General features: G+C 45.8%; 54 protein-coding genes, 1 tRNA gene and 1 pseudogene (1 of these 56 running past the window's edge). 23 read left to right on the forward strand and 33 right to left on the reverse strand.

All coding sequences use genetic code 11. The features are described 5' to 3' along the window. Nucleotides 1-282: 282 nt before the first annotated feature. Both AC3A14_RS06020 and lysS read right to left on the reverse strand, forming a co-directional pair. Nucleotides 283-356 (reverse strand) — tRNA-Arg (locus AC3A14_RS06020). A gap of 41 nt (nucleotides 357-397) precedes the next feature. Continuing rightward, the gene (gene lysS, locus AC3A14_RS06025) at nucleotides 398-1,972 is read right to left on the reverse strand and encodes a lysine--tRNA ligase (RefSeq protein ID WP_318732190.1); all 1,575 of its coding nucleotides are present in this window, start codon (nucleotides 1,970-1,972) and stop codon (nucleotides 398-400) included. An 86-nt stretch (nucleotides 1,973-2,058) separates the two neighbouring features. On the opposite strand from lysS, the gene AC3A14_RS06030 reads away from it, so the two are divergent. Beyond that, nucleotides 2,059-3,504, forward strand: a complete 1,446-nt coding sequence (locus tag AC3A14_RS06030) for a carotenoid oxygenase family protein (protein ID WP_318732191.1) — start codon at nucleotides 2,059-2,061, stop codon at nucleotides 3,502-3,504. Between the two features lie 103 nt (nucleotides 3,505-3,607). Here the strand turns inward: AC3A14_RS06030 and AC3A14_RS06035 are convergent, their stop codons facing one another. The 6 genes from AC3A14_RS06035 to AC3A14_RS06060 all read right to left on the reverse strand — a co-directional run bounded on the left by AC3A14_RS06035 (nucleotide 3,608) and on the right by AC3A14_RS06060 (nucleotide 8,724). Next, nucleotides 3,608-4,390, reverse strand: a complete 783-nt coding sequence (locus AC3A14_RS06035) for an ABC transporter permease (RefSeq protein ID WP_318732192.1) — start codon at nucleotides 4,388-4,390, stop codon at nucleotides 3,608-3,610. A gap of 24 nt (nucleotides 4,391-4,414) precedes the next feature. Further along, nucleotides 4,415-4,999 carry a DUF5357 family protein gene (locus AC3A14_RS06040; RefSeq protein WP_318732193.1) on the reverse strand — a complete coding sequence of 195 codons (585 nt, stop codon included), beginning with the start codon at nucleotides 4,997-4,999 and terminating at the stop codon, nucleotides 4,415-4,417. A 7-nt stretch (nucleotides 5,000-5,006) separates the two neighbouring features. Then, nucleotides 5,007-5,525 (reverse strand): filament integrity protein FraC, encoded by a 519-nt coding sequence (fraC, locus tag AC3A14_RS06045; RefSeq protein ID WP_318732194.1) that lies wholly within the window; start codon nucleotides 5,523-5,525, stop codon nucleotides 5,007-5,009. A gap of 76 nt (nucleotides 5,526-5,601) precedes the next feature. Then, nucleotides 5,602-6,366, reverse strand: coding sequence for a PspA/IM30 family protein (locus tag AC3A14_RS06050; RefSeq protein ID WP_318732195.1), 765 nt, complete (start codon nucleotides 6,364-6,366; stop codon nucleotides 5,602-5,604). 157 nt (nucleotides 6,367-6,523) lie between these two features. Beyond that, on the reverse strand, nucleotides 6,524-7,258 hold the full coding sequence (locus AC3A14_RS06055) for a PspA/IM30 family protein (protein WP_318732196.1): 735 nt from the start codon (nucleotides 7,256-7,258) through the stop codon (nucleotides 6,524-6,526). A gap of 14 nt (nucleotides 7,259-7,272) precedes the next feature. Beyond that, on the reverse strand, nucleotides 7,273-8,724 hold the full coding sequence (locus tag AC3A14_RS06060; RefSeq protein WP_318699742.1) for a hypothetical protein: 1,452 nt from the start codon (nucleotides 8,722-8,724) through the stop codon (nucleotides 7,273-7,275). A 462-nt stretch (nucleotides 8,725-9,186) separates the two neighbouring features. Here AC3A14_RS06060 and AC3A14_RS06065 point away from each other — a divergent pair, with 462 nt between their 5' ends. After that, complete coding sequence (locus AC3A14_RS06065; protein ID WP_318699744.1) at nucleotides 9,187-9,486, forward strand: hypothetical protein; 300 nt, start codon at nucleotides 9,187-9,189, stop codon at nucleotides 9,484-9,486. A gap of 239 nt (nucleotides 9,487-9,725) precedes the next feature. On the opposite strand, the gene AC3A14_RS06070 is transcribed toward AC3A14_RS06065, so the two are convergent. The 3 genes from AC3A14_RS06070 to hemE all read right to left on the reverse strand — a co-directional run bounded on the left by AC3A14_RS06070 (nucleotide 9,726) and on the right by hemE (nucleotide 12,804). After that, nucleotides 9,726-10,613: a 4-hydroxybenzoate solanesyltransferase gene (locus tag AC3A14_RS06070; protein ID WP_318736361.1), complete on the reverse strand. Its 888-nt coding sequence runs from the start codon at nucleotides 10,611-10,613 to the stop codon at nucleotides 9,726-9,728. An 85-nt stretch (nucleotides 10,614-10,698) separates the two neighbouring features. Beyond that, nucleotides 10,699-11,721 carry an NAD-dependent epimerase/dehydratase family protein gene (locus tag AC3A14_RS06075; RefSeq protein ID WP_318732198.1) on the reverse strand — a complete coding sequence of 341 codons (1,023 nt, stop codon included), beginning with the start codon at nucleotides 11,719-11,721 and terminating at the stop codon, nucleotides 10,699-10,701. A 6-nt stretch (nucleotides 11,722-11,727) separates the two neighbouring features. Continuing rightward, nucleotides 11,728-12,804 carry a uroporphyrinogen decarboxylase gene (gene hemE / locus AC3A14_RS06080; protein WP_318732199.1) on the reverse strand — a complete coding sequence of 359 codons (1,077 nt, stop codon included), beginning with the start codon at nucleotides 12,802-12,804 and terminating at the stop codon, nucleotides 11,728-11,730. A 274-nt stretch (nucleotides 12,805-13,078) separates the two neighbouring features. Here hemE and AC3A14_RS06085 point away from each other — a divergent pair, with 274 nt between their 5' ends. The 6 genes from AC3A14_RS06085 (at nucleotide 13,079) to AC3A14_RS06110 (ending at nucleotide 18,008) form a co-directional block, all read left to right on the forward strand. Beyond that, the gene (locus AC3A14_RS06085; protein WP_318699748.1) at nucleotides 13,079-13,588 is read left to right on the forward strand and encodes a phycobiliprotein lyase; all 510 of its coding nucleotides are present in this window, start codon (nucleotides 13,079-13,081) and stop codon (nucleotides 13,586-13,588) included. An 84-nt stretch (nucleotides 13,589-13,672) separates the two neighbouring features. Further along, complete coding sequence (coaD, locus tag AC3A14_RS06090; protein WP_318732200.1) at nucleotides 13,673-14,173, forward strand: pantetheine-phosphate adenylyltransferase; 501 nt, start codon at nucleotides 13,673-13,675, stop codon at nucleotides 14,171-14,173. Beyond that, a complete protein-coding gene (locus tag AC3A14_RS06095) occupies nucleotides 14,146-14,790 on the forward strand; it encodes a F0F1 ATP synthase subunit B family protein (RefSeq protein ID WP_271938118.1) in 645 nt (214 codons plus the stop codon). Before coaD ends, AC3A14_RS06095 begins: the two co-directional genes overlap by 28 nt. 31 nt (nucleotides 14,791-14,821) lie before the next feature. Continuing rightward, nucleotides 14,822-16,186 (forward strand): DUF2157 domain-containing protein, encoded by a 1,365-nt coding sequence (locus AC3A14_RS06100; protein WP_318732201.1) that lies wholly within the window; start codon nucleotides 14,822-14,824, stop codon nucleotides 16,184-16,186. A gap of 89 nt (nucleotides 16,187-16,275) precedes the next feature. Beyond that, a complete protein-coding gene (locus tag AC3A14_RS06105) occupies nucleotides 16,276-17,295 on the forward strand; it encodes a hypothetical protein (RefSeq protein ID WP_318732202.1) in 1,020 nt (339 codons plus the stop codon). Nucleotides 17,296-17,369: 74 nt separating this feature from the next. Beyond that, nucleotides 17,370-18,008 (forward strand): GDYXXLXY domain-containing protein, encoded by a 639-nt coding sequence (locus AC3A14_RS06110; protein WP_318732203.1) that lies wholly within the window; start codon nucleotides 17,370-17,372, stop codon nucleotides 18,006-18,008. Between the two features lie 121 nt (nucleotides 18,009-18,129). On the opposite strand, the gene AC3A14_RS06115 is transcribed toward AC3A14_RS06110, so the two are convergent. After that, a complete protein-coding gene (locus AC3A14_RS06115) occupies nucleotides 18,130-18,858 on the reverse strand; it encodes a C40 family peptidase (protein ID WP_318732204.1) in 729 nt (242 codons plus the stop codon). Between the two features lie 19 nt (nucleotides 18,859-18,877). Next, complete coding sequence (gene ruvC, locus AC3A14_RS06120; protein ID WP_413038883.1) at nucleotides 18,878-19,372, reverse strand: crossover junction endodeoxyribonuclease RuvC; 495 nt, start codon at nucleotides 19,370-19,372, stop codon at nucleotides 18,878-18,880. Nucleotides 19,373-19,420: 48 nt separating this feature from the next. On the opposite strand from ruvC, the gene AC3A14_RS06125 reads away from it, so the two are divergent. The 7 genes and pseudogenes from AC3A14_RS06125 to AC3A14_RS06155 all read left to right on the forward strand — a co-directional run bounded on the left by AC3A14_RS06125 (nucleotide 19,421) and on the right by AC3A14_RS06155 (nucleotide 25,595). Then, the gene (locus tag AC3A14_RS06125) at nucleotides 19,421-20,635 is read left to right on the forward strand and encodes an inorganic phosphate transporter (RefSeq protein WP_318732205.1); all 1,215 of its coding nucleotides are present in this window, start codon (nucleotides 19,421-19,423) and stop codon (nucleotides 20,633-20,635) included. 210 nt (nucleotides 20,636-20,845) lie between these two features. Next, a complete protein-coding gene (locus AC3A14_RS06130; RefSeq protein ID WP_318732206.1) occupies nucleotides 20,846-22,141 on the forward strand; it encodes a DMT family transporter in 1,296 nt (431 codons plus the stop codon). 129 nt (nucleotides 22,142-22,270) lie between these two features. After that, nucleotides 22,271-23,662: a hypothetical protein gene (locus AC3A14_RS06135; RefSeq protein WP_318699759.1), complete on the forward strand. Its 1,392-nt coding sequence runs from the start codon at nucleotides 22,271-22,273 to the stop codon at nucleotides 23,660-23,662. A 90-nt stretch (nucleotides 23,663-23,752) separates the two neighbouring features. Further along, nucleotides 23,753-23,914, forward strand: a pseudogene (locus AC3A14_RS06140) (Uma2 family endonuclease); the annotation flags it as partial. Nucleotides 23,915-23,937: 23 nt separating this feature from the next. Beyond that, nucleotides 23,938-24,060 carry a hypothetical protein gene (locus AC3A14_RS06145; RefSeq protein WP_318732208.1) on the forward strand — a complete coding sequence of 41 codons (123 nt, stop codon included), beginning with the start codon at nucleotides 23,938-23,940 and terminating at the stop codon, nucleotides 24,058-24,060. A gap of 151 nt (nucleotides 24,061-24,211) precedes the next feature. After that, entirely contained in the window at nucleotides 24,212-24,502 is a 291-nt protein-coding gene (locus AC3A14_RS06150; RefSeq protein ID WP_318732209.1) for a nucleotidyltransferase family protein, read from the forward strand. 280 nt (nucleotides 24,503-24,782) lie between these two features. Beyond that, nucleotides 24,783-25,595, forward strand: a complete 813-nt coding sequence (locus AC3A14_RS06155; RefSeq protein WP_318732210.1) for an Rpn family recombination-promoting nuclease/putative transposase — start codon at nucleotides 24,783-24,785, stop codon at nucleotides 25,593-25,595. A 72-nt stretch (nucleotides 25,596-25,667) separates the two neighbouring features. Here AC3A14_RS06155 and AC3A14_RS06160 read toward each other — a convergent pair whose 3' ends face one another. The 8 genes from AC3A14_RS06160 to AC3A14_RS06195 all read right to left on the reverse strand — a co-directional run bounded on the left by AC3A14_RS06160 (nucleotide 25,668) and on the right by AC3A14_RS06195 (nucleotide 36,882). Continuing rightward, nucleotides 25,668-26,057 (reverse strand): type II toxin-antitoxin system VapC family toxin, encoded by a 390-nt coding sequence (locus tag AC3A14_RS06160; protein ID WP_318732211.1) that lies wholly within the window; start codon nucleotides 26,055-26,057, stop codon nucleotides 25,668-25,670. Then, the gene (locus AC3A14_RS06165) at nucleotides 26,047-26,268 is read right to left on the reverse strand and encodes a hypothetical protein (RefSeq protein ID WP_318732212.1); all 222 of its coding nucleotides are present in this window, start codon (nucleotides 26,266-26,268) and stop codon (nucleotides 26,047-26,049) included. Before AC3A14_RS06165 ends, AC3A14_RS06160 begins: the two co-directional genes overlap by 11 nt. Before the next feature lie 185 nt (nucleotides 26,269-26,453). Then, nucleotides 26,454-29,780 carry a tetratricopeptide repeat protein gene (locus AC3A14_RS06170; RefSeq protein ID WP_487778940.1) on the reverse strand — a complete coding sequence of 1,109 codons (3,327 nt, stop codon included), beginning with the start codon at nucleotides 29,778-29,780 and terminating at the stop codon, nucleotides 26,454-26,456. A gap of 78 nt (nucleotides 29,781-29,858) precedes the next feature. Continuing rightward, entirely contained in the window at nucleotides 29,859-30,704 is an 846-nt protein-coding gene (gene murI / locus AC3A14_RS06175) for a glutamate racemase (protein WP_318698670.1), read from the reverse strand. Between the two features lie 60 nt (nucleotides 30,705-30,764). Continuing rightward, a complete protein-coding gene (locus AC3A14_RS06180) occupies nucleotides 30,765-32,312 on the reverse strand; it encodes an N-acetylmuramoyl-L-alanine amidase (protein ID WP_318698671.1) in 1,548 nt (515 codons plus the stop codon). Between the two features lie 107 nt (nucleotides 32,313-32,419). After that, on the reverse strand, nucleotides 32,420-34,312 hold the full coding sequence (locus AC3A14_RS06185) for an N-acetylmuramoyl-L-alanine amidase (RefSeq protein WP_318719299.1): 1,893 nt from the start codon (nucleotides 34,310-34,312) through the stop codon (nucleotides 32,420-32,422). 226 nt (nucleotides 34,313-34,538) lie between these two features. Next, nucleotides 34,539-35,975, reverse strand: coding sequence for a cation:proton antiporter (locus AC3A14_RS06190; RefSeq protein ID WP_318719298.1), 1,437 nt, complete (start codon nucleotides 35,973-35,975; stop codon nucleotides 34,539-34,541). 97 nt (nucleotides 35,976-36,072) lie between these two features. Further along, a complete protein-coding gene (locus tag AC3A14_RS06195) occupies nucleotides 36,073-36,882 on the reverse strand; it encodes a carbon-nitrogen hydrolase family protein (RefSeq protein WP_318698674.1) in 810 nt (269 codons plus the stop codon). A gap of 275 nt (nucleotides 36,883-37,157) precedes the next feature. Between AC3A14_RS06195 and AC3A14_RS06200 the strand changes: the two genes are divergently transcribed. Further along, nucleotides 37,158-37,763: a hypothetical protein gene (locus tag AC3A14_RS06200; RefSeq protein WP_318732214.1), complete on the forward strand. Its 606-nt coding sequence runs from the start codon at nucleotides 37,158-37,160 to the stop codon at nucleotides 37,761-37,763. A 10-nt stretch (nucleotides 37,764-37,773) separates the two neighbouring features. Here AC3A14_RS06200 and AC3A14_RS06205 read toward each other — a convergent pair whose 3' ends face one another. The 4 genes from AC3A14_RS06205 to AC3A14_RS06220 all read right to left on the reverse strand — a co-directional run bounded on the left by AC3A14_RS06205 (nucleotide 37,774) and on the right by AC3A14_RS06220 (nucleotide 40,269). Continuing rightward, nucleotides 37,774-39,108, reverse strand: coding sequence for a PrsW family glutamic-type intramembrane protease (locus AC3A14_RS06205; protein ID WP_318732215.1), 1,335 nt, complete (start codon nucleotides 39,106-39,108; stop codon nucleotides 37,774-37,776). Nucleotides 39,109-39,231: 123 nt separating this feature from the next. Next, nucleotides 39,232-39,432: a hypothetical protein gene (locus AC3A14_RS06210; protein WP_318698677.1), complete on the reverse strand. Its 201-nt coding sequence runs from the start codon at nucleotides 39,430-39,432 to the stop codon at nucleotides 39,232-39,234. Nucleotides 39,433-39,441: 9 nt separating this feature from the next. Beyond that, nucleotides 39,442-40,005, reverse strand: coding sequence for a peptide deformylase (def, locus tag AC3A14_RS06215; RefSeq protein ID WP_318698678.1), 564 nt, complete (start codon nucleotides 40,003-40,005; stop codon nucleotides 39,442-39,444). A 75-nt stretch (nucleotides 40,006-40,080) separates the two neighbouring features. Continuing rightward, a complete protein-coding gene (locus tag AC3A14_RS06220; RefSeq protein ID WP_271939893.1) occupies nucleotides 40,081-40,269 on the reverse strand; it encodes a hypothetical protein in 189 nt (62 codons plus the stop codon). Nucleotides 40,270-40,411: 142 nt separating this feature from the next. On the opposite strand from AC3A14_RS06220, the gene AC3A14_RS06225 reads away from it, so the two are divergent. Further along, nucleotides 40,412-41,395, forward strand: coding sequence for a GntR family transcriptional regulator (locus AC3A14_RS06225; RefSeq protein WP_318698679.1), 984 nt, complete (start codon nucleotides 40,412-40,414; stop codon nucleotides 41,393-41,395). Here AC3A14_RS06225 and AC3A14_RS06230 read toward each other — a convergent pair. Then, nucleotides 41,387-43,969, reverse strand: a complete 2,583-nt coding sequence (locus AC3A14_RS06230) for a bifunctional diguanylate cyclase/phosphodiesterase (protein ID WP_318732216.1) — start codon at nucleotides 43,967-43,969, stop codon at nucleotides 41,387-41,389. The genes AC3A14_RS06225 and AC3A14_RS06230 overlap by 9 nt on opposite strands. 676 nt (nucleotides 43,970-44,645) lie before the next feature. On the opposite strand from AC3A14_RS06230, the gene pstS reads away from it, so the two are divergent. The 5 genes from pstS to psb27 all read left to right on the forward strand — a co-directional run bounded on the left by pstS (nucleotide 44,646) and on the right by psb27 (nucleotide 49,121). Further along, nucleotides 44,646-45,776 (forward strand): phosphate ABC transporter substrate-binding protein PstS, encoded by a 1,131-nt coding sequence (gene pstS / locus AC3A14_RS06235; protein WP_318732217.1) that lies wholly within the window; start codon nucleotides 44,646-44,648, stop codon nucleotides 45,774-45,776. A gap of 87 nt (nucleotides 45,777-45,863) precedes the next feature. Next, the gene (gene pstC, locus AC3A14_RS06240) at nucleotides 45,864-46,814 is read left to right on the forward strand and encodes a phosphate ABC transporter permease subunit PstC (protein ID WP_318698682.1); all 951 of its coding nucleotides are present in this window, start codon (nucleotides 45,864-45,866) and stop codon (nucleotides 46,812-46,814) included. A gap of 49 nt (nucleotides 46,815-46,863) precedes the next feature. Beyond that, a complete protein-coding gene (pstA, locus tag AC3A14_RS06245) occupies nucleotides 46,864-47,760 on the forward strand; it encodes a phosphate ABC transporter permease PstA (protein WP_318698683.1) in 897 nt (298 codons plus the stop codon). A 36-nt stretch (nucleotides 47,761-47,796) separates the two neighbouring features. Further along, a complete protein-coding gene (pstB, locus tag AC3A14_RS06250; RefSeq protein ID WP_271939899.1) occupies nucleotides 47,797-48,630 on the forward strand; it encodes a phosphate ABC transporter ATP-binding protein PstB in 834 nt (277 codons plus the stop codon). Between the two features lie 92 nt (nucleotides 48,631-48,722). Next, entirely contained in the window at nucleotides 48,723-49,121 is a 399-nt protein-coding gene (gene psb27 / locus AC3A14_RS06255; RefSeq protein ID WP_318698684.1) for a photosystem II protein Psb27, read from the forward strand. 96 nt (nucleotides 49,122-49,217) lie between these two features. Here psb27 and AC3A14_RS06260 read toward each other — a convergent pair whose 3' ends face one another. The 3 genes from AC3A14_RS06260 to AC3A14_RS06270 form a co-directional block, all read right to left on the reverse strand. Beyond that, on the reverse strand, nucleotides 49,218-50,264 hold the full coding sequence (locus AC3A14_RS06260) for an adenosine deaminase (protein ID WP_318732219.1): 1,047 nt from the start codon (nucleotides 50,262-50,264) through the stop codon (nucleotides 49,218-49,220). A 129-nt stretch (nucleotides 50,265-50,393) separates the two neighbouring features. Beyond that, on the reverse strand, nucleotides 50,394-51,656 hold the full coding sequence (gene murA / locus AC3A14_RS06265) for a UDP-N-acetylglucosamine 1-carboxyvinyltransferase (protein ID WP_487778941.1): 1,263 nt from the start codon (nucleotides 51,654-51,656) through the stop codon (nucleotides 50,394-50,396). Between the two features lie 159 nt (nucleotides 51,657-51,815). Continuing rightward, nucleotides 51,816-52,436 carry a DedA family protein gene (locus AC3A14_RS06270; protein WP_318732221.1) on the reverse strand — a complete coding sequence of 207 codons (621 nt, stop codon included), beginning with the start codon at nucleotides 52,434-52,436 and terminating at the stop codon, nucleotides 51,816-51,818. Nucleotides 52,437-52,772: 336 nt separating this feature from the next. Here AC3A14_RS06270 and AC3A14_RS06275 point away from each other — a divergent pair, with 336 nt between their 5' ends. Next, a complete protein-coding gene (locus AC3A14_RS06275) occupies nucleotides 52,773-53,129 on the forward strand; it encodes an STAS domain-containing protein (protein WP_318732222.1) in 357 nt (118 codons plus the stop codon). Here AC3A14_RS06275 and AC3A14_RS06280 read toward each other — a convergent pair. From AC3A14_RS06280 to purD, 4 genes are all read right to left on the reverse strand, one after another. Then, complete coding sequence (locus tag AC3A14_RS06280) at nucleotides 53,115-53,756, reverse strand: hypothetical protein (RefSeq protein ID WP_318732223.1); 642 nt, start codon at nucleotides 53,754-53,756, stop codon at nucleotides 53,115-53,117. The two genes, AC3A14_RS06275 and AC3A14_RS06280, sit on opposite strands and share 15 nt — an antisense overlap. Nucleotides 53,757-53,765: 9 nt before the next feature. Then, a complete protein-coding gene (locus AC3A14_RS06285) occupies nucleotides 53,766-54,296 on the reverse strand; it encodes an Npun_F5560 family protein (RefSeq protein WP_318732224.1) in 531 nt (176 codons plus the stop codon). Nucleotides 54,297-54,345: 49 nt separating this feature from the next. Then, nucleotides 54,346-56,436, reverse strand: coding sequence for an ATP-binding protein (locus AC3A14_RS06290; protein ID WP_318732225.1), 2,091 nt, complete (start codon nucleotides 56,434-56,436; stop codon nucleotides 54,346-54,348). 161 nt (nucleotides 56,437-56,597) lie between these two features. Further along, a protein-coding gene (gene purD / locus AC3A14_RS06295) for a phosphoribosylamine--glycine ligase (RefSeq protein WP_318732226.1) crosses the window boundary here: on the reverse strand, nucleotides 56,598-57,671 show its 3' portion. The gene runs 219 nt beyond the window's last position; only the last 1,074 of its 1,293 coding nucleotides appear in the window; its start codon lies beyond the right edge, outside the window; its stop codon occupies nucleotides 56,598-56,600.

Genomic DNA, 57,671 nt, shown 5'->3' on the forward strand with positions numbered 1-57,671 from the left:
TTTCTTTGAGGTCATGCCAGCCCATGGAGTGCCGATGGATATATATCTTCTTTGGTTACCCTAGTTGGGTCTCCAGCTTGGATATATATCTATTTTAGCACTACACAGGATTATCTATGTTTCATTACAGATGTTATGAGACTTTTCTATTTGAGTTACCTAGGGCTGACCTATGGGAAGGGATGGAGTTAGGATGATTTTAGGTGCAAATTAGGTGTAGCGTAGTCCCCTGAGCGCTAGGCCATGGATTCGATTCCAGGCACAGCAATCGAGAACTTAAAGCGGGACTGACGGGTCTCGAACCCATGGCCTAGCGCTTAGGAGGCGCTCGCTCTATCCAACTGAGCTACAGTCCCAGCCGCTCTCCATTATACATGATTTTAATTCAGTCAGGAGACTAACCCAAGCCCAGAACCGCTTTTAAGCGCTCAACTACAAACTTACGGTCTAAATACGACAATAAACCGCCTGCTTTTGGTCCCCGTTCTTTCCCTAGGAACGATTGGTAAATTGCGGGAAATGCCAGATTGGGGTTAATCGATAACTCCTTCGTGGTGGAGAAAATTAAGGTTTGTAACTCCTCCGCTTCCCAACTTTCTAGTTTTTCCAGATTCACAACCAACTGGTTTAGATAGGTCTTTTGTTCCTCAGATAATTGACGAGTTCCTTCAGGAATTTCATCCCAATAAATCACTAACTTTTCTTCTTCATCGGCATAATCTTCAAGCCATTTTTTGCCAACATTAATCCGCTTCCTAATCTCTTCCCAATCCCTATCGGTTAGAGAAGACATTCGTTTTTGAATTTCTGCTTCAACCTCTAAACCAGGAATTTGCAACAAGGAAATCAAGGTACTCAGTTCAAAGGGTTGATAGGGTTCAATTTCACTATCCAACTGGGCATACAAGAGAGACATCAAATCCTTCGAGAGTTCACCCTCTTCTCCAGCACTTTGCCACTCTTTGTACTTACCAATCAACGTATCATAATCTCGGAATAGGCGAGTCGTAGTTTCATAGTTGGGTGCAAAGTTAATTACAGTTTTTGGGGGAGTTCTTAACATCAAAAACCGCAAGAGTTCAGCCGGCAATAAATCCGCCATATCTCTGGCACTTGAACCGACTCCTTTGGAGGAACTCATTTTTGTCCCATTGACTAAAATAAATTCATAGGGCGAATGGAAAGGCGGTTGCTTTTTCAGTACTTTGCGACAAATGGCATTAGCCACATCACGAGATCCACCTTTTTGAGAATGGTCTTTTCCTGCCAGTTCAATGGTGACTCCCAAGATATCCCATTTGGCGACCCATTCCACTTTCCAAGGTAATTTTCCATTCCCATCAAAAGGAGAAACCCAGCCCGAATAACCACATCCTTCTACCCAATCGGTGCTATCCGGTTTGCAGGTATAAAAGACTTGTTCGCCGTTGTAATCGCTGACGACAGTCGTGGCAATTTTACCACAATTTTCACAGACGACTTGGAAGGGATACCAATCATCAGGTCGTTTGGCTTTACTGACTTGTTCATAGGCTTGGCGAATTAAGTCAGCATTGTTTAAAAAGGTGTCAATGTAGGGATTAAGTTGTCCAGTGCGATAGAGGTCGCGCAGATAATAAACTTTTGGCTGTACTCCCAAATATTCAAAGACTTGTAGAAACTCGCCCATAAAATATTTGGCGTAGTCGCTGGCGGTTTCTTCTGGGGAGGGGACATTACAGAGAGGATAGCCTAGGTAGGGTTTAAAGTGTTCCTGGTTGAGATATTTTGGAACAGTATCTAAGGCATCATAATCATCGACACCATAAAGGAACTTAACGGGTTTTTGGGCCTGTTTTAGGGCACGATAGATGACATCATGGATAATGACTCCCCGTAGCGATCCGACGTGAACACGACCGGATGGAGTTTTCGAGTCATTGACAATTTGTTCGCCCTGTGCATCTTGTGCAATCTTATCGGCCCAAAACATAATGCATTTTTATTTATCCACAATCTTTTCACTATAATATCAATGATCTAAAAAATCTAGGTTTTGAAGCTCTTTAATCTGCCTCTATGTCTTCCATCACTAAATCTTATCCGGCTTGGAGTCGATCGCTCGCTCAACCTGGGATAGAGTTTCCCCCGACACCCCTTGAGATCTTAGAAGGTGCGATACCGCAAGGGTTACGAGGAACATTGTATCGCAATGGCCCTGCACGATTAGAACGGGGTGGCGTACGCGTGGGTCATTGGTTTGATGGGGATGGGGCAATTCTGGCGGTTAAGTTTACGGATGAGGGAGCAACTGGGGTTTATCGGTATGTGCAAACGGAAGGATATTGTGCAGAGGGTGCGGCGAATCAGTTTTTGTATCCCAATTATGGTATGACTGCCCCAGGTGCGCTTTGGAAACGTTGGGGCAAGTTACCGAAACATTCAGCGAATACGTCGGTTTTAGCCTTACCCGATAAACTTTTAGCCCTGTGGGAAGGCGATCGCCCCTATCGGTTAGACTTGGAAACGTTAGACACTGAGGGTAAGGATGACCTATCCCAGTTACAGCCAGGAATGCCCTATTCTGCCCATCCGAAAGTAGATGCTCAGACGGGGGAAATTTTCAACTTTGGTACAATTCTGGGAGCCAAACCAAAATTATGTTTATATAAGAGCGATCGCACGGGCAAAATTATCCAAATGGGCGAGCATGTTCTCAAGAGTGTGTCCATTATCCATGATTTCGTTCTCGCTGGCCCCTATTTGATCTTTTTCATTCCCCCCATTAAATTGAAGGTATTCCCGATTTTGCTGGGGACTCAGTGTTTTTCTGATGCTCTGGAATGGCAACCGAATGGAGCCACACAAATTTTAATTTTCGATCGCCAAACCCTCTCCCTGGTGTCGCAACAAGAAGCACCTCCCTGGTTCCAGTGGCACTTTAGCAACGGATTTATGGATGAACAGGGAAACCTGGCGATCGATTTTGCCCGTTATGAGGACTTCCAAACCAATAGATTTCTGAAAGAAGTCCCCAGTGGTAAAACTCAGACGAAAGCATTAAGTCAATTGTGGCGATCGCATCTTAACCCAAAAACTGGGGAACTCATTGACCATTATCCCTTGATTGAGCAGCATAGCGAATTTCCCATTGTCTCCCCCCTCGAAGTCGGAAAACCGGCACGCTATACCTATCTGTCTATGCATCGTCCAGGAACCCCATTAGGTGAAGATTTACTGAATGTCATTGCTCGTTGGGATAACGAAACCGAAACCTTGGAAATGGGCGATCCAGGTCTCGGATCGTACCCCACAGAACCCCTTTATGTCCCCAATCCAGAAACAGAAGAGAAGGGTTGGGTGCTAACTGTGATTTATCATTCCTCTAGTCATACCAGCGAAGTCTGGATTTATGATGCCCATTACCTCAGTGATTCCCCTGTTTGTCGGTTAGAATTACCCAGCGTTATCCCCATCGGATTTCACGGTACATTTGCGAATGAGCATAAGAAACTAGGTTTCTAGTGAACTGTTTCATCTCATGTGATGCATTAGAAAAGATGATGAAGAGGAGAAGTTAGGACAGTTTCTATTGCCTATTGCCTCAAAATAACCAAGCTATTCACTCTCAAAATTCCCGTTGGGCCAAAATAATTGTGGCTAAAGCTAATAACGCTATGGTGTAGACAATACCATATCCCGCATTCGCAGTCAGCGTCACAGCACCGGGTAAAGAGTTCATCCCATACACCGCTAAGTTTTTCACATCTAAGCGAGATAGATCGGGAACAATAATAAACAAGACTTGACTCAGACGGGAAAACAAGGGAGTTTCGACTAAGGCATTCAGTTTCACCATGTCGGCGCTTAAGTTACCTATAAAATAAATGCCAAATGTGAGGAAAAGAGCCACTAAGGAACGGGTAAAGACTCCAAATAAAATGGCTGCTGCTGTAATCAAGGATAGCTTCAGAATCAGGAACAGAGCAGAAATCATCAGGGCAGTTAAGGACGGATAACTGGTTTGATTTAAGGTTAAGATTCCCAGATAAAGCCCCATCATGCCGACGACTAAGATGCTCAAAACTGCCGAAACGCCTAAAAATTTGCCCACAATCAGTTCAGAGATATTGAGAGGTTTGGCAATTAGTAAATAAATAGTTCGCTGGTCAATTTCCTTGTTAATTAATCCAGTACTGATAAATACCGTTACTGCAACTCCTAGAATCTCCATCAATCCTAAGCCCACATCCAGAAGAATTTTATCTTCTACAGTGGAGGCAACTTCCCGAATTACGGGGATTATAAATACGATTATGATGGCGAATAATCCCCATACATAGAGAATGCGATCGCGGATGGTTTCGGCAAATACATTATTGGCAACAACCCTGAGTCGATTAAAATTCATAGGTCTGTCTAAAAGCAGGATAAATTAGTCGGAGCTGAATGGCGATCGGAGTTTTTCTAGGTCTAATTTTATCACAAATAAGCTGTTATCCATGTTCTGGTTCACCAACTTTGGATTGGCGATCGCCCATTCATCAATCATGAAGTAAAAGTAAATCCAGCAACTGATGAGTAAACTACTCAGAAGAATGATAATATTTCTTTGTAAGCGTTTTTTCCCTTCTGCCGATCCGAGATCGAGGGAGCGGATTCTGATCGCATCAGGTAAGAGCTGAGTGAGGGCGATAGATTCTGGATAGCTCACCCACAACACTTTTTGTGAAACTCTATCGAGGGTCCTACTGATAATCAGAGAGAAAATCAACCAGATAATGATGGGTTTGAAATCGATACCCCAACAGTCTAGAGTATATTGACTCAGGAAAATCCATAGGGCATAGAGTAAAGTGAGAAACCCCAAAAAAGCGATTGGCTCTTGCAGTTTTTCCAGTTTGAAGATGGGCATTAAAGCCGCAATAGTCCAGAACCCAAAACCGATAATAAACAAGATTTGCCAGAGGGTAGGCGGCTTAGAAAATAAAGTCTTGAACAGTTGAATAAAGTTGTGCATGAATCGGTTAAGGCGTATTCAAACTGAACCGAATAAATTTCATTAGCACCACAAGTAAGATAACGCTATTACTCATCAAATGGGCATTAAATACGGTGCGAGAAATTGCTTTTTCGATAAAGGCTTCACGGGCAGCGATACTAAATCCTCCTTCTCCATATTTTCTTTGTATCCACATCTTGCGAATATTACGCAGAAGAGCTAATCCTTGCCGTTTGACAAACCAGCCAATCAGAAAAGCACCGATAATTGCTAGTAAAATCCAGGATAGACTCGATCGCTCCCACTGGCCAAATAGGACTAAATCAATTAAATTTTGGCGAATGGAATTGGGCAATAAGAGTTCTAAATTAAAGAATAAGAACCAACCAATCAGGTTGGCAAGCAAATTCAGTGTAGCGGCATAAAAAATGCTAAAACGGGGATGAAGCTGAAGTTGAGTATGGAGAAAATAGGATTCAATGGCGATCGCCACCCATAAGCATAGCATCTGTAAGGCGATCGTTCGTAGAGGCAGAATAACCATTACTAGATAAGTAATACTTAACAATTAACAATTAACAATTCTTTTAAATTATTAATTGTTAATTGCTAAACCGATCCTAGCTTTTATCGAGTTCCCGGCGCAGTTGCTCCAAGTCATCATCAACTGCTGAAGCCGAGTGACTTGAATCAGTAGTACCTTGGGGAAGAGCAGCTTGATTGGGTGATGCGCCAGTTAACTGGGCTTTCATGGCAGCCAATTCGTCATCAACATCACTCCCTTCTAACGCTGCAAACTGTTCTTCAATCCCTGTACCACCAATCTCATAGGCTGCCTGGCTTCTGGCTTCCATTTGCAGCACTTTTTCTTCCATCCGATCAAACGCAGCGAGGGAGCTACTGGTTCCGATGTTCGAGACAGTATTCTGCAAGTTTTCTTGAGCTTTAGCTGCTTGCATCCGTGCTTTGAGCATGTCTTTCTTGGTTTTCGCCTCAGAAATCTTGCCCTCTAGCTGCATTAAGTTTTTCTTCAGGGTATCTACCTGAGCGGTTTGTTGCTCTAAAGAAACTTTAATGGTAGTGGCGCTGTCAGCCTGAGCTTTTTTGCACTGCAACGCTTCCCGAGCTAGATTTTCGTCGCCCTTCTGTAGAGCCAGTTGCGCCCGTTGCTGCCATTTATTGGCTTCATTTTGGGCTGTATTATATTGTTGCTGGCTCTTTTTTTGGCTGGCGATCGCACTAGCTACCGCTTGCCGAAGTTGGATCAGATCTTCCTGCATATCAATAATAGACTGCTCGAGTATCTTCTCCGGGTCTTCTGCTTTATTCACAAGATCGTTTATATTAGCTCTCAGAACTCGGCCGATCCGATCGAATAATCCCATAATTCTAATTCTGCTTTCCTGTCAGGGTCTATATACAGATTATAGTGGAGGGGAAAAGGCAATAGGGAGGAGAGGCAATAGGTAATAGGCAATAGGCAATAGGGAAGAGTTGGGTGGCACGCTAACATTTCCCATAATTATTAATTTGGTTAATAACCTACAGTTCATTGAGTCGCGATCGCAACTCCTCTAATTCGCGATCGTACTCGGACTGGCTTCTGGGGGCTTGACTTTTCAGTTGCGTTTTTATCAGGGTGAGTTCCTCCTCTACGGAAGTCTCTGTTCCTGATTCTAAAGCTTGAAATTGGTTTTCTACAGGATCTTTTCCCCATTCGGTACTCAGTTGAGCTTGGGCTTCGAGTTCTTGTACTTTATTTTCCATCCGCTCTAAAGCCGCTGATGTACCTCTAGGATTCAATTGATTCATCACTTGATGCAACTGTTCGGAAGTTTTAGCCGCACGGGCGCGGGCAATATAAAGTTCTTTCTTCGCTTTAGCCTCCGCTATTTTGCCTTCTAGGGTGCGTAAATCATTCCTCATACGATCCACCACATCCCCTTGTTGTTGCAGGTGTTCCTGGAACAGTCGCGCTGTTTCTAGATAAGGTTTGCGTCGGGTTAGAGCTTCTCTGGCTAGAGTTTCATCCCCTTTTTCTAGGGAGAGTTGGGCCCGTTTGTGCCAATCTTCGGCACTTACCGTAGCTTGATGATATTGTCGCTCTGTACGTTTTTGCACGGCGATCGCCTGAGCTACCGATTGTCGCAGACGCACCATATCATCTTGCAATTCTAAGATAGCAGTCTCTAGGAGCTTTTCCGGGTCTTGCCGTTGAACGATCCAGTCATTCACCTGGGCACGAACGGCACGAAATAGGCGATCGACAACACTCATAATCCCATCCCCATTTACTCATCATCATAAATTTTGGCAGAAATCCCCTCAATTTTCAGTTCCTCCACGAACGTTTCTGCCATTTCTCGATGATAAAATGACCCCAAATACACATAAATTCCATCCGCAAAATTGCGCAAATAAGCATTGGGAACCAAGGCTTGAATTTTCGCCATCGTATTTCCATCCTCATAATGAGCCACGACAGAATAGGATTGACCATTCTCGGACTCCGGCAAAGTCGCCACCGGTTCCGGCATCCATTCCTGTTCTGGAGGCATATCTACTGGGATAGGAACAGATCCCGTAAAACCCTGAAGATAATTTTGAGGAGGGACAGGTTCAGGTACCGGTTCAGCAAATGACGGAACCTCTGGAGGCATGATAGGTGCTGCTGCTTCCAACTGGGGCAACTCGTGAGGATTGGGGGGAGCAGTCACCCCAGGCACAACTGGAGGAGCAGGAGGTAAAGGGGCTGAAGGTTCAACTGCTTGTACAGGTGTCACTTGAGGCGTTGGCGGTTGAGGCAATTCTGATTCTGGTTCCGGTGCAGCGGAAAGAATCGGCAAGCTCAACACCCGCAAATTCAGCCCTGATGAGCGGTTAGACTCCGAGGCAGTGGGCGGCTCTACTGGAGCTTTCGCGACTACAGGCGAAGCCACCGGAATCGGGGAAACCACTGGAGAGGGTTGGGGAGATTGCTTGGGTTCCAGAACACTCAAACTCTCCAGGGTTAACTGGCCAAATTCTGAAGTTGGGCGAGGGGAAGAGTGGGAAACGTTAGAAGAATTAGCTGGAGTTGTCGCAGGTTCTGGAGCAGATTCAGGAACGGTGGGATTAGGCTGCCGGAAGGGACTATTGGGAAACAAGTAGCGCATCAGAGAAGGATTAAGAAAAATCACCCCAAATGTAATGCACAGCAGAATCAAGAGCAGTGTGGAACCGATCCCCAGAGGAGTAAGCCAGGGATTAAATGCTGGGGTAGGGATAGAGCTTTCGTCTTCCTCTTCTTCCTCGGCTAAACTTCTGAGCAATTCTTCTGAAGATTCCAAATAATCCTCTGGGGGACTGTCGGCTTCAAACCCTGTATCCGGTTCAGCCAGGTTTTGATGGGCAAAAGAGGTGGATAGGGCAGCCCCTGAATCAGTATCCGCCGAGGGAGATAGAGAGGCTGGAAGTTCTGGAGCAGTTTCTAGCGTCTCTGGAGAGGGGGGGCGCTTCGGTTGGGAGCGCTCTGGAGGCGGCGGTGAGACTAACTCTAAGGTTTTTCCGCCATGTCCTTGCGCTGTTGCCGTTAACGCATAGCTTTTCAGAGGTGGAGTATATCCTTGGCGATATCGCCGATATCGGGTTAGTTCTTCCTCTAGGCTGACATTGAGACTCGTGAGAGCCGCTTGCAGCGGTAGGGAGATGGCATAGGTCTGGTGGGGTTGGGGTGCTGGTTTTGCAGGAAAACGGTTACTCATCGCCAAGGTCTTGCCGTAGTGATTCGGTGAATCTGCTTATTTGAGGGTTGATTGTATCTTATTTTGATGCGTAATGATAGGGAGACCCTAGAATTTTATTCACAAACATTTAAATTCGAGCTATGTTTCTCGGGATTTTTGGTAATACTGACTACGTTTTGGCGATCGCTCTAACGGCAAACCAAGAGCAAGGAATCCGTCCTTCATCCGTATTTTTATTACCCGGATTATAACGGAGGCGATCCAGATTAAGCATCAGCGCACTTGGGGCAGTCTTGTTGATCCCCAATCGTTTATCCCGGAAATAACCCCTTATTCCTGAAAGAGATGATAGTGGAAACGGAGAATTCATGTCCAAATTTAAAGCAAACATAAAAAAAGTATAAAGCTATTTTCAATTTCTCTAAAAGATAACTGAAAATAGAATAGAAGCCGATATCCGCCCCCTATTGAGGATCTGCCATGAACAATTCCAATTGTCAAACCTCCGCTTGTCGGTATTGCCGCCACTTTACTCCTGAAGGTCGGCGAGGGGGCAACTGCCAACAACTCAATGTTCCTGTGCGCGGTGGATGGAAAGCTTGTCCCTTAGCTATTCCAGCTTTTGCCCCGTCTTGGGAAGGTTTAGGACTTTGGCAGTATGAACCCTTAACCGCGATTGAAACCCAGTCTAATTCTTTAGAAACTGTTGCCCTCAAAGAGTCACGCCCCAACTTGAGTGTAGTTGAGGATGATTTAGATCAAGACCTTGCCTTAGCTTAAGCACACAATCGATCAGATCAACCGTGTTTTAAGATCAAAAATTTAAGAAACGATATACCAATTATCGATTTAAGCCGGAAGCCGGGTTTCTTGAAGAAATCCGGCTTCTCAATTAAAAACCACCCACATCCCCCTAGGGGCGGGTGATGTTTCTGTGACTAAATTTGATGGGTTTTGGGGACAGGGAGAGCAACCGGTTTGGACTCCAGAGAGCTGCTAGTCAGGAGTAAGCCCTTTGATTAAGCCAAGAGTGTGCCAGAAATCATCGCAGCTAAGAGGACAAAGCCAATCATCACGTTTTGACCAAAAATTTGACTGTAGAGGGTGGGGGAAACTTCTGGTTGCAGGAGATCGTAAACCTGTTTCGCCCAGAAGATAATGGCGAGGCTCCATCCCAACCAAAATGTCCAGTTTAATGCCATAAATTGGCTTTCTAAGGCTAATAAAACAGCAGTTCCGGTAAAAAAGATGCCTACAGCGATGGGAGTCTTATCGCCGAAAAACAGGGCACTGGAGTTGACACCGATCCGTTCGTCATCTTGGCGATCGGGGAGGGCGTAGACTGTATCAAATGCTAGAGTCCAGAGGATTACTGCGCTCCAGAGGACCCAAGTTGCCGGTTCGAGGTTAGCAGTAACGGCGCTCCAGCTAATCAGTACGGCAAATCCCCAGGCAATGGAGAGGACAAGTTGGGGAACAGGAAATACGCGTTTAGCGGTGGGATAAAAGACAATGACGGGAACAGCAGCGACGCACAGAAGAAAGCTAAATCGGTTGAGATAGAGGGCTAAGACAGCAGCGCACAGCAGAGCTAAAATGGCGATCGCCACTCCAACCTGAATGGAGAGGGCGCGAGAAGCGAGGGGACGGCTACGAGTCCGTTCTACTTCTGGATCAATATTGCGATCCCATAGGTCATTAATCACACAACCCGCAGCACTGGTAACGAATGTGCCAACAATGATGACCCCCACTAGGGGAAGGGGCGGAGTTCCCCGTGCTGCCAGAAATACCGCCCATAACGCTGGAACCATCAAAATAAACCGACCGGCAGGTTTATTCCAGCGCAAGAGTTTAATAATACTCAGCCAGGTGGGATCGGTTTGAGGTGTCGATGGGCTAGTCATGGGGAAATAGGGAATAGGGGATAGGGAATGGGGCATAGACAATGGGCTATTTCCGCGTCACCGTGTCCTCCCCATCCAGAAAACATCACTCAGTCTGGGCGACTGACCGAATACTGCTAATTTTAAGTAAATCACTTAAGGTGGGACAATAAGTCGTTAAACCTAGAGTCTCTGGACTAACTGGGTTTTGATAGCGAAAATGGCGATAGCGCATACAAAACTGATCCCAAGCTCCCATTTCAATTTTCACCCCAATTAACCGCAAAATACCAATGAGGGTATCAGCTAAAGCAACAGATAGGGGAATCCGAAAATAGATTTTTTTCTGTAAAAACTGGCAAATTTGGGCAATCCCTTCATCGACGCTAAGAACGGGATTTCCTAAAACTAAATGATGGGCAAAGGCAAAACTTTCATTGGGATCGGAGGGAAGGGTACGATCGACCAAATGGGTAATGACTTGGGCAATATCATAAGCATGAAGAAAATGAAAACTACCATCGGCGCTAAAAAAACGAGCCAAGTTAATCCATTTGGGAATTTCTGATAATCCAGAGGATAGATGGGAATAGGGTTTATTCTCATCTCCCCCAAATACTAAGGTAGGAAAAACAATGGAAATGGGAGGGGCGCTGGTTAGTTTGCTCAGTTGCTGATAACAATCGTACTTAGAGCGAATATAATCGGTTCCCAACTGTCCTGCTTGGGGTAAAAGCTGATTATCTTGACCCAAAATGCTGGCAGTAGAAAAGTAGATGACTTGGTTACAAACATTCGGATCTAAGGCTTTGATCAATTGAATAGTTTTAACCACATTAATATCAAACACTTCTCTAGGGCCACCCCAAGCAGTAGCGGCTAAAATTGCCCCATCGACCGTACTTAACAGATCGTTATATTGGCCAATCTCGCGCAAATCGCCTTCTAATAGGGTAATTCCCGATCGCACTTGATAGTCGAATTGTAATTTTTCTGGTTTCCTCACCAGCAAAAACAATTCATGACCGGTCTTTTGAATCAGTGACTCAGCGATATAGTGGCCGATACAACCGCTTGCACCGGTCATGAAAATCCGTTTTTTTTTCGGGGTTGATGGGGTTAGGGTCATAATCAATTAACAGGTAGCCAGATCCAGTTGTTTCGCTGTTTCAAAGAAAAATTGGGCATTTTCTTCAGGAGTTCCTGGTAAAATCCCATGACCGAGGTTGAGGATATGACGCTTGTTGCCAGCTTTGCGAACCGTGTCTAACACGCGATCGCGGATAAAGTCTTTAGAGCCAAAGAGCGCACCTGGATCGACATTGCCTTGTACCCCCATGGTTTCTGGTAAGCGAGACCGAGCATCCCTCATATCCACGGTCCAATCTACACTAATGATATCGACTCCCGATTTAGGCATCAAATCAAAAACACCGGCGCTACCACTAATATATAGGATCAGGGGCGTGTTGGGATATTCAGCCTTCACTTGCTCAACCACCCGTTGTTGATAGGGTAGGGCTAAAGCTTCATAGTCAATGGGACTGAGATTACCCGCCCAAGAGTCAAATAATTGTACGACTTGAGCGCCATTTTTAATTTGGTATTTGACATAAGTCGCGATCGAATCAGCCACCTTACCCAACAGTTGGTGTAACATCTCTGGCTCACTAAAAGCCATTTGCTTAATGTTGCTATAGGTTTTTGAGGTTTTGCCTTCAATCATATAAGCGGCTAACGTCCAAGGAGAACCCACAAAGCCCAACACAGCCGCCTTATTCCCCACTTCTGTCCGTAGCTCTCGCAACACTTGACCCACAAAGGGCAATGATTCTTCTGGGTTTAATGAAGTTACTGCTTCTATCTGTTGTAAAGAGCGCATCGGGGGGTCAATGACTGGCCCTTTACTCTCGACAATATCAAAAGGAATTCCCATTCCCGGTAGGGGCGTGAGAATATCGGAAAACAGAATCACCCCATCCGGTTGAAAGGCCCGATAGGGTTGCAGAGAAATTTCTAGGGATAATTCGGGATTTTCGGAGCGTTCCCGAAAGCTCGGATACTTATCTCGCAGGTCGCGGTATACTTTCATGTAACGTCCTGCCTGCCGCATCATCCAAACGGGGGGGCGTGAGAGAACTTCGCCACGGGTAGCGCGTAATAGATAGGGTATCTCAGTTGATTTGGGAGATATCTCAGTTGATTCGGTCATGCTTTAAGGGTTTTTATTCCAAGGGCTGGAGATGAGTGCAAAAATTGAGGATAGGGAAGCCTGTTAACTCGTTTCGTTGCTTCTTTGGGCTAAGAGTTGGGGACAAGCCGGTTAACTTCACCAATCCAGACAACCGGCTATAATGTTCCGGATTGCCTTACCTATCATCTCATAAGATGCGATCGCTTGAATCGTCTCCTGTAGCTCTAAAATAGAATTTTGGCTTTTTTCCCAATACTGATGCTCAACTTGTGGAGATAGTACGAGAGTTTTAATGAATATTACGGAATTTTTACAACAGACTGCGGGGAAATGGTTTTCCCAGCGCACTGCCCATCCGGTCGAATCCAGTCAAACCCAGACCGGCAAATCTACCCTCTATGTCGATTTTCTAGCCAGCGATGACCCCAAAGTAAAGGCACTTAGCGATCGCCATGGCCTAAAAAACGTCTTAGGAGGCACTCTTGTAACCTGGGAAGCCACCATTGATCCCTCTGCCCAATCCTACAAGGGAGAGCGTCTATTGGTTTGGGTGGGCGATAGTGATGTTCAAACCCCCCAGAGGGGCAAATTTTTCTCCTCCCTTGACGGTTCTCCTCCGGGTTCTTTTATTCTAGATGAAGACGAAATTCTAACCTTAAGAATAGAATCCCAAGGGCAAGTTTCCGAAGACCGTATCTGGTTTGCTTCCCCCAACTTTCGCCTCCGAACCAGTCTTACCCAAGTCTCTGGTGAAACTGTTTTTGCCTCTCTATGTACTGAAATTCGATTGGGGAATGGGTAATAATTAAAAATTAAAAATTAATAATTGTTGATTATTAATTTTTAATTTTATAATCCTCATGTACTTCATCTAATGGGCCAATTTATGGGTTCACTCCTAACTGCCATTTACCCAGGAAGCTTCGACCCAATCACCCTAGGACATCTCGATATCATTGAACGGGGTTGTAATCTATTCCACGAGGTGATTGTGGTTGTCATGGTTAACCCCAACAAAAATCCCCTCTTTTCAGTGACTAAGCGGATTAGTCAGATCCAAAAAGCCACCGAACATTTAACCAATATCAAAGTTGACAGTTTTGATGGTCTAACCGTAAACTATGCTAAAATGCAGCAGGCCCAAGTGTTGCTGAGGGGTCTGAGAGTGGTATCAGACTTTGAAAAAGAACTCCAAATGGCCCACACCAACAAAACCCTCCTAGAGGAAATAGAAACGGTGTTTCTGGCAACGTCTACAGAATATGGCTTTCTGAGTAGCAGTCTGGTTAAAGAAATCGCTAAATTTGGCGCTTCCATCAATCACCTAGTTCCCCATCACGTTGCCCTCGATATCTATAAATGCTACAACAAGACCCCTCCCCCATAAACTCAGAACGTGAACCCCACGAACCCCCCCAGGCCGAATCCTCCGCCAATGGAACCAGTGGACTCAATACTAAACCAGAAGTTGATATTCAAGAAGAATTAGAGCGACTCAAAGAAATGATTTTGATGAGTACTCGTATTCCTTGGACACGCTATACGTTTGTGGATGAAGACCAGTTATTAGATCAAATTGAGTTAATTCAGTTCCATTTACCCAAAGTCTTTGAGCAATCAGTGACCTTGGTGAGTAATCGAGATGAAATTATGCTCAAAGCGAAACGGTATTCTCAGGATCTCATTAGTGCCGCAGAACAACAGGCTAGTGAGATTTTAGACGAAATGAGCTTAGTCCAGCAAGCGGAACAGGAAGCTCAAGCGATTTGGCAACAAACGCTACAGGAGTGCCAAAAGACGAAGGAAAATTTAGTTTTGGAATTACAGGAGCTAGAAAAACAGTCCACGCAAGATTTAGAACTCCAGCGTCAGAAACTTCTGGAAGAGTGTGAGATGATTCAAAAAGGAGCTGATGATTATGCAGATCAGGTATTGCAGGATCTTGAAAGTCGTCTAGGCGAGATGTTGCGGGTGGTTCGTAACGGTCGCGAGCAACTTCAGTGAATTCACTTAACTGAGAAGATCGAGTAATCTTATGGCCGAGAAATTTCGTCGCCAATTGCGCCAAGAGGCTGAAATTTGGAAATCTGAAGGGTTGATTTCTGATCAAATTTATACTCAATTATCCGATCGCTATCAGTTCGATCGCCTGGAAGCAGCCGCCAGTAACCGATTTATTGCTGTATTGGTGGGATTAGGAGCAGTATTGTTGGGATTGGGAGCGATCGCATTTGTGGCAGCCAATTGGCAAGGATGGCCGCGATCGCTCAAAATAGGCATATTACTATCGAGTTTAATCCTCACTCATGGTATTGGATTTTACTTATGGCGATTTACCTCCGATCGATGGCAACATCGATTTGGCCAAGGTTTATTGCTCTTGGGCACTCTTCTCCTGGGTGCGAACTTGGGATTGATGTCCCAAATGTTTCACTTAGATGTCCCCATTTATCAACTCTATCTGATTTGGGGATTGGGGGTAACCAGTTTAGCTATTAGCTTGCGAATGACTCTCTTAGGGTTTGTTTCCCTTGTGTTAATGGCTCTTGCCTATGGATCGAGTCTAGATGATTGGTTGTCTATCGGGAGATTACCAGGAATTGCCAGAATTTTGCAACATGCACCCTTAATTACGGGGGTAGTCGGAATTATTTTAGCTCGTTGGTGGAATTCACGGGTCATTTTCGCCTTAATGATGATAGCGTTTATTCCTACCGTATGGATACAGCTTGCGGCGATCGGCGTATGGAGCGTTCCCACCGTAGTTAAACTGACATTAGGGTTAACATTGCCACCCGCATTTTTGTGGAGTTACAACGATCGCGCGATCGCCTTGGGCAACTTCGATTGCCAACTGTTTCAGCCCCTTGCTCGTAGATTAGCTCTATTGCTGATTGCTCTACAGTTATACCTCTTTTCCTTCCATGGATGGTGGAATAGCTGGGGTGGTTGGGGTAATATTGACGACACCCTAGGGGGATGGGAATTAAGTCTCGATATTTTTGCCTTAGTAGGGTTAACGGTATGGCAGTGGTTTCAACTGGCTAAATCTCGGCGATCCGGCGATCTCCGGCGTTTCGATAGTTCTAGCTTTCTAGTCATCAATCTTTTAACCATAACTAGCGCTCTGTTCCTCTGGCACAGTCTAATCTATCCATTACCCATTTTCGCCCCCTTAATCATCAATATCGAGATCTTTCTCTTAGCCGTGAACTTAATTCGTATCGGATTAAAACAAGGAACTCGCTTAAGATTTTGGAGTGGGTTAATATTATTGACCAGTCAAATTATTAGCCGCATGTTAGAATATGAGACAGGATTATTATTAAAATCTATTGTCTTCATTCTCTGCGGCTTAGGTGTCATGGCAGCCGGATTCTGGTTTGAAAAAAAAAATTAAGAATAGTCGATCTTACCGGAGTAGGGTGGGCAGGAAAAGAAATATTCCCTATTCCCTATTCCCTACTCTCTATTCCCTAACTTCTACAAATGATCAAAACTCAAACATTGGCTTGGAAATGTTCTGCTCGCCTGGCAACCCTACTCTTGACGACCAGCTTAGGTCTTCTAGGCTGTACCTCTGTTTCCTCTGAGGTGACTGAAAACTCGACTCGCTCTTCTTCAGTTCCTGAAATCGAATCCTCGAATGGGGGAAAAGCCAACCCTACAGACTTGGCTCCCTCACAAACCTCTGCTACTCACGCACTAGGCCCAGCGAGTATCCTCGCATTAAATGAGCAATGGAAGGCTGAAACTGGTCTGCGCTATGGAGAAGTACGGAGACGATTAATGGCACAGGGATGGATTCCGCATACTATAGAAACGACCGGCCCCGTGCGCCACTACAATCCTGGGGGGTTGTTACAAAAAATGTATGACTTAGGGTATGAGGAAGTTGTTGATTGTGCGGGTACAGGTTTGGCCCCCTGTCGGTTTGAGTTTGTCTATCAAGATCGGGCTTTAGATAATGGTCCAGTGTTGGCTGTCATTGCCACAGTAGCGAGTGGGCCGAATCCCGATCCCTATTTCGCGGGTATGAATCCCGATGCTTACGGTGTTAATACAGAGTATCAAAATCGCTCTTTAGATGCTGCTTTATTTGCAGAAATTCAACAGGATAAACAATTCTGTGGTGCGATAGGTACTTGCCCAGACTTATTTTCACCCTCTGAGTTATATCAAGCTTACTCTGAGTTGTATCAAACTCAATCACAATATGCATTTCAAGATGTGGTGATTCTGGCTCGTGCTTATCTGGAGGGGGGAAATCGAGCAGTTGTTTTTCCTCGTAGACCGGTTTCTCGGGCACAAGCTCTAGAGTATGCTAGGATTCTCGATACTGAAAACACCATTGATTTGAGCGATCGCAATCGGGAACTCTACAACTATGACCGGCCAATTGAAAGTTATGCTGCCCCAGGAGAAGGCCCTCGTAATTTAATTACACTCGTATTAACAGCAGATGGACAAGTTTCTGAAATCAGTTTTGTTAAACCTGGATCGCTTTAAGAGCAGCTCAAGATTTTGGAGCGGATGAGCGAGTTTGAAAAATCACTTAAGAACACTGCATAATCAATAGGTTTATGTCTAACTCTATTCCCCCATCTGTCCTTTCTCAACCTCTACCAACTTCCCTAAAACGCTCTCAGATTCCCTGGTGGCGCTTAATTGTTCCCTTGGCTATTCAGGTAGGCTTAGTCGTAGCCATTCCGGGTCAAGCGTTCTATACTAGAATCACAGGCAAAACCGTAATTTTACAAACCCAACCGGTTGACCCCTACGATTGGTTACGGGGCTATTCCCAAACCTTGAGTTATGATATTTCTCGCTGGGAAACCTTGCAGAATCTTCCTGGATGGGATCAATTGTCGAGTAAGCCAAACCAGTTCAGTCGAGAGTTTTATCTGATTTTGGAACAACCGCAAGGACAACAACAGGGAGAACTGCCACAACCTTGGAGTGCGATCGCCGTTAGTCCTCGTTTACCGCAAAACTTACCCTCTAATCAAATTGCCTTACGGGGACGAGTGAATCAAGGACAATTGGTTTATGGGTTAGAAACCTATTATATGCCAGAAGATCAACGGCAGAAAATTAATGAGGAAATCAACTTATCGCAACAACAAGAACGTCAACCCTTTGTTGTAGAAATTAAAGTTGACGATCGAGGGCGATCGGTTCTGATTCAACTCTGCATTAATGACCAATGTTATCAGTTTTAAAAATCAGGAATCATCCCGATCGATTGCAATAGGCAATTGAGCGATCGCCAAGGGTTGAACTGCTATAACCCAGAACACAACACAAACCGCTATACCAATAAAACGCCCGATTTTCATGAATTCATTGATCGGTGATAGGACATTCAAATTGAGCGTTGGGATTGCCAGTACTGATATAGCCTGTAATAATTCGACCTGCACCACAGTATAGTTGATGATAATATCGACTCAAGGAATCTCCTTCAGAGGATAAAGGGTCTATACCAATGCCATTGCGACCGTTATCTTTTCCAGAGCTATGAATATAGTTCCGATCGCCTAAATATAAAGCGACATGGGTAACTCGTTGTTTAGAAGAGAAAAATAGTAGATCTCCAGGTTCAGCTTCTTCAATAGCAATGGATTGGGTAAAATTATGTTGTTGATAGGCATCTCTGGGTATCCAGATCCCGACCGAGGCGAAAGCAGTTTGCATTAATCCAGAACAATCATAATTAGGGGGAACTGTTCCTCCCCACAGATAGTGATTGGGTTGATCCATGGCGTATTGGGTGTAGGCAATGATGCGATCGATCCTTGTTTCAATTTCAGCACGGGAGACGGGATGCGGTTGATAGGGTGCTAAGGCAAGGTTGATTTTGTCTAAGTCGTTCAAAGATAACCAGCAGGGATAATCGTCTTCAGATAAGAGGATGGGAACGGCATTATTTTGGGGAGATCCAATGAGGTGAAATTGCCGATCGCCAGCCGCCTGAGTTGCTAACTCTTCCGTTTCACAGGAATTGTATAAATCTACAGTGTCACAAAATTGATAAGCTTGGGTCGTGGTCAGTTTTTCAAGAGCGATCATAATAGTTAATTGTTAAGGGTTAATCGAATTGGCAAAACCAGGCAGTTAAAGCGATCGCCAACGCATCAGCCGCATCATCTGGTTTAGGCATCTCTTCTAGAGCTAACTCTAGCATCACCGATTCTTGGACTTCCTCCTTATCAGCCTTGCCATATCCGGTCAGAGTTTGCTTGACTTGGGCAGGCGTATATTCAACCATAGGGATCTGGTGTTGAGCTAAAACCAGGAGTAGCACCCCTCGCGCTTGAGCCACCAGAATCGTATTACCCATACGATAGAAAAACAATTTTTCGATCGCCGCTAGATCCGGTTTCCACTGGGTGACAATCGCTTGCAGGTCATCATAAAGGGTACAGAGGCGATCGCCCACAGCTTGGGAACTCGGAGTGGTAATTACTCCAAAATCCAAGGGATTCAAGCGCTCCTCTTGGGTATCCTCGCATTGCTCGCAGTCCAGAATGCCAAACCCCAAACGGGCTAATCCTGGATCTAACCCTAAAATCCGTTTTTGAATCATAATTGTGACTCTCTCTCCCATCAAGCTTAAATTAGGTATTACTGGATGGATTTACTCTTACCTGTTCTACTGGCCTTCTACGTCGCCTGCAATTTGGGCGCGAATGACGTGGCCAATTCCATGGGAACATCTGTCGGATCGAAGGCCATTACCCTCACCCAAGCCGTCTTGATTGCAGGCATCTTAGAATTTACCGGAGCGGTTTGGTTTGGCTCTCGAGTCTCCGAAACCTTAGCTACCGACTTGATTCATCTAGAAGAATTTGCCCCCGATCCCCAACTTCTTTTTCTGGGGATGGTTTCTGTACTGCTCACCTGCGGACTGTGGTTACAAATTGCTACCAGCTTTGGATTACCTGTGGCTTCTTCCCATGCCATTGTCGGGGCGATCGCCGGGTTTAGTGGGGTGGCAATCGGCCCAGAAGCCATGGATTGGTCTACCCTGGGGCGCATTTCCCTCGTTTGGATCATTACCCCAGTGGTCAGTGGTAGCCTGGCCATGGTCTTTTACCATCGCCTCAAAGCCTGGATTTTAGACCATCCTCAATCCCAACTCAGGCTGCAAGAATGGATTCCCTGGATCTGTACGGGTTTATTCAGTATTTTTGGGGCAATTGTCTTGCCAACCCTATTTGCCAATTGTTCCATTCCCCATCTTCCCAATCATACTGCCATGATTGGCACAGCCGCCTTGGGCACTCTCGGTCTGACAGCCCTCAGTTGGCATCAGTTTAGCTCAGAAAAACCCCTAGAAGGACTCTTTGCCCAATTTCAAGTCATTAGCGCCTGTTTTGTCGCCTTTGCCCATGGCTCCAACGATGTGGGCAATGCGATCGCCCCCTTAGCCGTGATTAGCCAAATTAGACAGGGGGATATGCTGATAGCGGGAAACTTTCAAGTCCCCCTTTGGAGTTTAATCGTTGGAGCGATCGGCATTGTTTTCGGATTAGCCATTTGGGGTAAAAACGTAATTTCTACCGTCGGCGAAAACATTACCCCCCTCAAACCCAGTGGTGGGTTTTGCGCCGAAGTGGCTACGGCTACCACCATTTTACTCGCCTCCCGGTTTGGGTTTCCCGTCTCCACCTCCCATGCTCTCGTGGGTGCTGTCGTTGGCATTGGTATAATACAGCGATCGCCTTCTTCCCCCCTCAAATTCAAGACCCTCAGAGAAATTGGCCTAGTTTGGGCAATCACCCTTCCCCTGACTGCTAGTATAAGTGCTACTATCTTGGCAATAGTTCGCCTGTTTTGGGCATAAACACGGCACAGATCAACTCGCTCTGTGGGTTAAAAGCGCCTGGGTGCAGTGACGGCTATCCTCCTTGCTGGTTCTTCATTAAGATTGTTAAATTCCTAGCAAAAATCCTCCGTTCTCTCCCTTGGATCGCTATGCTTAAAGCAACAAAGGCCTTATTACTTCTGGAAAGGGCTTTCGCCCCCTACCCGTCGTCTTTCAAGTGAACATCAAATGGACAACACGGACTTAGACAACTCTAAGGCAAGAAGCGCCGAAGAGACTTTAAGGAAAGTTAATCAAGACCTGGAAAGGCTACAAGAGGAACTGGCCCATCAATTGAATCAAGATGGCCAGACCCTCGGTGACAAAGGAGCTAGACTTCTCGAGGAAATCAGAACGCTAGAGGGTTTGGCCCATCGGTTGCGATCGCAAATTGAAAAACCACAACCCACAGTACATCCGATATCTACTTCGGCTACTCGGGAAGAACCGGTTAATCAGCCCCCAACCGCACCTCCAAGCCCCAAGCCGAAGCCCAAAGAAGGTCAAGTGGTCACTGGTTTACTCTTAGCCTTCTTATCCGCTTGCGTCCTTTCTTTATTCAACGTCACTCTAAAAATCTTATTAAAACTTTCCCCTGAACCCCGACTGGTCTTAGATATGTTTCCTGTCGATGGGTTGATTACTCCGGGCTTAGGCAATTCTTTGCTGATTCTGTTTTTGCGGATGATTGTGGTGATGTTGGTCTTTCCGATCTTGGCGACATTTCTCTATCCTTCCGTTTGGTCAGACCTAAAGCGCTTCATCAAGTCCAATGATTATGACCACATGCTCAAGGTGGTTGGCAGTGGATTCTTCCTGTTTTTGTCCCAAGTCTGTATTTATATCGCCATTGGTAATATTCCTACAGGAATTGCGATCACGATTTTCTTTATCTATCCGATTGTAACCGTGTTTGCTTCTTGGGCCCTATTTGGCGATCGCCCCAACCTGGCTCGCATTATTGCCATGGCTGTTATCCTCGCTGGGGGAATCATGGCCCTACCTCAAGGCGGTGTCGAAGGCAATACCCAACTCGGTATCTCGGCGGCGATCGGTGCTGGAGTCACCTTTGCGGGTTACGTGCTATTAGTGGGCATGGGAACTAAGAAATTACACCCAATTCCGTTTTCTCTGGTGTCGTTTGCCGCTATTTTTGTCTTTTCCGGAATTTCCCTGATGTTTCCCTTACCCCCTGAGTTGGGTGTAGTCATTGAACCGAATACTCAAACGGGTCTGTTGATTGGGGGAAGCATTTTGGGACTTCTCACCCTCGGAAGTTACTTGCTCAATAACTTTGCTATTCGCTTTGCTGGCCCTGCTTTAGCCTCTATTGTCGGAGCGAGTGGTCCGGCTCTGACGGCTCTATTTAGCTTATTCTTGATTGCTGAGGCCCTCAAAATGCAGCAATGGGTAGGGTTAGGCTTGGTAACTCTAGGCGTGTTGGGCATGAGTTTAGAACGCATGTTAGCCTCCAAAAAAGCCTAAAATAGAAAAATCCAGGAGAATATACGGATGGGAGAAGCGGTGAATTTTGGCTAGCTCACTCCCACCTCTCCTATCTTATGTGCATAATGATAATTATCAATTGGATCGACGAAAGGTGCAGAGGTCTCCATGAGTCTTGAAAATGACCAAAAACAATGTTTAGAAAAGCTGGTTTGGGCGATCGATCAGTTAGAGGTAAAGGTTGAGCCAAGTAAGCTTTCCGATATTGCTGACCTGATTGTGCAAACCATGACGGGGCCTTGGCGGTATTTCCATACGCCAGAGCATATTTTTGAAGTCGGAGGGAGAGACGATGCGATCGAAGTCCTGGCGGCTTTATTTCACGATGTGGTCTATGTACAAGTTGATAAAAGTGTAAATTTTAACTTAAGCTACTATATTAGTCCCTTTATTAGTCAAGTCGGAGAAGATCTCCTGATCCTAGACCGGGATAAATTGCCCAAAGATGGCATGTTTGAAATGGTCTTGGATTTGTTTAATTTCCAGGCTGGACAAAAACTTTCCCCTATGACGGGACAAAATGAATTCCTCAGCGCCCTAGTTGCTGCTAAAGTGTATGAAGATTTTTTGAGTCCGGGTCTAATCCTGCAAATTATCGCTTGTATTGAAGCCACGATTCCCTTTCGCTCTAAAACACCAGAAGGGTTCAGTAGTAGCGAAGTATTATACAAAAGACTAAGGGCAGTTAACGAAAAATACCAAACTGAACTCACGGAAGAAACCATGCTCGAAACCGTGTATAGTTCGGTACGAATGTCAAATCGTGATGTCGGTAGCTTTGCTTATGAAAGTGCGGCTCGCTTCCTAGATGGAACCTGGAATTTATTGCCAGAAACCAACCATCACCTGAAAAACTCCAATTCCTATACGGTGAGCCAATATCGCACAGCATTACAGAAAATGGAAGGTTTCATGAATTTCTTGAAACCGGAGATTATTTTCCATGAGTTTCGCAATGTCCCTGAATCAACAGAGTATCAGCTTTTGATTGAGCGATCGCAACGGAACATGGATGTCGGTCGTCTCTATTTAGGCACCAAACTGCTCTCCATTGCCTTCCTAGAAGCCCTCTCCTTGCAATTTGGTAAAAACATCCCCATCTCCACCATGATGGGCGAAATGCGTACTGAAGGCAGTGTCGGAGTCGTCTTAGAGGAATTACTTCCCCCAGTCACCAATCCCCATCAACCCGGAAATGGACTAGAAAAAGAGGTTCTTACTCTCCTGGAAAAAGGACGCTTACAAGACTCATCCTACGACCTAAAAAATTCCCCTTTGAGTACCTTTATGGTCAAATCTATGGGATTCGATCAGATTCGAGAACTCACCCTTCAGGCTAAAGCTTTTTTCAAAGGAGAACTGAAAGCCTCTGACTTTTTAGCACTATTCCCCTCCGATGTTCTACAAATTGTGATTGAAAAACTTTTAGAGTTGTTTGAAGCACGGAAAAGCGCCCTCAGAGCAGCACTTCCAGAAACAGAAGTTTTACCCGTGGGCTAAAAGGCAAAAAGTTAGCAATGGAGAGCCGTCACTGAGCGCAGTCGAAGTAACCGCTCTCTCTCATTTTTTAACTGTTCTAGGTGACTCATCATGAACTGGGAAGACGTTTGTACCCATAAACAATTACAAGATTTACCCTTCAAAATTGAATTAAATAAATGGGGACAAATCGTTATGAGTCCAGTTAAAATTAAACACTCTTTTTATCAGGGGAGAATCCAAAGTGAATTAGATACCTCTGAATTAGTGCCAAATTTCCCTCAGAACATTCAACGGTGATTATAGTACTTTGCGCTAGAAAATATAGCTTCTCTCCTGAAGCGATCGCCGAAATCTTGAATCTTCCAGTCGAAACAGTTACCGAAATCCTAGAGAATTTGGATCGCAACGATCGATAATGGCGCTTCGCCTCCCACCCAAAGAAACCGGGTTTCTCCTTATCTTGCAGCTCCACCCCTAGATTGTCGCAGAAACCCGGTTTCTAGCTCCCTAGGGTGCGATCGCTATAATAAGAAGGATATTATAATTATACAATTACTTCATCAAACTATGAATCAGGAAACCGTTATTTCTACTCTGAAAGAGCATCCAGAAACCTTGCATAATTTGGGCGTAAAATCTTTAGAACTTTTTGGCTCTGTTGCTCGGAACGAAGCTAGACCCGATAGCGATCTGGATTTTCTGGTAGAATTTGAAGGGAAAATCACGTTTGATGCTTATATAGATTTAAAGTTTTTTCTAGAAGACCTGTTTACAAGAAAAGTCGATTTAGTGATCAAAGAAGACCTCAAGCCTCAAATCTGTGAAGTCGTGATTACTCAAGCCATCCATGTCGCGTAATCTCAGTTTATATCTGACTTAAACGATGAAGAGACAGATTAAATAGATGTCATTGCGACCGCAGGGAAGCAATCGCTACAATTCGCGAGATGATCGAGATTGCTTCGAGTCTTTGTTCTACAGAGGTGTAGGGAGTCATGGGGTTCCTTCCAAATCAATCAAACCTAAGCGATTTCATTCTATCAACTTGCGATCGCCACCCACCCATTCATGTCGGACGCAGTCCGAAAGAAACCTAGTATCTGGGACAATAGACTCATGCCGAAATCTCCATAACTGGATGAAAACTGATACCCTCTTTTACAAAGTCTTCCAAGATTTTCCCCAATTCTTCTTTGAACTCTGTGGACTTCCCTCAACGAGAGCCAACCTCTACACCTTTACCTCCGTAGAAGTGAAACAACTGGCTTTCCGTCTCGATGGACTGTTCCTTCCCAATAGCAATAACCCCGATCTTCCTTTCTATATCACCGAGGTGCAATTTCAGCCAGATGAAGATCTCTATTACCGCTTATTTAGCGAACTGTTCCTCTATCTGAGACAATATAAACCTCCTCACCCTTGGCAAGTTGTCATCATTTATCCCAACCGGAACACGGAGAGGGTAAATCCCCTACACTTCGCTGACCAACTTTTGCTTCCCCAAGTGCGACGCATCTATCTGAATGAACTGCCTCAACAGTCATTAGGGTTAGGTGTGGTTAAACTGATTATGGAGCAGGAAAGCACCGCTCCAGAAAAAGCTAAGACCCTGATTGCACAAGCAAAATCCCAGTTAACCCAACAACAGGTACAACAGAATCTGATTGATTTGATCGAGACTATAATAGTCTATAAGCTACCCACCAAAAGCCGGGAGGAGATTGAAGTGATGTTAGGACTGAGCGAAATTCGACAAACCAAAGTTTACCAAGAAGCCTTAACTGAAGGACGGGAAGAAGGACGAGAAGAAGGACGAGAAGAGACTCGACAAGAGGTAATTTCCCAGATGGCTCGTTATGGCTTATCTGCTGAAGCGATCGCCGAAATCCTGAATCTTCCCCTGGAAACGGTGACCGAAATCCTAGAGAATTTGGATGGCGATGAGAAATAATGGCGATCGCCCTTCAATTAAAAATTAACAATGATTCGGCGCGATCGCCTCTTCGAGTCATTCATTGTTGGCTCACCAAGCTACGGTTTGTAGATTTTCGACTTCTTGAAAATGAGCATCTCGCGTTACCAAGGTTAAATCGTATTGTAAGGCTAATGAGGCAATCCAAATATCATTTTCAGGTAAAGGGCGACCTTTAAGCCTGAGTTGATGTTTAACTTCACCGTATTGACGAGCAGTTTGCGTATTACACTCAAGAATTGTACTCTTGGCAATTAATACTTCAATTCTCTCTAAATTGGCTTCCCATCGGTTCGATTTTCTCGCACCATAACACAATTCGCCAATAACCATACTGGGAATAAAGCAATCTACTACTTCAGCCAAATGCTGTTTAACCATTGGTTCATCAGCAAAGAGCGCAATGATAATATTTGTATCGAGTAAATATCTACCATTCATTGATATCTATCTGGCTACAGTCTTCCTGAATTGCATCTGCTATAAGTTGTAGATCTTCGACTGGAATCAAACCTGCAACACCCAGTAATGTCTGTCCGGGTGTGCCAGAAATTTCTCTATTTGTCAAGCTGTGGGTGAAGTCAAGAACCCGCCATTGTAAGTGTTCTGGCATTTCTTGCACTTGGGCTATGATTTGGTCAAGGATGGACATTGGCGATTTATCCAGTGGTTTTGAGTCACTTCTGCATCAATTATATTGATCGCCGACTCGCTTATGCCCCCCCCACCCAAAGAAACCGGGTTTCTCCCTCATTTCAGGCGCTTCTCCTCATCTCTGGCAGAAACCCGGTTTCTGGCTACGACGCAGACATCTCTTCGTTGTTCATTGTTCATTGTTCATTGTTCATTGGTTAATTGTTCATTCAAACTCCGGCACTCTTCAACCAGGGGTATCCCTAACTGGGTGGCTAACGCCAGGGCTTGCTGACAATGGCTGCGAGCCAGATCGAGATTGCCCAGCTTTTGATAGAGTACGGCAAAGTTTTGATGAACATGGGCTTGATTGTAAACATCGTTAACGCGGGTGGAAAGGGTTAAGGCAGTTTGCAAGGACTCCTCTGCTTCTGAATAGCGTTCGAGTTGGATTAGGAGTTTACCTAAAGTATCGAGTCCTTTCCCTTCACCAGCAATCTCCCCAATATTCTTGACTATAACTAATGCTTGCTGAAGATAATCTATTCCCTCTTCATATTGTTCTAGGTAATAGCAGAGCAAACCCAGATTGTTTAGAACTCTTCTCTCACCAGAGCGATCGCCAATTTCTTGTTTAATTTCCAGAGACTGCTGGTAGAAGGATAGGGCTGCTTCGTAGTCTCCTTGGGAATGGTAAGCACTGCCTAAGTTGCCCAAAGAAGAGGCAATGCCAGAGCGATCGCCGATTTGTTGTTGGATTTCCAGACACTGCTGGTGGAAGGATATGGCGCTTTCGTAGTCTCCTTGGGAATTGTAAGCCAAGCCTAAGTTGTTGAAAGAAGAGGCAATGCCAGAGCGATCGCCGATTTCTCGTTTAATTTTCAGAGACTGCTGGGTATAGGATAGGGCTCTTTCGTAGTCTCCTTGGTAATAGTAAGTACCGCCTAAGTTCATCAAAGAAGTGGCAATGCCAGAGCGATCGCCGATTTGTTGTTGGATTTCCAGAGACTGCTGGTGGAAGGATAGGGCTCTTTCGTAGTCTCCTTGGTAATAGTAAGTACCGCCTAAGTTCATCAAAGAAGTGGCAATGCCAGAGCGATCGCCGATTTGTTGTTGGATTTCCAGAGACTGCTGGTGGAAGGAAATGGCTCTTTCGTACTCTCCTTGGGAATGGTAAGCATTGCCTAAGCTTGTCAAAGAGGCAGTGTAGCGCCAGTCTTGCTCGTTGGATAAATGGGGCACTAATTGCAGATAGAGTTCAATCCGCAGAGCGTTGTAACCCCGTATATCTAGAAACTCACTAACTGACTTCTTATAATCTCCTGGATTATTACGAATTACATCAAATGCCTGCACATACTCTCCCAACTGGCACAGGTGATAAAACAACTCCACATAATCCTGCACATCCTCAACCGTTGCTGTTTTCCAATCTTCGGGCATTTGACACCGACTGTCATACACCTCCACCGCTCGCTCGTGTGCTTCCCTCACATCCCCAGCGCGATACTGCAAATACTCCCAAATAAACGGCTGAAACTGATAACGCCCTTCTGCTTTCACCAAAACCCCGCGCTCGGCAAGCTTGCGTAACTCCTTCTCCTTCACCTCTGCGCCCACCATTGCCGACACCAGAGCGGCATCAAACCCTTGCCGCAATACCGTTAACCGCAATAACCGCTCTTGCCAAACCGACGACAACAAACTAAAACTGCGATCCAACACCACCAGCAACTGCACGGTTTCCCGGCGATGTCTGCCTCGAATGCGCTCATCTGCCAGCAACTGCCGCACATCTACTACCTGCAACTGCTCCAAGTCTGCCAAGGTTGCCTCGTTTCCCCTCTCCTCCTGCAACATCCCGGCTACCAGACGCAACGTCAACGGATGTCCATTCACCTTTTCCGCATAGGCTTCCAACTCCTCAACCGTTCCCCCAATTCCCAGTGCCTGCAATAACTGCGCTCCTTCCCGTTTCGATAACCCCGACAAGGGTAAAATATTCGGCTCCACCCACACCAAGTCTGGCTCCTGTTGCGTCGTCACCAAAATCTCCGTCTGAGCGCAACAGTCTAACCACCCCTGCAAAAACTCCGTATACTCCCCATCTGCCAACACCGACTCAAAGTTATCCAACACCAATAAATAGTTCTGCTTTTGCAACCGGTTAATCAACAGTTCCAATACCTGAGCATCGGGCGTTTTTTCCACAATCTCCCGATCTATCCCCACCAACTCCTGCAAAACCCGCCGCGCCAAACTCGCAAACTTAGGGCGCTCTCCCAACTCTGCCCAATATTTACCGCTAAACGCCTCATGCTCCCGATACACCTTCGCCACCAGAGAGGATTTCCCCATCCCCGCTATCCCCAAAATAATCCCCAACTTCCGATCCTGATCCTGCAACCATCCGTAAACCGTCGCCAACTCTTTCGCTCTCCCCTGCCAATGGGTAGTCCGAGGCACAGTATCCCCCACAGCCCCCACCCCAGTGGATTTCTGCGGTTTCCCTTCCTGCTGTAAAAATCCAATAATGCGCCCTTCGCTCTCCTGTATCTCTTGGGTGAGGGTAATTCCTAAGCGATTTTGCCCCGCTAAAATTTCCCGTTGTCCTGCCAATACCTGCTCAAACTGCCCCCCTAACCATCCCCGCAAGCGGTTGAGAATCTCCTGAGTTCTGTCAATTTCTCCTAAAATGACCTCTATCCCCACACCCAACTGCGCGGATAACTGCCGAAACCGCGCCTGATTTTCTGCCTCACTTCTGGCTAACTCCTGCTGAAGCTCCCCCAATTTTGCCAATGCTTGGTTCACCTCTTCCCGACTCTCCTGGGGAACCTGCACTTCCTGCAACCCCGCATGAATCGCCCCCAACAGGGAAATCACCAACCCCCCAAAGGCTTTCCCCCCCTCGGAACAATCCGCTTTCAACACTTCCCGCAAGGCAAACGCAAACTTATCCCGCAAGTCTATCGCCAACTGCTTGAGAACATTCTCCCCTAACTGCACATGGGCATATACCCGCAATTCCTCCAACAGCTCCAACCAATCCGCTTCCGTCAACACCTGCACCGGCTCACTGCCCAGAGCCTGGCTAAACCAGCCCAGAACCCGATCTCCCTGAATGGGGTCAAATTTATCATTTTCCATCGCCTTCAGCTCCTGGGCGACGGTTTTCCAGTGTTTCACCGCACATTTAGCTAGGGATACCAGCTCTTGCTTCGAGCTTTTATAGGTTCCGGCTTCTACCCTCGCCTGAATCAGCAGTCCAATCGCCAATCCCACCGCTTTGGCTAAATCATGATTGTCCAGTTGCCCCCGACTATCACGCAACCGCACCGTCAGATTTTCCATGTACTGGGGAATCGCATCATTAGCAATCATCCCCCCAACCACAGCAGCAACGGAGAGTCCTAATGGCGCTAATGCCCCCTGACAGAGGTTACCGCCTAACAATAAATAACGCGGTAGAACCCAGTAACCGAGTACGGCGTTGAGTGAGTAAATCCATGCGATCGCCAACAATACCATCGTTGCTCTTTATTCTATTCCCTATTCTACGTCTCGTAGGAGCGAAACATTTTCCCCCCTACGGTTAGCAGTTATGGCTTACATGGTCGCATTTTCTTTATTGCACTCTCGTGCATTAGAAACCGGAACAGGACTTAAATATACCTGTTCAACCAGGGGGGTATATCCCAACCAACACAGAGAACGAGTAGTAAACTGTTGGGGAGAACCACTGACACCAAAGCGGGTGGGCTTAGGTGCGTAGGCATTCCGCAAACCCAGCAAATCTAGCTCTTGACCTGTTGCTTTGACGACATGAACGGCTGGATTAATCACCTGTACCGATTTGGGTAGTAGTTGACGAATCACCGAATCTAAAAGAGGGTAATGGGTGCAACCATAAACCAGAGTATCAATATTTTGTTGTAGCAGAGGTTGCAAATAGGAGCGGGCAACCTCGTAAGTATAGGGGTCATTGATGCGATTTTGTTCAATGAGGGGTACAAACTCTGGGCATCCCACTTGCCATACCTGAACCGTTGGATCGACTTCAATCATAGCTTGACGATAGGCTTGACTGGCCGCAGTTGCAGGAGTGGCAATTACTCCCACTCGTTTACCAACAGCAACAGCCGCTCTAGCGGCTGGTAAAATTAATCCGAGGATGGGAGTTGAGAACTCATCGCTAATGGCTTCTAGTGCTAAAGCATTACTGGTATTGCAAGCCATGACAACCATTTTCACCTGTTGCTGTTCCATCCAGGTGATAATTTCTCGTACAAATTGAATAATCTCTTCCGGCGATCGCGTACCATAGGGCAAGCGTGCCGTATCGCCAAAATAAATAATCGATTCCTGGGGAAGCTGACGATACAGTTCACTCAGAACCGTTAGTCCGCCTACACCGCTATCAAAAACCCCAATTGGTCGATGATTGATGGTCATGATTTCTCTTTACTCCAAATCACTCACTCACACCATGGGGTTTAGCTGCGCCTCCCCCCACTAATAATTTTGCTGAATATGGCGCAAAATGCCATTCGCGATGCCTTGAGCCATCTGGCGACGGAAAACTGGGTTAGCTAACTTCACCGAATCTTCCCGACCGGTGATAAATCCAGTTTCCACCAAGACCGAAGGCATCGATGTTTTCCTCAGCACATAAAATCTAGCACGACGAACTCCGCGATCGCGAATATTTAAAGTTTGCAGGATCGTATTATGGATATCACGAGCTAAACGCTGACCGGTTTGATAGTAAAACGTTTCTAAGCCATTCACTTCTGGACGGCTCAGACTAATCGCATTTGCATGAATGCTCACAAATAATGTCGCATTTGCCCTCTCAGCCGTCGCAACTCTTGGCGCTAAATCAATTTCCCGGTCATCGCGACGGGTCATCACGGTTTGTACGCCATTTTGCTCCAAGATAGCAGCCACTTGATTGGAGATATCCATCACAATCTCTTTTTCCAGGAGTCCATTTCCCACTGCTCCCGGATCGCGGCCACCATGACCGGGGTCAATGGCTACCCGAATGCGAGAATTCCGAGGAGGTCTGGGGTTGGAAGGACGAGGATTAGTTGTTGGAGGAGGTAAAGGTTGGGGACGAGGTGCTGGAGGAGGTAAGGGTTTGGCTGGTGGCGGTACATTAATCGCAATGCCATCTTGAGTCGGTAAAGGTGATGGAGGTTGCGTAGGAGAAGGGCCAACAGAAGCATTAGCCGATACCAATTCCCGATTTGCAGGCCAAGGTTGCTGTGCTTCTTGACCCATCTGACCCCTACTTCCAGAAACCGGAATAATTACTGCTCCAAACTTATTTGTTAACCCTTGCCAATCTGGACTTGCAGGGGTTACATCTAGAGTCACCCGGACAATAGAATCCTGCAATTGGCTCATCTGGATTTGCCTTACCCCTCGACTATTAATTACCAAGGGTCTTTGATGTAAATCGCTTGCTAAGGTCACCCCCTCAAAATCAATAGTAATTTCCTGTTGATTTGAGGTGCGTTTGACCGATTTAACGTTAGGTTTTTCTCCGTTCACCCGTAAATAAAATCCATCACCAGTGACGCGAATCGCTTCGACTACCGATGAGGCGCTGCTCGGGGGAGCGGGTTGAGGAGAAGAGACTGGAGGGGGTGTAATGGGTCGTCTATCTCGTTGAGGATTAGGAATTTGAACGACCCATCGACGAGGGGAAATACCTTGGAATTTAACTTGATTGGGGTCAATGGTATAACCCGGTTTGAGTTCAATGACTAAGCGAGTCGTATTAGAATTGAATTGCCCGGTTCGCACCTGTGCAATCCCAGGGGTATTGACCAATTGTTGACGCAATTGTCTGCCTAACTGAATTCCTGGTAAATCAATCACCAGACGAGTTGGCCCGTAAATGAGTTGCGCTCTCGGTTGGACATTGGTATCGGTAGTAAATTCTAAACGATTGCTTCTGGCATCAAAGCGCCAATTTTGCAAACTGGCTGCATAGACAGGAGATGAAAGCAGCCATAATCCTAAAACACCGGGTAAGAGCCAATGAAGTTTCACGCCATTTCCTCGCTGATGATAGTGATACGCCCTTGCTCATCCGACAATCCCTACATCAGCCTTGGAAGTGAACCCTGATGAGGGCGTGAAACTTTCCGAACTTAGCTCTAGTAGTTTTGCCGGACGTACAGCAAAATTCCATTGGCGATCGCCTGAGCCATTTGACTTCTAAAGGCTGGAGTCCTTAACCGGGGAGCATCCTGTGCCCCAGTCACAAATCCAGTTTCCACTAATACGGAAGGCATCGAAGTTCTACGGAGGACATAAAAGCGAGCGCGTTTTACGCCTCGGTCTCTCATCGGTATGCTCCGGAGGATGGAACCTTGAATCGCTTGGGCTAGGCGAAGGCCTGTGTTGTAGTAGTACGTTTCTACTCCATTGACATCCGGACGGCTCAGACTAATCGCATTGGCATGAATACTAACAAAGAGAGTCGCATTTACCCGTTGGGCGAGATTGACCCGAGGCGCGAGATCGATTTCGACTTCGCGATCGCGGGTTAAAATCACTTGAATCCCATTTTGTTGTAGGATAGCGGCCACTTGGCGAGAGATATCTAAAACCACGTCCGTCTCTCGCAATCCTCCAATCCCCACTGCACCCGGATCGCGGCCGCCGTGACCCGGATCGATCACAATCGTAATCCGAGAATTGGGGGTGCGTCTGGTCGAAGGCAGAGGCCATTGGACACCCGGTGAGGGACGGCTAGGAGCCGGTTGTGGATTAGCCGGTCGCGGGACAGGAATGGGAACAGTAGAAGGGCGAGGATTAGGAGAAGTGGCGATGGGAGGGAGTGTTGAACCACTTGACCCCAAAGATAAAGCAATCACCTGAGAACCCGCTTGATTGATCTGTCCCAAGGTGAACCCAGAACGAGGAGTCATCGAAATCACCACAGTTTGCTCGTCAGCCTGTTGGACATCAAAACGAGAAAAGGGACTATTCCCTCCAACGGGAATCGATGGGACATTTTCCCCTAAGCGAGCGGGAGAGACTCTTAAGGTATAAACCGAAGGGTTGGGCCATTGACCCACAGCATTGACTCTTCCGGTAGCGCGAACCACCAATTGGGAATTGCCTCCAGAAAGTTCGATCGCCTGAATCAATGGTGGTTGAGTTGGATCAAACTGATTAGAATCTGCGGCTGTAATTTGGCGACCCGCAGGCCAAGGTCTGGAACCGGACATATTCGTTCCACTCCCTGCCCTCGGAATGAGAACCATACCTAGGCGATTGGGTAAAGCTTGCCAATCCGCACTTTGGGGATTGACATTGAGGGTAATGCGGGTTCCGGCATTATCTCCCTCCAAGGGGCTGAGAATCAGTTGATTCACCCCTCGACTATTAATATTTAAGCGTCTTGGGTTTAAATTATTGGGTAGTGCAACGCCTTTGAGATCGATTTCAATTTGACGCTGGTCTGAGGAGCGCTCTACCCTGGCAATGTCTGGCTGATTGGTAGTGCGAATAAAAAAACCATCTCCTGTAACTCGAACGGCTTCAATTTGATTGGTGCTGCGGTTCGGGGAGGGCTGTTGAGCAACCGGCCGAGGGTTGGGAGGCGAAGTTAAGGTTGGGGGAGGATTGGGGCGTGTTGGGGTGGTTCCCTCTCGTTGGGGTTGGGGCAATTGTACCGTCCATTGGGAAGCAGAAGACCCCACAAATCTCACTTGACTGGGGTCTAGGGTATACCCTGGAGTCAATTCGATGACGATACGGGTGGTGTTCCGTTCAAATTGCCCGGTTCTAACTTGTTTAATCCCTGGAGTCGATACAAATTGAGAGCGAATTTGATTACCTAAAGTGGTTCCTGGCAAATCAATCACTAAACGGGTGGGATTAAAAATCAGTTGAGCGGTAGGTTGAACCCGCCCATTGGTGGCAAATTCCAGACGATTGTTTCTGGCATCAAACCGCCAATATTGTAAGCTGGCTGCTTGGACTGGAGCTGACCATAGCCAGAGTCCTAAAAGGCTAGGAAATAACCAACGCAGTTTCACAGATGGGCCTTTAGAGTGACTAAATTTCATGACGGTTGATGACGGTTGATTGGGAGGAGTGTGTAAGTAACAGTCCGGTCACGAGTATATTACAAGTGCTGACTGATTCAACAAAAGGGATGGGGGGCAATCCTGGATGAGATCGCGATCGCGATCTAACCAGATGACTGCACCCCCATAATCTTTTATTCAATGCTGATTTTAATGCCAATCGGTGGCGATCGCTTCACTGGGTCGTTTCAGATTCGGCGATCGCTGCGGGTTCTTTGCTTGCTTCCTCACTTGATGCTTCAGAGGTCTCTGATTGTTGAAAAGCAACTCTCAATAAGGGTGGTGCCACAAAAGTAGTCAGGATGACCATCACGATAATAGCTGCATCCAAGGATTCGGGTAGAACACCACTGGCCGATCCAACTCCAGCAAAGACTAATCCCACTTCTCCCCGTGGAATCATACCTACACCAACGGCGATCCGATTTACGGGTTCGCCACCGAATAGGGTAAAGCCACTGACAACTTTACCAACGATCGCCACAACCACTAGAAAACTGGCAATAATCAGGCCTTCCCGGTTACTGGGAACCGCAGGGTTGAGAACAGACAAATCGGTTTCGGCTCCAACAGTGACAAAGAAAATAGGAACGAGCATAAATCCAATCGGTTCGACTAATTCTTCGAGTTCTCGATGTTTTTCCGTTTCTCCCAGAATTAAACCAGCCGTAAAGGCTCCTAAAATGGCTTCGAGTTGAATGACTGCACCGATATAGGCAAAAATAAAGGCGATAATTAATCCACCGATTAATAGAGTCCCTGGGGTAGTGAGTTTATTCAGTAAACCCATAAAGTAGGGCATGACAAGGCGACCCAAGATAATCGAACCAATCAGGAATGCGGCAGCACTGAGCACCAGATAAATAATGCTGGAAACTTCCACTTCTCCTTTTTCAGCTAAAGAAGCGACAATCGCTAGAATAATAATGCCGAGGATATCATCTAATACGGCTGCACCAATGATGATTTGCCCTTCTTTGTCATTCAGATGTTTGATTTCTGCCAATACTTTAGCTGTAATTCCAATACTGGTGGCGGTTAAGGCTGCACCAGCAAAGATGGCAGGAATACTCGGCACATGGAAAAGATAAATCAGTCCCAATGTACCGGCTAAAAACGGGACAACGACTCCCGTGATCGCAACTAATGCCGATTGGACTCCGGCATCAATAAGTTGTTTTAAGTCAGATTCTAAACCGATTTGAAACAGGAGAAAAATAACCCCTAATTCTGATAAAACGGAGATAACCTCACTTTGAGCCAGAAAAACGCCGTTGGCTCCTTCCGGGGTCAAACCGGCTGTTTGTTCGAGCAAAGTAATAATTAGAGATCCCTCCGCACCTGCCCCGCCTTCTGGAAATACCAGCAATTTGAGGACAGAAACCCCAATAACGACCCCTCCCAAGAGTTCTCCAAGGACGGGAGGCAAGTCCAGGCGGGCGCATAATTCACTACCAATTTTACTGGCTAGATAAATAGTAACAAGGCTCAGAAGGACTCCAGCTAAGACGAGGGTAGCGCTGGGGGGCTCGTGGCTTTCAGTTGCTGTCGCTAACAGAGGGGTGAGACTGGTTGGGGTGTGAGAAAACACCCAAGGGAATATTTCAACCATTATATTATTTAACTGATCGATGTCTACTGTACAGGTTCTTTACAAATGTAAAGCAAATCTGAAGAAAAGCGAAAGTAAGAGTTTCACATGATTGTGATTAGAATACGCGATGACTTAAACTGGGCATTTGTTGACGCACCTGTTGTAAACGGTTAGGATTGATTTCGGCGATCGCCACTCCGGGTTCTTCTCCAGCATCGGCGAGAATAATCCCCCAAGGGTCGATAATCATGGCGTGACCGTGAGTTTTACGGCGAGCATAATGGCAGCCAGTTTGGGCCGGTGCGATACAATAACAGGTGTTTTCAATCGCTCTGGCTTGCAATAAAACCTGCCAATGATCTTTTCCGGTATAAGCGGTAAAAGCAGCCGGAATAAACAAAACCTCAGCGCCTTGCTCAGACAAAGAGCGATACAATTCTGGAAAGCGCACATCATAACAGACGGATAATCCTAAGTAACCGAACTCCTCAGACTTGTAGATCGGAGACACTTCAGTTCCTGCTTCCACCGTTAAAGATTCTTGGTAGGTATTCCCATCAGGGACATTAACATCAAACAAGTGGACTTTATAGTACCGGGCTACTTCTTCTCCATTAGCATTAATCAGCAGAGCCGTATTATGAACTTTATCGCTGCTCACCGGGATCGGAAATCCGCCCCCTAGGAGAGTCACTTGGAAGCGTTGGGCCATCGTTTTGAGAAATTTCTCAGTTTGCCTGGCAATAGAGTCCGCTTGGGCAATTTTTTCTGCTTCTATGCCCAAGAAGGGGAAGTTTTCTGGTAGGGCGATCAGTTCTGCCCCTTGACGTTTGGCTAAATCAATGAGGTCTTCCGCTTCAGCAAGGTTTTTCTCCAGATCGGGGACACTGGTCATCTGGATAGCGGCTGCTCGATAGGGTTTCATGGTCTGAACTGGATGTGAGGAATAAACTATCTAGGATACCTGTTAGATGGACATTAGGGGAATAGGGAAAAGGCAATAGACAATGAGGAGAGACTCCAAACACTCCAGATATGGAGATATAGACATCGTAGAGAGAATAAGTTACTTCCAACTCCCAACTCCTAACTCCAGACTGCTGAATTCTTACGGAACAGCAAACAGCTAAGTTGTAGTTACTCGTGCTATTAAGATGCAAGTGCCGATATTGCTTAAGTATTATGACGGATAAATTTAAGATGAATTCAGACTGGCCCCCTCCAGGTTACCCCCTAGACATAGAACTGATTGAAGCTCTATTGTCGAATCAGGAACGAGTTTACCCGTGGAATTACTCGATTTTAGAGGGCGAGGCTTATTTCTCGGAAATCGAGCATTTGATGGAAACGCACACTTCAGAGATGGTGGCTGATTTGGATGAAGGCTGTCGCAAATTTTATCAAAATTTGGATAAAGCATGGGATTCCTTCCAACCCGTAGCCGCTAATTGTTTAAACTCTCAATTGCAAGGGAAATTTAGCCCAATAGTTCCCCAGTCTGTACTGGAAATGATTGCGGCTAAGGCAGAGGAATTAACTACGTCTTCAGCATCCATGGCCGATCAGTTAATTCACTGTGTCCAAGATAGCTTGTCCCAGTGGGATATTGAAGATCTATTGGTCTTAGCTCGTCCCTTTGCCTATGCTATGCGGGGAGGAGAAGAAAAAACGGCTTTAGACCAGGTGGTGCAAAAAGCAAGTACCCTAGATTGGGAATCCTGTTCAGAGTTGGACAGAGCAAGATTAACTTTAGCTGTGGCTCGTTATGCGATCGCCTATCGAGATCGACCGATAGATCCAGTTTAGGTTAGGGGATCTATCCTTTAATTCGGGTAGCAAAATTTTGCGATCGCGTGGGAGAAAGGGCACGAGCTTTCAAAATAGCGGCAGCTAAAAAAGCGTAAGATAATACACCAATGGCGGCTAAACAGATCAACCCTGCGAATAGAGACACTTGGGAGGCGACAAAAGTTCCCGTTGTATTCCAAAGTCCATGTAATAAGGCAGCACTCCCATAGCCAATAGCTAGGATCTGCCATCGTTGCTTGGGTTTCAGGATACTCAGACCGATAAAGTAGCCTAAATAGCCGCTATAGGCCAAATGTCCAGACACCGATCCCAGAATTCGAGGAATTAATAATTGTAGTCCAGCGAGTTGTCCCATATCGCCTCCAGAAATGGCGGCAATACTTTGAATTTGGGAGGGAACATACAAGCCTAGGGTTTCAATTAAGGTGAAACCAACGGCAGAAGCAGTACCAATTAAGATGCCATCAAGAGGTTCTCGTACTCCCCAGGTTTGGTGAGTAGAGACAAAGCGGAATTTACCCCAAAAGAGAACTAGGAAGATGGGAAGAGCTTTGATCAACTCTTCTAACAGCCCTGTCCCTAGGGTTTGACGGGCTAATGTTGGTAAAAATTGGTCTCCAGTTGCCCATCCTGCCAGGCCTTGGTAGAAGAAGGGAGCAAGGAGTTGCACTAGAGGAATGGCGAGTAGGAGTGTCCAGAGGGCCGATCCGAGGAGCAGCCACCAGGGTTTATGTTTACCGCAGAGTTGATAAATATAGGTATAGGCGATCGCCGCTAAATAGGCTCCTAAAACCAGATTAAACAGTTCTGGAATTCTGAGGAAAAAGAGTAACACCGCCACTAGAGCGGTTAAACTGGCAGGGATGAGATAAGCTTTACGGGCTAATTCTTGTCCGGTGGAGAAGATGGGAAACAGTTGGGTGAGGGTAACTGACTGGGTAGCAGCAGGTTGAGAAACGCTAGAGTTAGAGACTAAGGTAGGAGTTGGAGTAATGTTTCTAGAGCGCAATTCAACTTCAAATACTGGCCCCTTAAGACCAAGCATAATGCGATCGCCATTCTTTAAGCAGTGGCATCCTCTTAATAGACTTTGGTTAACATAGGTTCCGTTGGCACTGCCCAGATCGCAAACTTCCCAATGGTTGTCTATTTGAGAATACCGAATCACCGCATGTTTGCGGGAGACAATTGTATATTGATGGGCATCCAAAGCAATTTGGCAACTGGGATCGCGCCCAACGATCATCTCTTCAGTTTCCCATAGGGGATATGGGGGATTAGACTGGGTTCTTCCTAATCCCCGAATCAGTTTTAAGAATCCTTGAGGCTCAGTCCCACTCATACAGCGCTACGCGCTAGGCAATAGGCAACAGGGAGTAGGAGCAAAGAATTTTTCGCCCCTACTTGTACTCAATAACAGAACAAACGGCTGTAAATTTAGCATCAGTTTACCGAAATAGAACAGTTACTGGTTGTTGTTTGCATCCTGAACAGCCGCAAAAAAAGACCAGCCGGTGACTGGGATACTGATAGCTAAGATAATACTCGTCGTGGAAACTCCCAGATCGGGTGTGCCGGAAGAGAGTTCAAAGATACAGCCAGTGGCGGCGATCGCCGCAATACAGCACAGGGCTAAGAGTAAGCCACTTTTGGGAGTTAAAGCCATGGGTTATTTCTATGAGTAAGGTTTAACGTCTTGACTGGAAAAACCAAATTTTTGCAGTTCGTCATTGAGAGCGATCGCATTTTCGATGCGGTCTACAAACATCACTCCCTGGAGATGATCGAGTTCGTGCTGAATAGCACGGGAGAGAAGTCCGTCAGCTTGGAGGGTTTTGGGGCGGCCATATTCGTCTTTATAGCTGACCTGAATTGCATCCGGTCGCTGGAGATCCATGTAAACCCCTGGAACACTCAGACATCCTTCTTGATAGGTACAGAGTTCGCGACCGTAGGATTTAATGGTGGGATTGATTAAGATTAAGGGAATATTGGCTGCCTCTTCCGGATCGCAGTCGATCACCACCAGTTGTTTGGCGATCGCTACTTGGGGAGCTGCCAAACCGATTCCATCCGAACTATACATGGTTTGTAACATTTCTTTAGCCAGTTGGCGAATGCTCTCATCCACTTTCGAGATCCGCTTGGCATTCGTCCGCAGGACGCGATCGCCTAGGGTATGGATATTCAGTGGGGGGCGATCGAGTTTTTTCTTTTCTACCAGAACACTAGAACTCATAAGGTCTGTATCTTAAACAAGCTAAAGGTCGTGAATCATCTGATCTATTGTAACCAACTCCGGTATTGACTTAGATTAGGGGCGATCGCTTGATGACAAGGGAAAGGTTTGCTTAAATTCTTCAATTAGGTCATCCATTTCTTCCAAGGCTTGATTGACATCTAACCGGAGACTACCTAGATTCGGTTGTTCGAGTAACTGTACGAGGGCTTCTCGCTTGCTCTCTAGGATAGTGACTTTTTCTTGAATAGTGGATAGATCCATTGTTTCTTTAATTCAGATAGGGCTTCTCTATAGCTTAACAAAACTTGATACTTTCTCCTCACTCTACTACAGATCGACCGGCTATTACCCAGAAGCGCTATATACTAGAAATCAGTGACATTGTGGGAGTAAATCTGGGCAGATGGTCAAATTTCAGATCCAGCCAGAGAGTGAAATTCCGGCTTCTAATCAGTTATTTAATCAATTACGATTTGCGATCGCCTCGGGTCAATACCCTCCTGGCTCTCAATTGCCGAGTACCCGTGCCTTAGCCATGCAAACGGGTTTGCATCGAAATACCATTAGCAAGGTCTATCGCCAACTGGAAGAAACCGGATTAGTGGAGGCTCAAGCGGGTTCGGGAATTTATGTCCGCCAGCAAGGGAAAGGACTGTTTACAAAGTATAAATCTGAACTGATCCAAACCTATCCCCAAGCTCAATCCATTGTCCAAAATAGCGTCAATCAATTAATTCAAGAAGGCTGCTCTCTCCACGAAGCACGAGAATTATTTTTAGCAGAAGTTGATTGGCGTTTGCGTTGTAGTGCGCGGGTTTTAGTCACGGCTCCCACCAATGATATTGGCGTGGGGCAATTGATGATGGAAGAATTACAAGCAGCTCTGCATATTCCTGTACAGTTAGTTCCTTTAGAAGAATTAGACGATCTCTTGAATCATACGCGATCGGCGACCGTCGTCACCAGTCGCTATTTTTTTGGCGATGCAGAAAACATTGCTGCACCCAAATCAGCGCGGGTGGTTCCTGTAGAAATCTATGATTATGCCCCCGAAGTTGAATTAGTGAAAGGACTACCTAAAGGCACATATTTTGGAGTAGTCAGTCTCTCCCATGGAATTTTACGCGCTGTTGAAGTGATTATTCATAGTTTGCGTGGTGAGGAGGTGTTGGTTATGACTGCTCATCGGGACGATCGCTATAAACTGAATGCTATGGTCAGAACGGTTCAGTATGTGGTCAGTGACGTTGCCAGTTATGACGCAGTTAAAGCGGCTCTCCAAGAAGCTAGAGAAGATATTATTCGACCCCCTCGATTAATTCAGACTGAGAGTTATATCGATCAGTCCTCGATTAATCGCCTGAAGCGAGAACTGGGATTAGACTAATCCGTGAGCTAAAGGCTGGGCTAATAAATTGGCGATCGCTTGTGCGGGCATCGGTTTAGAGTAGAAGTAACCTTGACCATATTCACACCCGAATTGTTGTAGGAGTTTATGCTGTTCAATCTTTTCAATACCTTCAGCAACAATATCCATCCCTAAATTATGACCTAAATCAATCACTGCTTTAATAATTTCTCGATAGTGAGATGAAGCTTTGGAATCTAGATTATTGAGAAAACTGCGGTCAATTTTCAGGGTATGAACGGGGAAACGATATAGATAGCTTAAGGAAGAATAACCCGTGCCAAAATCATCAATACAGAGGCGAATCTGACGGGCTTTCAGTTGTTGAAAGATTAGATTAGCTACCTTAGAATTATCAATAATAGCGCTTTCCGTAATTTCTAGTTTGAGAAATTTCCCCTCAATCTGGGTTGCCTCTAGAATGAGATCGATTTGTTCGATTAGATCTGGTTGGGCAAACTGTTTGACAGACAGATTCACATTCATCGTCAGTGGAGAGCGATCGGGGAATTGGATATTCCAAAGGTGCAATTGCTGACAGGCCTGTTCCAGAACCCAAGTTCCAATCGGTAAAATCAACCCCGTTTCTTCAGCCACAGGAACAAATTCAGCGGGAGAAACAAACCCCCATTCGGGATGATACCAGCGTAGAAGCGATTCAAAACCGGTGAGTTGGCCGGTCTTTAATTCAACAATGGGTTGATAGTAAACCTGCAATTGTTGGCGATCGATGGCTCCTCGGAGATCTGTTTCTAATTTTAGACGATTAACCGCTTGGGTATGGAGGAGGGTATTATACACGGCGTAACGTCCTTTACCAGCCGTTTTAGCTTGGTACATGGCTAAATCTGCATCTCGGAGGATATCATCGGCTTGGTCATATCTGATAGTGCTTAGGGTAATTCCGATGCTACTATTGGCAAAGACTTCATGACCATTGAGGTGGAATGGATTGGAGAGTTTACTTAATATTCGTTGAGCCACTTTGGTGGCATCTTGGAGAGTGTGAATCTTATCTAGGAAAATAGTAAATTCATCCCCTCCCAATCGCGCCAGGAGATCGCTTGGACGGAGGCAGTTTTCTAGACGACGGGCGATCGCCATTAACAATAAGTCTCCTATCAAATGACCCAGACTATCATTGACCTTCTTAAAGCCATCTAAATCGAGAAATAGGACGGCAAACTGATAATTGGAGTCTCTTTGGGTCTTTTCAATGGCCTGTTGCAGATATTCAGCAAACAAAGCGCGATTGGGAAGATTGGTAAGATGATCGTAAAAGGCATGATGTTCGAGTTGCTCTTCTGCTTGTTTGCGATCGCTGATATCAGTTTGAATCCCAATAAAGTGGGTCAGATGGCCTTGGGTATTAAAAACCGGCGAAATTCGCAGTTCATTCCAAAATAGTTGACCATCTTTACGCACATTTTGCACAATGGCATGGCATTCTGTTCCTTGTTCAATAGCTTGACGAATTTCATCAAGGGCATTTTGATCCCGGTAAATCCCTTGCAGAAAACGGCAGTTCCGACCCAGCACATCTTCTCGCTTATATCCCGTAATCTCTTCAAAGGCTGGATTGACATAAACAATCGGATTATCCGGTTGAGTGGAATCAGTAATAATAATGCCATTATTGCTAGAGGCGATCGCCCGCTCCATCAAATTTAATTGATCTTGGGCTTGTAGGCGAGTCATCACATTCGTCAGCACATTGGCGATCGTTTGTAAAAACGACACATCCTCCTGGGTAAAGGGGCGATACTCCCTCGCATACACACTTAACACCCCAAACGGCCCCTCGGAACCTGGAATCCCCGAAATAATCGTACTCATCCCAGAAACCACCCGATGATTATGCAACAGAGGAGAACCACTAAACCGAGTTTCTACCGGTAAATCCTCCACAATAATGGATTTTCCCTGAGATAAAGTATACCCCGCATGACAATTTGGCCGAGCGCTTAACATCGCTTGACCCACCAATTCAGCTTGCCACCCTACCCCTGATCGGAGCAATAGCGTCTGATAATTCGGCAACAATTCCAAGATTGCACTATAGTCTACCGACAGGGTTTCACTGACCAACTCCACTGCCGTTTGCATTACAGCATCAAGATCGCGATCCTCTAGAGCTTTCTGGCTCAATTCTGAAACCGCAGCTTGCTGTTGTAAACGAGAGTGTAATTCAATCTCCACCTGCTTATGATCGGTCATATCCCGACCCACCATATAAATTAACTCCTCATCTGGATCGGGAACCGCAGTCCAAGCAATCCATCGATAGGAGCCATCTTGACAGCAATATCGATTTTCTAAATCAAGGCGAGGTTGTCCTGAGATTAATCGCTCTAATGCCAGGCGAGTAAGCTTTTTGTCGTCTGGGTGGATGAACTGCAAGAAATTCTGTTGAGATAATTCTTCTGGGCTATATCCTAATATCCTTTCCCATGTTGGATTGATTTTTTGTAGATTCCCCTGAAAGTCAATCAGACAGAGGAGTTCTAGGGACAGGTCAAAAAAACGTTCCTGATGATTTGGCTCAGTTGTCATCTGACTTTTGTGCCAATGCAAAGGGTCTGTTTGTAGGATGGATTTCTGAAATTGTTGAAGATGTTGCTGCACTGCGACAACCCCTATGGCACTTTTGAATTAATCATCAACTTTTTCACTTATAATTCTCCTGTTTATTTTAAAAATATTAAATGATACATTAATTCTAGCATTTTTCAGATAGACTTGAGGGAGGTTTGGAGTTGACCTAACATTATGTATAGACTAAAAGCTATCTTCCAGAAAAAACAAATAGATATTTACAATGGCATTGATTAGGAGATAATGTAGCTAGGGATCAATAGGATCGAGTCTAAATAATGATTAATATTTTTGATTTTCCATAAATAGATTTTTAGATATTTTCTTGATAATTGTGTAAATAAAGCGATCAGTTATAGGGTTTTAGTTTGTTGTCGAAGCAAAAATAACAATGAACAACAAAAAAATTATACAAGAATTACGGTTATTACTTTTAAATAAATTTTCACTAATATATCCATGATGGGATTTACTCTAAACTCCGATCAAAGAATCATAAATTATTTTTAAAATAACTTTTTGTTAATATCTATTTTACCTTTTCTTAACCAAAAGAGCGCCATAAAGGGTTAACCTTCAATCAACATCTTCTCGTACACTGAAGATTGCCCTAATCTCAAACTTGATTGATCTTATGTTTTCCTTCTCTAACTGCAAGCGTAAAAGCATTTCCCTATTAATTGCAGCCCTGAGCGCTGTAGCCTTAGCCTCCTGTGCTGGTGGAGATGATACATCTCAAGTGGACAGCACTACAGGTGGAGGTGAAACGAAATCCACCAGCAAGTTGGCCCTAGCAGGTAACACCAGTTTAACGGGGGCTGGAGCTTCTTTTCCCGCCCCCCTTTACCAACGCTGGTTCCTAGACTTTAGTAATGCAACCCCCAACCTCCAGATTGACTATCAGTCAGTCGGTAGTGGAGCTGGGGTAGAACGATTTATGCAAAACTTGGTTAACTTTGGAGCCAGTGATGTAGCGATGAAAGATGAAGAAATCTCCGAAGTTGACAAAGGAGTTTTGATGCTCCCCATGACGGCTGGAAGTGTCGTGATGGCTTATAACCTTCCAGGTGTCGATGAACTGAACTTAACCCAAGAGGCTTTGATTGATATCCTCTTAGGAAATATCACCAAATGGAATGACCCCAAAATTGCCTCAGCCAATTCCGGTGTCACCCTTCCAGATACAAATATCACTGTAGTTTATCGGTCTGACGGTAGCGGAACCACAGGGGTGTTCACTAAAAATCTGAGCGCTATGAGCGAAGAGTGGAAAACCCAAGTCGGTGAAGGAAAAACAGTAGAATGGCCGGTTGGTATTGGTGGAGCCAAAAATGATGGGGTAGCTGCCCAAGTCAGGCAAACAGAAGGAGCTATTGGTTATCTAGAGCTAGGATTTGCCAAAAGCGCGGGATTGAATATGGCATCCCTAGAGAATAAATCGGGTAATTTTATCTATCCCACTGATGAAGCTGCATCTCAATCCCTGGCAGCGGTTCAATTACCGGAAAACTTACGCGCGTTTGTCACTAACCCAGAAGGGGAAGAGTCTTATCCGATTGTTACCTATACTTGGTTGCTGGCTTACAAGGAATATGATGATCCAGAAATTGCCAAGTCTGTCGAAGCGATGATTGAATATGGTCTGAACGAGGGACAAACGATTAGTGCCGATTTGGGCTATATTCCCTTACCGGATAATGTGCGGGAAAAAGTGGCCATGGTTGCTGATTCCATTAGCCCAGATTATGAGATTGAAGTGAAATAGAGTCTCAATTGCCTCGTGCGATTAGGAGTAAGGAACGCCCTTACTCCTAACCCTTGATTCCACGCCTAATGTTATTAATGTTATTTTATGGTTTCTGTAGCAAAAGCTGAATCTGGGCGATCGCGCTCTAATGCAGAAAAAAACTTAGACCGAGGTTTTATTGGTCTTACCTTTATTTTTGCCTTATCCATCGCCGCTATCCTAATTATCATCACCCTCACCGTAGGTTTGGGTGCCCTAGATGCTCTGCAACAATTTGGTATTCCCTTTCTCTTCCAAAGTGCCTGGAACCCGGTTCAAGATGAATATGGGATTTGGCCAATGATCTATGGAACGATGATGAGTGCAGCCATTGCTCTGATGATTGCTGTCCCTCTTGGTCTGGGAACGGCGGTTTTCCTGAGTGAAGACTTTATTCCAGTCAATATCCGTACTATTTTGGTTTTTCTGGTCGAACTGTTGGCAGCTATTCCCAGTGTGGTATATGGATTATGGGGGATTTTCGTCTTAATTCCTCTGATCAAACCTATGGGTGACTTTATGCATAACAGCTTTGGGTGGTTTCCCCTGTTTAGCACCCCTCTGGCTGGCCCAGGCATGTTACCGGCTGGATTAGTCCTATCTATTATGATTCTACCGATTATTACGGCGATCGCCCGTGATTCCCTAGCCAGCCTGCCTCCAGACCTGCGACAAGCCTCCCTAGGACTCGGTGCAACCCGGTGGGTCACGATTTTTCGCGTCCTCCTGCCAGCCGCCTTCTCCGGTATCGTTGGCGGAATTATGTTAGCTCTCGGTCGAGCCATGGGAGAAACCATGGCAGCGACCATGCTCATCGGCAACTCTAATAAAATGAGCCTCTCGATTTTAGCTCCAGGTAATACCATTGCCTCATTAATGGCTAACCAATTTCCTGAAGCCTCTGGACTACAGGTTTCTGCCCTCATGTATGCCGGTTTGATTCTGATGATTCTGACCTTAGTTGTCAATGTGCTAGCTGAATGGATTGTCAATCAAGTCAAAGCCAAATATGACTAGGTTAATAAGGAATCGCTAAATTTCCCCCTATTCTTTATTCCCTGACTTTATGAACCCTTCTACAGAATCGAAGTCCCTAGCCAGTAGCCTAATTCAAGATAATAGCCGTCCCAGAGCCATATTTGATAGGGTGATGACGACCATTTCTGGGATTTGTATTGGACTAACAATATTGCCCCTATTTGCGGTCTTGATTTATGTGATTATTAAAGGAGGATCGCGCCTCAGTCTAGCTCTATTCACCCAATTGCCACCAGCAGCCGGACAAACTGGAGGAGGAATTGCTAACGCTATCCTAGGAACGTTTATTACCGTCGGCATTGCCAGCGTAATTGCTGTACCCATTGGTGTACTGGCAGCCGTTTATCTCTCTGAATTTAGTTCGAGTAGCCAACCCGCCCGTAAAGTGGCTCGTGGAATTCGGTTTGCCACGAATGTCCTGAGTGGTGTGCCCTCTATTATTGCTGGGGTCTTTGCTTATAGTTTGGTTGTTTTAACCACAGGAACCTTTTCTGCCTTAGCAGGAGGCGTAGCCCTAGCGGTGTTAATGCTCCCTACCATTATTCGGACTACCGACGAAGCACTACAAATTGTACCTCAAGATATTCGTTGGGCATCCGTTGGTGTAGGAGCATCCAATTATCAAACCGTCCTTAAAGTAGTTTTACCCGCCGCCCTGCCTGCCATTTTGACTGGAGTAACCCTAGCAGTTGCCCGTGCTTCAGGAGAAACAGCACCCCTCCTGTTTACGGCACTCAATTCTAATTTTTGGCCCAGAGGTTTGATGGCTCCTACGCCATCCTTAGCGGTACTGGTTTACAACTTTGCAAGTAGTTTTGATCTGAAACTGCAAGAACTAGCTTGGGCAGCGTCTTTAGTCTTAGTTATGTTGGTGTTAATCAGTAGTATTGTTGCTCGATTAGCCACCCGTCAAAGTCAGTTTTAATGGTTTATAAGTTTATTCAAGAATTGAGGAAAGACCATGACAAATGCAGATTCGACGAATGCGGATTCAACTACAGTGAACAAAACTGAAACCGTCCTAAGAACTGACAATGTAAGTATTTTTTACGGTGATTTTAAGGCGGTTCGGGATGTGTCTATGGATATCCCCAAAAATCGTGTAACTGCTTTTATTGGTCCATCAGGATGCGGTAAAAGTACAATTTTAAGGTGTTTTAATCGTCTCAATGACTTAATTCCCATCTTTAAGTTAGAAGGAAAAATTTTCTACCACGATCAAAGTTTATACGAAAATAACATTGATGCAGTAGAAGTTCGCCGACGGATTGGCATGGTGTTTCAAAAACCAAACCCTTTCCCCAAATCCATTTATGATAATATCGCCTATGGTGTGCGGATTAATGGGTTAGGTAAATCTAAGTCAGAGATTGACGAAATTGTGGAGCGATCGCTCCGTCAAGCGGCCCTGTGGGATGAAGTCAAAGATAAAATGCACCAAAGTGGGTTTGCCCTGTCTGGAGGGCAACAACAACGCCTGTGTATTGCTCGCACAGTTGCCATTAATCCGGATGTGGTGTTGATGGATGAACCCTGTGCATCCCTCGACCCCATTTCTACCCTGAAAGTAGAAGAACTGATCCATGAACTCAAAGAAAATTACACCATCGTAATTGTGACTCACAATATGCAACAGGCTTCGCGAGTGTCTGATATGACTGCCTTCTTCAACGCTAAAGCGATTGAAGGGGGTAAGCGGTTTGGGTATTTAGTCGAATATGACAATACAGAAGATATTTTCCAAAATCCCCAAGAAGAAGCCACTCAGCAGTATGTCAGTGGACGTTTTGGATAAAGTTAATCACGACCCAACGATCGCCAACGTCACCATTCACGATAGGATCGACTGACGAGTAAATCTCAATGATGCAGTTTTTGACGATCCTTATGAAGCGATTTTTTGTACGATTGCTACCCTTGATTTTAGTGGCGATCATGGGTTTGGTTGGGTGTTCCAACACCCCTTCTGTAATTACAGGCAACTATTCTCAAGATACGTTGAATATGGTTGATAGCCTACGCACAGCCATTGAACTTCCTGAAGATGCTCCCAATAAGGCTGAGGCTCAAGCAGAGGCAAGGGAGTTAATTAATCAATATGCGTCTCGATATCGTCGAGATAGATCTGTGGCTACTTTAACTTCATTTACCACAATCCGCACAGCACTAAACAGTTTGGCAGGACATTATAGTTCCTATCCTAATCGTCCGGTTCCAGAAAAGTTAAAACAACGGATTAACCAGGAATTGCGCCAAGTCGAAGCAGCGCTTAAACGGGGAGCCTAATTGCCCAGTCTCAAGGCTAATCGCTAATAAGTAATGGGTAAACCGTTTTTCCCTAGAGAAACCCAGTTTTACTCATTACTCACTACTCTATTACTACTAGGTTAAAGCTGGGGTTAGATTGGAGTTCGGTTCGTTTTGCAAGAGTCCTGTTAACAGAGAAGCCGGGTGTTCGGGGTAAGGCCAAGCAAAAGCATGGCGGAATGAAGCATCTTGACAGGCTTGGAGTTGCTCAAAGTCGATGATGTCTAGAGTCAGTAAGTTTTCATATTCAAAGGGTAAACGAACGTTATGGAGTCCAGCATTATCTGTACAAATGGCAATGTCTACCCCAGCGTCAAAACAGCGATCGAAGACAATTTTCAGTTCACTTAAGTCGTCTAGAGTTCCTGTTTTCAGGTAGGTAGTCGGACACACTTCTAGACATTGTCCTTGCCTGGCCAATTGGGGCAAGAGGTGGGGGTAATGTAGGGGAATTTGAATCCCATGGCCAACACGCATCAGATAGGGAAGCAGTTCAGGATAACAGCCCTCATGGGTTTCGTAGAGATGGCCGGTTGTTTTAAGGCCGAGCGATCGCGCATACTCATAGAGTTGAATTAATTCCGACAGGCGATCGCCATAATGGGCATCTCCACCTGCCAGATCAATCCCACAAACATATTCAGGCATTTGGGCGGCGAGTTCCACAATCGCCCGGTTTACCTCATCGGGCAGACGGGAATGAGTACAGAGAATCTGGCTCGTAATAATACTATAGTTATGATTTTGGCTCGCCTGACCTACAGCTTCCACAATAGCTGCCATGCGATCGATGCGATCGTTCTGGCTATACTCTTCTGGAGTCCGCAGGTAAGGCGTATAGCGTAATTCCAAATAAGCTAAATTTTCAAACACATAGGCCCCTCGAATCAAGCGATAAATAAAATAGGGTAATGTGTCTAAAGTTTGGGTTTTCTCGACTAAGGTATGGAGTTCTAAATATTCATCTAAGGTTTTCCGAGGACGGGTATAGAAATCTTCAAACTCAGGATACTCAGCAAACTGCTCAGACCATTCTGAGCCACTACGGTGAAAATAGCGCCAGAGAATGCGAGGGACGACCGAACCGCCTAAGTGTCGGTGGAGTTCAGCATAAAGAGCCACAAGGATAACCTCTTAAAATCTGCGATCGATGGAGTTTAATAACATTTCACCTCCTATGGTAATCCTGAAAATTTAGTTCAGCACCCTTCAGGACAAATTTCAATCCGCTACTCCAAAGATCAAAAATTTTTAAGAGACGCTTTCAATCCGGGTTAAGCGGGCCCCTAGATTTCGCAGTTTGACTTCAAGCTGTTCATAGCCCCGGTCTAGATGTTGTAAATCTTGAACGGTTGTGGTGCCTTCAGCGGCTAATCCCGCTAAGACTAAAGCAGCGGAAGCCCGTAAATCCGTGGCTAATACCGGCGCACCTGATAAAAGGGGTACACCTTTAACAATAGCTATATTCCCCTTAACACGGATATTGGCTCCCATGCGTTGTAATTCAGCTACATGGCGCAGGCGATTTTCAAACACAGTTTCGGTGACCATGCTATTGCCATCGGCTACGGTGAGCAAAGCCATAAACTGGGCTTGCATATCTGTGGGAAAGCCAGGATAAGGAAGGGTTTCAATGTCTGTCGGTAAAATGCGCTCTGCGGGAAGAAGGCGTAATTGTCTCTCTCCTTCTTTGATTACTGTTGCACCTGTTTCTTCTAATTTAGCGATTACTGGAGTCAGGTGAGAGGCAATCACCCGATTGAGCAACAATTCGGATTGGGTAATGGCAGCCGCGACTAAAAAGGTTCCAGCCTCAATGCGATCGGGAATGACTTCATAGTCGGTACTATGCAGTTGAGAAACCCCTTCAATCCAAATCGTTTTTGTGCCAGCTCCCTTAATCCGAGCACCCATAGAACGACAGAAGTTAGCCAGATCTATAACTTCGGGTTCTTGGGCGGCATTTTCAATACAGGTTTCGCCATCTGCCAAGGTTGCTGCCATCATCAGGGTTTCCGTTGCGCCCACACTGGGATAATCCAGATAAATTTTAGCTCCCTTGAGTTTACCTTGGGGAGCATAGGCATTCACAACTCCATGTTCGATTTGGACGTGGGCTCCCATGGCTTGGAGTCCGCGCACATGCAGATCTACAGGACGAGCGCCGATCGCACAGCCACCCGGTAAGGGGACTTGGGCTGTACCCAAACGGGCTAATAAGGGGCCAATAATAAAGAAACTGGCCCGCAGTTGGCTAACGACTTCATAGGGGGCTTGTCCTTGAGTGATGTCAGTGGCATCCAATTCTAGGGTGTCTCCCTGGCGTTGGAACTGAATGCCCAAAGATTCTAGAATCTGTCCCATGCGATTGACATCAACCAGGTTGGGTACATTGCGTAATCGGCAAGTTTGGGAGCAAAGGACTACGCCGGCGAGAATGGCTAAGGCGGAGTTTTTAGCTCCACTGATCTGCACTTGGCCGCTTAAGCGGAATTTGCCTTCAATTTCAAGCATGGAAGGGGTTTTTTCCGCTGCCACAGAAGCAACATTAGTTGAAATTACGGTATTAATAGCTCTATCCTCCAAAAATTAAGTAATTCTTACCATAGGTTCCGAATTTGGTTTGATTGTACCGGAAAGTTTTCCAGTGCGCTAATCCCATCTCCGGATCTTTTATGAGTTTTCAGAGGCACGGGCTTCTAGCCAGAGGGGAACGACGATCCAAGCGATGAGGAGAAGTAGGGCGAGGATCGCAAATTGTCCCACCCAAGCGATGAGTTGCTCAAGGGAAATGAGGTGGCCGACAAAGAAAGCGAGACTCACCATGACACTTGCCCAAAGGGTTGCCCCAGCAACGTTACAGAGGAGGAATTTAGGATAGGGCATTTCTACGATACCTGCGATCGGTCCAGCAAAGATCCGCAGCAGGGCAATGAAGCGACCGAGAAAGACAGCGCGAGCAGCATTTTGCTGAAATTTGCTTTTGGCATTTTCTAGTTGATGTTCAGCGACTCGAAAGAATTTGCCGACTTTGAGGAGTAGGGGCCATCCTCCGGTTCTGCCGATCCAATATCCACAACTATCCCCGATCGCAGCTCCGGCGATCGCACTAGCGAGAACTTGCCAATACACCATTTCACCGCTACCTGCGAGAAATCCACCAACGAGGGTAATGGTTTCACCCGGTAGGGGGAGTCCAGTATTTTCGAGCATTATGCCCAGGAAGATGGTCCAGTATCCGTATTGACTGGCGAGGGATTGAATTGTATCGAGTGAGAGAAATTCTAAGGACATGCAAACCAGGTAGGTGAGAAGAGAACGTATGAGTTACGTTGTCAGATTAAGCTTTTTTCGATCTTGGCGTGTAATCCAAGTACTGTCAATCTGGATTGGGGATCGATGCTTCAGGAAAGTTTGGGTAATCTGGTGAAGTTCTGAGAAAGTGTTGTTTTTGGGGCTGGCAATTCTCAATTTTCACGCTTATATTAAGAAGGTCTCAAGAGGCGATCGCTAGAGTATGATTACTTAAAGCTAGAGTTCGGTCACTCAGTTTACCAACTTTTTTAGCTTTAGATCTTAGATTGGTCAAGGAACTAAACCTTCTAGGGACTTACTAAAAGGATAACCACGATGACAAGTACAGCAATGGGTCAGTTTACAGTTCTTCACCCTCAAGGGTCTTTTGATGCCCAGAGGGGTGAACAGATTTCTCGGCAGATTGAGCACCTCTCCTCTCAAATGTCTATCCTTTGTCTAGATTTGGCTGGGGTGGGTTTTATGGATAGTGCGGGTTTAGGTAAATTGGTTCATGGACTCAAAGCAGCTCGCCAGCAGGGTTGCCGCCTGGTTCTGTGCAATATTCCAGGACAGGTGAAATTAATATTAGATATCGCTAGACTAGAAGGTGTATTTGAAATTTACCCTTCCTACGAAAAAGTATTAGAGGTGTTTCAACCGGATCAATTGATGGCATTAAGCGCTGTTTGAAGGAAGCGGTTTGATTTGCAAGTCGATGAGGGGGGTTCCGATTTGGCAATACCAATAACTGGTGAGTAAGTCTGGCTCTTGAACCCCCAAACTGGCTAAGACTGGGGTATCAGGAAAGGGAATCAGGCGATCGAAGCAGGGATCGGATGTGCCCCCAAACTGAAGCAGATAAACGCCAGGGATAGCTTGAATATGACGCAGTAATTGATAACCCAGTTGGTAGAGGGTTTGACGGGTTCGATCGCCTAAATGTAGGGGTTGATGATAGGTCTGGTTCCCGTTTTGGATCGCTTCAGCATAAAGCGGGCCTTTAGGGCTGAGAATAATTGGTAACCAATTATTACCTTCACCGATCGCGTATCCCCAGGTGGAAACCCTTTGCTGCAAGGACTCTATGGAGCGACAACATTCGTAAGTTTTTTGACCCAGAAACGGAAGATGATCGGGAATATTGAGGGTGAGTGGACAAAACAAAACCTCTTCTGAAGCTTTGAGTGTTTTAAGCGATTGAATCGTTGTGTCAATCTTGGGTGAAATCCGTTGTATGGTGTCCTGTAATTTTACGGGTAGAGCAGCAGAACGATCGCGCTCTGACTCGACAACGATCTGTACAGAGGAATAGATCATGGCGATCGGTTAGGTTTGGGGAGAGGTGATGGGAAAGTTAGGTAAATCAATGCGAGACGGGTTACGGGTTCTCATGGCTAACCGATAGCTGACGCTTTGCAATTCAGCATGGAGTTGGCGATTTTCCCGTTGCAGGAGGGAAACCTTTTCTCGGATAGGTTCCATGCGTTCGGCGAATTTTTGCCGATAGAGATGGGGCAGTTCTTGTACGACTTGTTCGAGCATTCCAGAGCGATCGCTTAATTCTTGCACGGACTGGCGCAGTTGATAAATCTCGCTATCTCGCTCTTGAATTTGTTCTTGATAAAACTGTACTTGCTCTTCCACCTTTTGCAGTTGTTCTTGCAGCGATCGCAAATTTTCGGTTTGATCCGCTGACCCAGTTTGAGCCGGGATAAATGAGGCGTTTCCTTTCACTAAGCGAAACAGTTCTTGAGACAACTGTTGTACCAATTGATCTCTTAAGGTTAACTCTTCCTGCAAGCGCGTCATTTCGGCTTGAAATTCCTGAATAGCTTCTGAGTCAGAAGAATGGGTCATGTTTTTAGGTCTCCTTTGGGTCATGGGGAATAGGGAATTGAGAGATCGATTAGCTATTGATGGGAGATCCTCCATATACAGGTTCCAATGGACTGACCGGTTCCGACTCGATCGCCTCCTCATACAAGGCTAGATCGAACCAAAAGGTTGTACCGACTCCCACTTCACTGACCAATTGTACACAACTATTATGTTTGTCAATAATATTGCGAACAATAGATAATCCGAGTCCCGTTCCTTCCAAAGTATGCACCCGGTTTTCCACTCGATAGAAGCGGTCAAAAATAGTAGCTTGGTCTTCCGTGTCAATGCCGATTCCCGTATCGGCGACTTCGATGCGAACAACTTTCTTATTGCTCTGAGGACAATAGGCGCGAATCATAACTTTACCTTGGGATTCTGTAAATTTAAGGGAATTTCCTACTAGATTCGTGAGGACTTGGAGGAGTAAGTCATAATGGCCCCAAATTTTGGGCAAATCGGCTTCAATTTCTTGTCTAAGTTCAATCCCTTTATCTTTGGCATTGAGTTGATACGTGCGTAGGGTTTGTTCAATCAGTTGTCCTACATAAACTGCATCCAAATGATAAGTGCGGCTTGATTCTAGGCGAGATAAATCTAAGACATCATTTACCAACCGGGTGAGGCGATCGGTTTCATGATTGGCAGTTTCCAGAAAATCTCGCCGTTCCACATCACTCAATTCTTCTCCATATTCATAGAGGGTTTCGATAAATCCTTTAATATTAAATAATGGCGTTCTCAGTTCATGGGAGACATTACTAATAAATTGGCTTTTCGCTTCATTGAGTTCTACTTCGCGGGTAATATCTTGAACGGTTATGGCAATCCCTTTCAAGTTGCCAATCTTGGCATTCTCTAAATTCGGTTTAATATGATGCTCATACAAGACACATTCTTGGGCTAAGGGGCGTTCTGGAACCACACAAGTGTCATTCGCATCATGTAAGCAGTCTAGACATAGGGCATTTTCTCCAGTGGCGCGATGGGATAACACGGTCGTGAGCAAAATTCTCACTGTGCGTTTAACGGGTTCGGTTAAGGTGATACGAAATTCATAGATAGAAGCACCATCAGACGGAGAAAATTTCCCTTGAACAATTTCATAGAGAGGACGAGTGAGTTTGACTTGTAGGGGAGGAGGAACATAGCGTAAAACGTTTTTGCCCACCACAGATTCTCCGTCCCAATCAAACATGCGGCGAGCATTAGGATTAACTAAGATGATATTGAGATCGGTATCTAATAAGATGGCTCCATCAGCAATGGTAGAGACTAAAGTTTCTAATTTGGCTTTTTCAGCCGTTAATTCTTCAATATTTTGCTCGTCATAATTCTCTAGCCGTTCCGCCATATCATTAAAACTACAAATGAGTTCGCCCAGTTCTCCGCTTAAGGGTAAATCAATGCGCTGCTTAAAATTACCGGCAGCAATACTTTTAACGCCAGCTAAGAGTTCTTTAATCGGTTGGGTGATGGCCAGAGCATTAAAGACTCCCCCTAAAATGACCATAGACCAAATGGAGACAAAAACGGCTAGGGTAACATCGCGGGTGAGGTTAGAGGAGGTGACAACGGTGGGATTGGGATTAATGCCGATCGCCAATACGCCGAGATATTTATTGTCATCGATCAAGGGAACGAAGACATCAGTCACTTCCCCATCTGGGGTTTTATGTTGGCGAACCAGGGGAATTTGTGAGGAGGTGATGTAATTTTCCGGAAGTTGAATTCGGCGCTCGATACTCAGGGACGTTTGTACTTCTGAGTCCCAGAAGGGGAGACCAAAAAAGAGTCTACCGTCTCGATCTGCGTAGAGGAGATAGCGAATATTGGAGGTGCTGTTATAAAAGCGTTGGGAAAACCGGGCAACTTCTGTGAGGTTATTTTCTGCAACTAAGGGGGTGACGTTTGAGGCTAACAGGAGTCCCAGGTCTTGACCAAAGCGGGTATCGTGGAGGCGAGCATCTAGTTGAATGGTGTTGACGGCCCAGAAGGTTAGACTGCTCATGATTAGGGATACCGCTAGGGTTGCGGCTGCCATGAGTCGAGTTTGCAGGGTAAATTCTGACCACCAATGGGCGATCGCTCCTTTAATATTTTTCAGTAAAGCCACCATAATACCGATACATTGATCTGAAGACCTACAGTAGACTTCTTGCAGAAGTCAGGCAAAACCCAATAGGCAATAACCATAAGAATATATGATTACTGCATTACTATTCATTTTCTACCCACTTATGCAATAGGTTTAGTTGTTTGCCGTGTTTATATTATGGGTTACTGGCTCTGTTTTTGCCGCACCCGATGGCCGATATCTCGACGAGTGTATAAACCTTGGAAGTAAATCGAGGCGATCGCCTGATACGCTTTGTCAAAGGCTAGATCGTGGGTTGCTCCCACCGCAGTGACTCCCAAGACTCGGCCGCCACTGGTGACTGGGCGATTATCGTTTAAGCTGGTTCCGGCTTCAAAAACGATCGCTCCCTGAGCTTCAGCCACTTCTATACCAGTAATGGGGAATCCTTTTTCAAAGCTACCAGGATATCCGTCAGAAGCCGCAACCACACAAGCGCAAGCGCCGGGTTTCCAGGTAATCTCTTGCTGGGCTAATTTTCCTTGTGCAGTGGCTAACAGTAGGGTTTCTAGGGGAGTCTCTAACAGGGGGAGAATGGCTTGAATTTCTGGATCGCCAAACCGACAGTTAAATTCGATCGCTTTGGGATCGCCTTCTGGGGTAATCATCAGACCCGCATACAAGACTCCCCGGTAGCTAATCCCCCATTTTTTTAAGGTTGCTATGGTGGGCAGGAGAATTTCTTGGTTAATGCGATCGCTCAATTCTGGGGTCACAAGCGGTGCAGGAGCATAGGCTCCCATGCCCCCGGTATTGGGCCCTGTATCCCCTTCTCCAATGCGTTTGTGGTCTTGGGCGCTAATCAGGGGACGGATGGTTTCGCCGTCAGTCAGAGCTAGGATCGAGGCTTCTTGACCGGTGAGATATTCTTCAATCACGACTTTTTGACCGGCTAATCCAAATTTACCTGCGAAAGCTTCGGCGATCGCTGCTTCTGCTTCTTCTAAGGTTATGGCCACAGTTACCCCTTTACCAGAAGCGAGGCCATCCGCTTTAATCACAATGGGCGCTCCTTGACTCTGGAGATAGGCACGGGCGGCGATTTCCTCCGTAAACACAGCGGAGATAGCCGTGGGAATAGATGCTTCACTCATCAGTGCTTTTGCCCAGGCTTTGCTTGATTCAATTTGCGCCCCGGCTTGGGTGGGGCCAAATACAGTGAGGTTATGGCTTTGCAGCGCATCGGTTATGCCGAGGGCGAGGGGGGCTTCTGGGCC

It is taken from the genome of Roseofilum sp. (assembly GCF_982964205.1).

Coding starts and splice junctions, on each gene's coding strand:
- lysS (WP_318732190.1), bottom strand. CDS start 1,972: ATGTTTTGGGCCGATAAGATTGCACAAGATGCACAGGGCGAACAAATT.
- AC3A14_RS06030 (WP_318732191.1), top strand. CDS start 2,059: ATGTCTTCCATCACTAAATCTTATCCGGCTTGGAGTCGATCGCTCGCT.
- AC3A14_RS06035 (WP_318732192.1), bottom strand. CDS start 4,390: ATGAATTTTAATCGACTCAGGGTTGTTGCCAATAATGTATTTGCCGAA.
- AC3A14_RS06040 (WP_318732193.1), bottom strand. CDS start 4,999: ATGCACAACTTTATTCAACTGTTCAAGACTTTATTTTCTAAGCCGCCT.
- fraC (WP_318732194.1), bottom strand. CDS start 5,525: ATGGTTATTCTGCCTCTACGAACGATCGCCTTACAGATGCTATGCTTA.
- AC3A14_RS06050 (WP_318732195.1), bottom strand. CDS start 6,366: ATGGGATTATTCGATCGGATCGGCCGAGTTCTGAGAGCTAATATAAAC.
- AC3A14_RS06055 (WP_318732196.1), bottom strand. CDS start 7,258: ATGAGTGTTGTCGATCGCCTATTTCGTGCCGTTCGTGCCCAGGTGAAT.
- AC3A14_RS06060 (WP_318699742.1), bottom strand. CDS start 8,724: ATGAGTAACCGTTTTCCTGCAAAACCAGCACCCCAACCCCACCAGACC.
- AC3A14_RS06065 (WP_318699744.1), top strand. CDS start 9,187: ATGAACAATTCCAATTGTCAAACCTCCGCTTGTCGGTATTGCCGCCAC.
- AC3A14_RS06070 (WP_318736361.1), bottom strand. CDS start 10,613: ATGACTAGCCCATCGACACCTCAAACCGATCCCACCTGGCTGAGTATT.
- AC3A14_RS06075 (WP_318732198.1), bottom strand. CDS start 11,721: ATGACCCTAACCCCATCAACCCCGAAAAAAAAACGGATTTTCATGACC.
- hemE (WP_318732199.1), bottom strand. CDS start 12,804: ATGACCGAATCAACTGAGATATCTCCCAAATCAACTGAGATACCCTAT.
- AC3A14_RS06085 (WP_318699748.1), top strand. CDS start 13,079: ATGAATATTACGGAATTTTTACAACAGACTGCGGGGAAATGGTTTTCC.
- coaD (WP_318732200.1), top strand. CDS start 13,673: ATGGGTTCACTCCTAACTGCCATTTACCCAGGAAGCTTCGACCCAATC.
- AC3A14_RS06095 (WP_271938118.1), top strand. CDS start 14,146: ATGCTACAACAAGACCCCTCCCCCATAAACTCAGAACGTGAACCCCAC.
- AC3A14_RS06100 (WP_318732201.1), top strand. CDS start 14,822: ATGGCCGAGAAATTTCGTCGCCAATTGCGCCAAGAGGCTGAAATTTGG.
- AC3A14_RS06105 (WP_318732202.1), top strand. CDS start 16,276: ATGATCAAAACTCAAACATTGGCTTGGAAATGTTCTGCTCGCCTGGCA.
- AC3A14_RS06110 (WP_318732203.1), top strand. CDS start 17,370: ATGTCTAACTCTATTCCCCCATCTGTCCTTTCTCAACCTCTACCAACT.
- AC3A14_RS06115 (WP_318732204.1), bottom strand. CDS start 18,858: ATGATCGCTCTTGAAAAACTGACCACGACCCAAGCTTATCAATTTTGT.
- AC3A14_RS06125 (WP_318732205.1), top strand. CDS start 19,421: ATGGATTTACTCTTACCTGTTCTACTGGCCTTCTACGTCGCCTGCAAT.
- AC3A14_RS06130 (WP_318732206.1), top strand. CDS start 20,846: ATGGACAACACGGACTTAGACAACTCTAAGGCAAGAAGCGCCGAAGAG.
- AC3A14_RS06135 (WP_318699759.1), top strand. CDS start 22,271: ATGAGTCTTGAAAATGACCAAAAACAATGTTTAGAAAAGCTGGTTTGG.
- AC3A14_RS06150 (WP_318732209.1), top strand. CDS start 24,212: ATGAATCAGGAAACCGTTATTTCTACTCTGAAAGAGCATCCAGAAACC.
- AC3A14_RS06155 (WP_318732210.1), top strand. CDS start 24,783: ATGAAAACTGATACCCTCTTTTACAAAGTCTTCCAAGATTTTCCCCAA.
- AC3A14_RS06160 (WP_318732211.1), bottom strand. CDS start 26,057: ATGAATGGTAGATATTTACTCGATACAAATATTATCATTGCGCTCTTT.
- AC3A14_RS06165 (WP_318732212.1), bottom strand. CDS start 26,268: ATGTCCATCCTTGACCAAATCATAGCCCAAGTGCAAGAAATGCCAGAA.
- AC3A14_RS06170 (WP_487778940.1), bottom strand. CDS start 29,780: ATGGTATTGTTGGCGATCGCATGGATTTACTCACTCAACGCCGTACTC.
- murI (WP_318698670.1), bottom strand. CDS start 30,704: ATGACCATCAATCATCGACCAATTGGGGTTTTTGATAGCGGTGTAGGC.
- AC3A14_RS06190 (WP_318719298.1), bottom strand. CDS start 35,975: ATGGTTGAAATATTCCCTTGGGTGTTTTCTCACACCCCAACCAGTCTC.
- AC3A14_RS06195 (WP_318698674.1), bottom strand. CDS start 36,882: ATGAAACCCTATCGAGCAGCCGCTATCCAGATGACCAGTGTCCCCGAT.
- AC3A14_RS06200 (WP_318732214.1), top strand. CDS start 37,158: ATGAATTCAGACTGGCCCCCTCCAGGTTACCCCCTAGACATAGAACTG.
- AC3A14_RS06205 (WP_318732215.1), bottom strand. CDS start 39,108: ATGAGTGGGACTGAGCCTCAAGGATTCTTAAAACTGATTCGGGGATTA.
- AC3A14_RS06210 (WP_318698677.1), bottom strand. CDS start 39,432: ATGGCTTTAACTCCCAAAAGTGGCTTACTCTTAGCCCTGTGCTGTATT.
- def (WP_318698678.1), bottom strand. CDS start 40,005: ATGAGTTCTAGTGTTCTGGTAGAAAAGAAAAAACTCGATCGCCCCCCA.
- AC3A14_RS06220 (WP_271939893.1), bottom strand. CDS start 40,269: ATGGATCTATCCACTATTCAAGAAAAAGTCACTATCCTAGAGAGCAAG.
- AC3A14_RS06225 (WP_318698679.1), top strand. CDS start 40,412: ATGGTCAAATTTCAGATCCAGCCAGAGAGTGAAATTCCGGCTTCTAAT.
- AC3A14_RS06230 (WP_318732216.1), bottom strand. CDS start 43,969: ATGACAACTGAGCCAAATCATCAGGAACGTTTTTTTGACCTGTCCCTA.
- pstS (WP_318732217.1), top strand. CDS start 44,646: ATGTTTTCCTTCTCTAACTGCAAGCGTAAAAGCATTTCCCTATTAATT.
- pstC (WP_318698682.1), top strand. CDS start 45,864: ATGGTTTCTGTAGCAAAAGCTGAATCTGGGCGATCGCGCTCTAATGCA.
- pstA (WP_318698683.1), top strand. CDS start 46,864: ATGAACCCTTCTACAGAATCGAAGTCCCTAGCCAGTAGCCTAATTCAA.
- pstB (WP_271939899.1), top strand. CDS start 47,797: ATGACAAATGCAGATTCGACGAATGCGGATTCAACTACAGTGAACAAA.
- psb27 (WP_318698684.1), top strand. CDS start 48,723: ATGAAGCGATTTTTTGTACGATTGCTACCCTTGATTTTAGTGGCGATC.
- murA (WP_487778941.1), bottom strand. CDS start 51,656: ATGCTTGAAATTGAAGGCAAATTCCGCTTAAGCGGCCAAGTGCAGATC.
- AC3A14_RS06270 (WP_318732221.1), bottom strand. CDS start 52,436: ATGTCCTTAGAATTTCTCTCACTCGATACAATTCAATCCCTCGCCAGT.
- AC3A14_RS06275 (WP_318732222.1), top strand. CDS start 52,773: ATGACAAGTACAGCAATGGGTCAGTTTACAGTTCTTCACCCTCAAGGG.
- AC3A14_RS06280 (WP_318732223.1), bottom strand. CDS start 53,756: ATGATCTATTCCTCTGTACAGATCGTTGTCGAGTCAGAGCGCGATCGT.
- AC3A14_RS06285 (WP_318732224.1), bottom strand. CDS start 54,296: ATGACCCATTCTTCTGACTCAGAAGCTATTCAGGAATTTCAAGCCGAA.
- AC3A14_RS06290 (WP_318732225.1), bottom strand. CDS start 56,436: ATGGTGGCTTTACTGAAAAATATTAAAGGAGCGATCGCCCATTGGTGG.